Consider the following 56137-nt stretch of genomic DNA (forward strand, 5'->3'; position numbering starts at 1 on the left):
ACCGGGCGCCCGGTCATGCCCAGACGAATCACCCGGATGAACCTGCTGATTGCTCGCACCAGTCAGGAGCAGCGGCCGCTGGCGTGCTTTCTTCTGGGTTTCGTCTCGGAAACCATCATTGCCCGTGAACTGCTGGATGTCTGCCGCGACAGTCTGGTGTCCGGTGTCAACGACATGCTGCGCGATCACCTCACCGATGAAGCCCGCCACAGCCGGTATTTCACAGAAGTGTTCCACTACCTCTGGTTGCACCTGAACCCGCGACAGCGAACGTTTACCGCGACGACCTTGCTCGACATTCTGCAAATTTTCTTCGAAGTGGATGAGCACTGGCTCCAGGAAAGCCTCGGTGGCGCGGGCATTGCAAACACCACGGTGGTGGACATTCTCGCCACGATGACAACGACCCAGGCCAGTCGGCGGCGGGCACGCGCCGGCAGCCTCGCCACACTGAGCGCGTTGAAGAAAGCCGGTTTTTTCGCCGAACCTCAAAACCAGACACTTTTTGCCAGGGCAGGACTGATCGATGGATGACGGACAATCTGTGGTGACTCCGCGACAGCGGCGCGGGGCTGTCAGCCTCCTGCTGGCAATGGTGTTGCTCGGCGTCTTCCCGCTGGATGTCCTGCTGCCTTCGTTCCCGGCGCTGGCCGAACACTTTGGCCGCACCCCGGCGGACATCGCCCTGTCGATCAGCCTGTTCGCTGTCGGGATTGCCTTCGCCCAGCTGTTGATCGGTCCATTGTCGGATGTGATCGGACGCAAAGGCCTGCTGCTCGCCGGCATGAGCGCGTCTATGATCGGCGCCTTGGGGTGCGTGATGACCTCGGACTATTCGCTGTTCCTGATGTTTCGGGTGGTGCAGGCGCTGGGTTGCGGTTGCTTCGTGCTATCACAAGCGCTGGTGCAGGACCTGTTCGAAGGCGAGGAGCGTAATCGCTTGCGGATCCTGATGGTCACCGCCACCGGAATTTTCATCTCGGTATCGCCTCTTGCCGGTACCTTTCTTCAGGCAACGCTGGGCTGGCGCGGCAGCTTCTGGGTGTTTACCGCGCTGTCCGCCATCGTGCTGCTAAAGGCCTGGTGGTTTCTGGACAACAGCCGGCCGGCAGCCCGGGGCACACCCACCCACTTTCTGAAGGCTTACCGACGGGTACTGGGAGATTTCGACTTCGTCGGTTACTGGCTGATTTCGGCCTTTGCCTTCGCCTGTCACTTTTCCTTCATCGTGATTTCGCCGCTGATTTTCATGGACCGCCTGCAACTGTCCGCTTATGACTTCTCGCTGTTCCTGCTGATCTACGGCGCGGCGTATATAGTCGGGGGCATCCTGGCCAGCGTGCTGAGCAGGCGGATCAACGGTGGCCAGCAGATTATCGTCGGGTTGAGCCTGATCCTGTTCGCCGGCCTGAGCATGCTCTATCTGTCATCGAACTTCGCGCTGACCCCGGCCACGGTATTGATCCCGATGCTGATCTGCACCGCCGGCACCACCATCGCCCGGCCCGCAGCTACCTCGCGGGCGATGAGTCTGTTTCCCGAAAATGCCGGCACGTCGGCATCCGCCGGCAGCACGCTGATCTTCATTTGCGGCGGGCTGATCAGTGCGCTGATCAGTCTGAGCCCTGCCAACCTGCAATCCACGCTGGGCTACAGCTTCGTGATGCTCAGTGGGGTGGCACTGGCATTGAACGCCCGAATCAGTCGGCGCAGCGATCTTGTGGGGCAACCGGACAGCGATTAACCCTGCCGGTCGTCATCCCGCACGCTTCGTCAGCACTGGAACAACGTTTTGCGCCATTCCCTCCTGACGCCAGCGGTGTAGAATCGCGAGATTCATCGCCATTCATCCCCGGCGGGTTTATGAGCTCAGACTGAGACCAGCGGCGATCCCGCAACGTCATCGGCAACATCAGGACACACGGCCATTTCTGAGTGTTCCAGACGTCAATAGAAGCTCACTCCCCTTTGATACCTGATTAGCCGCCCGGAGTGCTCCATGCCAGATTACCGCTCGAAAACATCCACCCACGGCCGCAACATGGCCGGCGCCCGCGCATTGTGGCGCGCCACCGGGATGAAAGATGACGACTTCAAGAAGCCGATCATCGCCATTGCCAACTCCTTCACCCAGTTCGTACCGGGCCACGTTCACCTGAAGGACCTGGGCCAGCTGGTTGCCCGTGAGATCGAACGCGCTGGCGGCGTTGCAAAGGAATTCAACACCATCGCCGTGGACGACGGCATCGCCATGGGCCACGACGGCATGCTCTATTCGCTGCCGAGCCGCGAGATCATCGCCGACTCCGTCGAGTACATGGTCAACGCCCACTGCGCCGACGCCATCGTCTGCATCTCGAACTGCGACAAGATCACCCCGGGCATGCTGATGGCCGCTCTGCGCCTGAACATCCCGGTGATCTTCGTCTCCGGCGGCCCGATGGAAGCCGGCAAGACCAAACTGGCCAGCCACGGTCTCGACCTGGTCGACGCCATGGTCATTGCCGCCGACTCCAGCGCCTCTGACGAGAAGGTTGCCGAGTACGAGCGCAGCGCCTGCCCGACCTGCGGTTCGTGCTCCGGCATGTTCACCGCCAACTCGATGAACTGCCTGACCGAAGCCCTGGGCCTCGCATTGCCGGGCAACGGTTCGACCCTGGCCACCCACAGCGATCGCGAACAGCTGTTCCTGCAGGCCGGCCGCACCATCGTCGAGCTGTGCAAACGCTACTACGGCGAGAACGACGAGTCGGTACTGCCGCGCAACATCGCCAACTTCAAGGCGTTCGAGAACGCGATGATGCTCGACATCGCCATGGGCGGTTCGACCAACACCATCCTGCATTTGCTGGCCGCTGCCCAGGAAGCCGAAATCGACTTCGACCTGCGTGACATCGATCGTCTGTCGCGCAAGGTGCCGCAACTGTGCAAAGTTGCGCCGAACATCCAGAAGTACCACATGGAAGACGTGCACCGCGCCGGCGGCATCTTCAGCATCCTCGGTTCGCTGGCCCGTGGCGGCCTGCTGCACACCGACCTGCCGACCGTGCACAGCCGCAGCATGGAAGAAGCCATCGCCAAGTGGGACATCACCCAGACCGACGATGAAGCCGTGCACCATTTCTTCAAGGCAGGCCCGGCGGGCATTCCGACGCAAACCGCGTTCAGCCAGTCAACCCGTTGGGAAACCCTGGACGACGACCGTGAAAACGGCTGCATCCGCAGCTTCGAACACGCCTATTCGAAAGAAGGTGGCCTGGCCGTGCTGTACGGCAACATCGCCCTGGACGGCTGCGTGGTGAAAACCGCCGGCGTCGACGAGTCGATCCATGTGTTCGAGGGCAACGCGAAGATCTTCGAAAGCCAGGACAGCGCGGTACGTGGCATCCTCGCCGACGAAGTGAAGGAAGGCGACATCGTCATCATTCGCTACGAAGGCCCGAAAGGCGGTCCGGGCATGCAGGAAATGCTCTACCCGACCTCGTACCTGAAATCCAAAGGCCTGGGCAAAGCCTGCGCCCTGCTGACCGACGGCCGTTTCTCCGGCGGTACTTCCGGTCTGTCCATCGGCCACGCTTCGCCAGAGGCTGCAGCCGGTGGCGCGATCGGTCTGGTACAGGACGGCGACAAGGTGCTGATCGACATTCCAAACCGCTCGATCAACCTGTTGATCAGCGACGAAGAACTGGCGGCACGCCGTGTCGAGCAGGACAAGAAAGGCTGGAAACCGGTCGAACAGCGTCCACGCAAAGTGACCACTGCCCTCAAGGCCTACGCCCTGCTGGCGACCAGCGCCGACAAGGGTGCGGTGCGCAACAAGGCGATGCTCGACGGGCTGTAAGCGTCAAATCGCAGAAACAAAAATGCCCCGCCAAGTGCGGGGCATTTTTTTTGCCTTCAGGTTTTGATCGTTCCCACGCGGACGGTTCAACGCCTCGACGTGGGAACGATCACCGTAGCAATTACTGGATTTCCTCAGGTTTGACGATCACCCAGTTCTTGTCCGCCGTCACCGGCAAGCCTTCTTTCGCCTGGGCCGCCGCGTGCTTGGCCATCATGCCCTGAATCTGGGTCATGTATTTGTCCTTGCGGTTGACCCACAAGTGAATGCCGCCCTTCGCCACGTCCACATCGTGGAACAGCATGTAGCCGTCGCTGGTCGGCGTGTCGCCCCCCACCAGTACCGGTTTTTTCCATTCGTCGATGTAGGTCAGGATCGCCGCGTGCTTGCCGGCCATCCAGGTCGCCGGGGTCCACAGGTACGGGGTCAGTTCGAGGCCGAGGTTGGCTTTCTCGTCATATTTGCCGGCAGTGATCTGCTTGCGCGCGGTGGTCAGCTCGCCGGTGTCGCGGTTCTTCAGCAAGGTGGTCACGCCGATCACGTTCTGCGGTTTGACGTTGTAGCCATACTTCGGATCGGCCGCGACCATGCGCACCAGTTCTTCGGAGGCGGCGGTCATCACGTAGACCTCGATGCCGTTCTCCATCAGTTTGTTGTACAGCTCTTTCTGGCCAGTGAAGATCTTCGGCGGATTCACATCCAGATTCTTGACCACGTCACCTTCGTAATAGGTCGCCGGCACCGGTTTGCCCGAGGCCATCAGCTCATCGACGTAGCCCTTGAGTTCCTTGAGGGTGAAGCCGGAAAACACCTGAGCCACCCATGGATAGCAGACCATGTCGTCGACTTCGCAGAGGCGGTAGTAGTAGCTGAACAGGCTTTCCTTGTGGTCGGCCGTGTCCTTGAACGGCATCAGTTTCAGGGAGGGGTCGAGCTTGTCGCGGGTGATCAGGCCCTTGTTTTCCATGAACGGCAGCAACGACTCTTCGAGGTCGTAGCGGTAACTGGTGTTGTCCATGTCGAACACCGCGTAGTTACCCTTGTTGGCGTTGGCGGCGATCATCGCGTCCAATGCCTTGGCCTGATCCGCCGGCCAGTGCTTCAGGTCGGTGGCGAATGCCTGAGTGGCCAGGCCCATCCCCACAGTCAGTGCGACAGCCAGAAATTTCGGTGTGAACTTCATTGGCGCTTTCTCCCTGGGTCAAAGAAATCGACGCTAACAAATATGTGTGACAGTCCTCGTCTGTCAGCGACCGTCCACGTCCGTTTCGCGCCAGCTGCATCCCCGAGAGCGACACCCGCTTATTCCAAAAACGACGGACGACCTTTGATTTCGGTATTAAATCATTGCAAATCAAGCTGTTAGGCTTGCCGGTTCGCAGCAGCCCCGGAAGGCTGTTGGCACAGTCTTTTCTGGAGTCCTCATGAATCTGTCCCTGATTCTCAACCTGCTGGTGTTCCTCGCCCTGCTTTTTGGTCTGGCGCAAACCCGTCACACCACGTGGAGCCTGGCAAAAAAAGTCCTGCTCGCGCTGGTGCTGGGTGTGGCATTCGGCGTCGCGCTGCACACGATTTACGGCGCCGGCAACCCAGTGCTGAAAGCCTCGCTCGGCTGGTTCGATCTGGTCGGCAACGGTTATGTGCAACTGCTGCAAATGATCGTGATCCCGCTGGTATTCGCCTCGATCCTCAGCGCCGTGGCCCGTCTGCACAACGCTTCTTCGCTGGGCAAGATCAGCTTCCTGACCATCGGCACGCTGCTGTTCACCACCGCGATTGCGGCGCTGATCGGCATCGGCCTGACCAACCTGTTCGGCCTGACCGCCGAAGGCCTGGTCGCCGGCACTCAGGAAATGGCCCGTCTGCAAACCATTCAGACCGACTACGCCGGCAAGGTCGCCGACCTGAATGTGCCGCAACTGCTGCTGTCGTTCATCCCGCAGAACCCGTTCGCCGACCTGGCGCGGGCCAAACCGACCTCGATCATCAGCGTGGTGATCTTCGCCGCGTTCCTGGGGGTTGCCGCGCTGCAACTGCTCAAGGATGACGTCGAGAAAGGTCAGAAAGTGATCAACGCCATCGACACCCTGCAAGCCTGGGTGATGCGTCTGGTGCGTCTGGTGATGAAGCTGACCCCTTACGGCGTGCTGGCGCTGATGACCAAAGTGGTGGCCGGTTCCAACCTGCAGGACATCATCAAGCTCGGCAGTTTCGTCGTGGTGTCGTACCTCGGCCTGGGCCTGATGTTCGTGGTGCACGGCCTGCTGGTGTCGGCGGCCGGGATCAACCCGCTGCGTTTCTTCCGCAAGATCTGGCCGGTGCTGACCTTCGCGTTCACCAGCCGCTCCAGCGCCGCGAGCATCCCGCTGAGCATCGAAGCGCAAACCCGTCGTCTGGGCATTCCGCAATCGGTGGCAAGCTTCGCCGCATCGTTCGGTGCGACCATCGGCCAGAACGGCTGCGCCGGCCTGTACCCGGCGATGCTGGCGGTGATGGTTGCGCCAACCGTCGGCATCAACCCGCTGGATCCGCTGTGGATCGCGACGCTGGTGGCGATTGTTACCTTAAGTTCGGCCGGTGTGGCGGGCGTGGGTGGCGGTGCGACCTTCGCCGCGCTGATCGTGCTGCCGGCCATGGGCTTGCCGGTTTCGCTGGTGGCGTTGCTGATTTCGGTCGAGCCGCTGATCGACATGGGTCGCACGGCGCTGAACGTGAGTGGTTCGATCACGGCCGGTGCGATTACCAGCCAGGTGATGCAGCAGACCGACAAGGCACTGCTGGATGCCGATGAGCATGCGGAACTGGCTCAGGCTTGAGTAGCGTCTGACAGACCGCTATCGCGAGCAGGCCCGCTCCCACAGGGATATGCATTCCAATTTGGGAGCTGGCCTGCCAGCGAGGCTCTTAGGCTTTTTCCCAGACTTCGAAGTTGTAAGCCGGTTTGTCGCCTTCAGCCGGATTCGGCACGTTCGACACCAGTTTCCACTGGTTCAGATCGAACTCCGGAAACCACGCATCGCCTTCCGGGCTCAGTGCCACGCGAGTCAGATACAGACGATCTGCCTGCGCCAGCCCCTGCGCATACAATTGCGCCCCGCCAATCAGCATCAATTCGTCGACGCCCTGCTCTTTCGCCCACGCTTCGGCGCGAACCACGGCCGCTTCCAGCGACGGATAGACTTCCGCACCTTCCAGCACAAGATCCTGCTGACGGCTGACCACGATGTTCAAACGCCCCGGCAACGGGCGACCCAGCGAGTCCCAGGTCTTGCGGCCCATGATGATCGGCTTGCCGAGCGTCGTGGCCTTGAAGTATTTGAAGTCCCCCGGCAGGTGCCAGGGCATGCTGTTGTCGACGCCGATCACACGGTTTTCACCGAGGGCTGCGATCAGGCTGAGGGGGAGTGATTTAGTCATGCCGGCGAGGATACCAGAGCCGCCCTTACCCCGATAAGCGCCACAGCGGTTATGCTCACGGCTCAATCAAGCAACGGGATGCCGCGTGACTGAACTGACTTCACTGCAAAACCTCTGGCTCACCGAAACCGTGCGCCTGCGCGAAGAACACGCAGGCCCGCTGGACGATCTGGAAGCCAATCGCCTGGCCCGCGCGGCCGGCGGCGATCTGCCGGGACGCATTCAGCGCCGCGCCCTGTGGCTGGCCGAGCGCGACGGCCTGACCGCCGCGCTCAAGCACTGGTTGCAAGGCGCACGCCTCGCGCTGGTGTTGCTGGCGATCTTCGCGGTACTGAGCGGTGCCGGTCTGGCCTTCGCCGCACTGGGCCAGACGCCGGTCAATGTGTTCTGGGCCCTGGGCAGTCTGCTCGGGCTGAACCTGATTCTGCTGCTGAGCTGGGCGCTGGGGCTGATCTTCGCTGGCGAACATGGCGCCACCCTCGGCCGCTTGTGGCTGTGGCTCAGTGAAAAACTCGCCCGCGACGCCAAGGCGGCGCAACTGGCGCCGGCCCTGCTGCTGATGCTGCAACGCCAGAAACTCAATCGCTGGGCACTCGGTACGCTGGTCAATGGCCTGTGGTTGCTGGCGATGTTCAGCGCGCTGGTTTTGCTGCTGACCCTGATGGCGACCCGGCGCTACGGTTTCGTCTGGGAAACCACGATTCTCAGCGCCGACACGTTCATCAACATGACCCAGGCCCTCGGCGCCTTGCCCGCGCTGCTGGGCTTCAACGTGCCGACCGTGGACATGATCCGCGCCAGCGGCGACACCGCGCTGAACATCGAAAGCGCCCGTCAGGCCTGGGCGACCTGGCTGGTCGGCGTGCTGGTAGTGTACGGCGTGCTGCCGCGTCTGCTGTTGGCGCTTTTTTGCTTCTGGCGCTGGAACAGCGGCAAGGCTGCGTTGCGCCTGGACCTGAACCTGCCCGGCTACGCCCAACTGCGCGAACGCCTGATGCCGACCAGCGAACGCCTCGGCATCACCGACCCGGAGCCTGCGCAATTGCACCGCGTAGAAAGCACCGTGGGCGAACACGCCAGCGACGGCGCGCTGCTCGTGGCAATCGAACTCGACGACCAACACTCATGGCCGCCGACGCTGCCGAAAAACGTCAGCAACGCCGGCATCCTCGACAGTCGGGAATCGCGCAACAAACTGCTCGAACAGCTCAGCCGCTTCCCGCCGGCGCGCCTGGCGATTGCCTGCGACCCACGGCGTTCGCCGGATCGCGGCAGCCTGGCGCTGATTGCCGAGCTGGCGCGCAACGCCGCCGCAACCCGTGTCTGGCTGTTGCAGGCGCCGCAAGGACAAGCGCTGGACGCCGAACGCCTCGGTGACTGGCACGTGGCATTGCATCAGCTGGAACTGCCGTTCGCCGATTGCGCCCCGTTGAACTGGCTGGAGCACGGACATGACTGATGCCTGGAAAGCGCCGCTGAAACTGGCGGTGGTCGGCCACACCAACGTCGGCAAGACTTCGCTGCTGCGCACCCTGACCCGCGACGTCGGCTTCGGCGAAGTCTCTCATCGCCCGAGCACCACGCGGCATGTCGAAGGCGCGCGGTTGTCGGTGGATGGCGAGCCGTTGCTCGACCTCTACGACACACCCGGTCTGGAAGATGCCATCGCCCTGCTGGATTTTCTCGAGCGTCTGGAACGCCCCGGCGAACGCCTCGACGGCCCGGCACGGCTGGCGCGGTTTCTCGACGGCAGCGAGGCGCGCCAGCGTTTCGAACAGGAAGCCAAGGTACTGCGGCAACTGCTTGATTCCGACGCCGGCCTGTATGTGATCGATGCACGCGAACCGGTGCTGGCCAAGTACCGCGACGAACTGGAAGTGCTGGCCAGTTGCGGCAAACCGTTGCTGCCGGTGCTGAATTTCGTCAGCAGCGCCAACCACCGCGAGCCGGACTGGCGTGAAGCACTGGCGCGTCTTGGCCTGCATGCGCTGGTGCGTTTCGACAGCGTCGCCCCGCCCGAAGATGGCGAGCGGCGGCTGTATGAAAGCCTCGCACTGTTGCTGGAAAACGCCCGCCCACAACTTGAACGGCTGATCGCCGATCAACAAGCGCAACGCCTTGCCCGCGAGCAAAGCGCCGCGCGCCTGATTGCCGAATTGTTGATCGACTGCGCCGCGTGCCGACGCAGTGTGGCGAGCAACGCCGAACAGGAACAACAGGCCATCAGTGAACTGCGCAAAGCCGTGCGCCAGCGGGAACAACGCTGCGTCGAAGCGCTGCTCAAGCTCTACGCCTTCCGCCCGCAGGACGCCGCCGCCAGCGATCTGCCGCTGCTCGACGGGCGCTGGGGCGATGACCTGTTCAACCCGGAAACCCTCAAGCAACTCGGCGTGCGGGTCGGCGGCGGGATTGCCGCCGGTGCCGCAGCCGGTGCGGGTGTGGACTTGCTGGTCGGCGGCATCACCCTCGGCGCCGCCGCTCTGGCCGGTGCCATTGCCGGCGGCGCCCTGCAAACCGCCCGCAGCTATGGCAACCGCCTGCTCGGCAAGATCAAAGGGCAGCGGGAACTGACGGTCGACGACAACGTGCTGCGCCTACTGGCCCTGCGTCAGCGGCAACTGCTGCAAGCGCTGAACGCCCGTGGCCATGCGGCGCTGGACAGCATTCAGGTAGCGACGCCGCAGGACAAGACCTGGCGTGAGGGCAAGCTGCCGGAGGCGCTGAGCATCGCCCGGGCCCACCCGCAGTGGTCGTCGCTCAATCCGCATTCGAAGCTGAATCAGGCCCAGCGTCAGGAACAGATCGATGAGCTGGTGAGCAAAGTGCTCGAACTCTAGAACCAGCCGAGCTTGAGGAACGGTTTGACCAGCGCCGTCACCCGGCTGCGATCGGTGCGATTGGCCCGCCCGTCGTTGTCGACGTCCGAGCACAGCACAACCTCGAAACCGCCATCGTTATCCAGGTCGTGGACGGCGGCCTTGTAAGCGATGGTTTCGCCTTGGTGAAAGTGCAGCCTCACTGATTCCGGCGTTCCATCGCGGCCGGGGTTCAAAGCAAAGATCCGCAGATGTCGCGTGTCCTCATCGGCCGCGTTGAACCAGGCACATTTCAGATAAGTTCGGGAGAAGCTGCGCAGTTGCGCCACTTCACGAGCCGACGCTTCACGCCAATCCTGTTCGCTGTCATGAAAGCGCAGCTGGACAGTGTCCCCTGCGCCGCTGCCGGATCGATCCCGGGCAATCACTTTCAAAAAACGCATCCGTGCGCTCCTTCGGCAAAAAAACCAGTCTGGGCCGAAGGGGCAATACCTGCCATGCACCGTTTCCCGGTTTGGCGTAAGAAGGTTCAGCGCGTCTCGCCGGACAACACGGTGAAGGCCTTGTGCTTCAGCTCCGCAAGATCCATCACCGGCACGGCCATTTCCTTCGCCAGCTCATCCCACTGGCGCATCCGCAGACTGACGGCGCACAACGGATCCTGCTCGAACGCCTCGGCCTCGGCCTCGGTCATCACTCCGCCCTGATAGTCCAGGGTGCGGCGGCTGGCTTCGCTCAACCGCGCGAAATAGCCTGGCTCCCGGAGCGTCAGATAACGCTTGGCCTGGACGTGATACTCCACCAGCCGCGCCATGCGTTCGCTGAAGCCAGCCTCACGCAAATAGTCCGCGCCGAGGCGTTCGTGGCTGACCACGCCGTAACCGCCCATGTTTTCCGCGCCTTCGGCACACAAGTGGCCGATGTCGTGGAAGAACGCGGCGAGCACCACTTCGTCGTCAAAGCCTTCGGCGATGGCCAGTTGTGCTGCCTGGGACATGTGCTCGATCTGCGACACCGGCTCGCCAATGTAGTCGCTGGCGCCGAAGCGCTCATAGAGGCCGAACACCCGGTCGATGACTTGCTCATGACTCAACATCAGTGCTCTCCAAAAAGCTGTGCAACATTGCGCTCGGCCATGGCCGGGCCGACGCTCATGCCGACGCCGCTGTGCATCAACGCCACACTCAGCCCCGGCGCCGGACGCAGAAACGAAAACGGCCCCGGCCCCCGGGAACCATAGACACCCTGCCAGCGCTCGACCACTTGCACCTTGCAGCCGAGGGTCTGTTCGGCCAGTTCGAGCATCCAGTTGTCGACCTGCTCGGCGTTGAACGGCGACGGATCGCTGCCGTAATGGTGCGAATCGCCGATGATCAGCTCGCCATACGGCGTCGGGCTGATCAGCAGGTGAATGCCGTTTTCCTGCAAGTGCGGTTGTTCGCGCAGGATTTGCGCCTGCACTGCGGCCGCTTCCGGCAAGTCAGCGAAGGCGCCGTAATGCACGCAACTAAGGCCGGTGAGCAAGGCGTGTTGCAAGTTCAGGTCGATCTGCGGCCGGGCGCGGAGCATTTGCAGGCGGCAGATTTGCGGGTCGAGGGCGGCAATCGGCTCGGCCAGCAAGGTCTGATAATCGTGGCCGGAGCAGACGATGATCTGTTCGGCGGAGAAGATCCCGGCGGTGCTGTGCAGGCGCCCCGGTTCGACGTCGCGCACCAGCGTCGAGAAGTGAAACTCGACGTCGAGTTCGCGACGCAGGTATTCGATCAGCGTCGGAATCGCTTCCCGGGAATACAGCTGTTGATCGTCCATCCCGTGCAGCGCGGCGCGGTGATGGCTGAACTGGCCGCCGTACAGATCGCGCAGTGCGGCACCGCGCAGCAGCTCGACGCGGTAGTCGTGCTCGACGGCGCGCCCGGCGCAGAAGGCTTCGAGCAGAAGCTCTTCGGCTTCGGTGCGGGCGAACAGGTACGAGCCGTTGCGCTTGAGTTGCAGGCCGGCGAGCTGCGCCCACTGGCCCCAGATGTCGCGGCTGGCCTTGGCCAGTTCAAGCATCGGGCCCGGTGGCTGGCCGGTGACCAGCGCCTGGCCGAAGTTGCGTACCGACGCGCCGAGTGGCATGGCGGTGCGCTCGAAAACCGCGACCTTGAGACCACGCCGGGCAGCGGCATAGGCGTGGGACAGGCCCAGGATGCCGGCGCCGACGATCAGCAAGTCTTTGTGTTGTGTCATGGAGATTTTCCCTTAATGGGAGACCGCCTTCGCGAGCAAGCCCGCTCCCACAGGGATTTACGTTGTGAATGCGATCCAGTGTGGGAGCGGGCTTGCTCGCGAAGAGGCCCTCTCAGTCGATGAAGACCTTACTTGGCAGCGACTTTCTCGGACTTGCCGTCATAACGCTTGCGCCATTCGGTCAGGATCTCGTCGCGGTTCTTCGAGGCCCAGGCGAAGTCGTTCTTGATCAGGCGCTGCTCGTAGTCGGCCGGCAGTTCGGTCTGCGGTTTGGCAATGCCCGGCTGGGCGAGGACGGCAAAGTTTTCCTTGTACAGATCCATCGCCGGGGCGCTGGCGGAGAAGTCGGCCAATTTCTTCGCGGCCTCTTCGTGCGGCGTGCCTTTGATCACGGCAGTTGCTTCGATCTCCCAGCCCAGGCCTTCCTTCGGCAGGATGATGTCCAGCGGTGCGCCCTGACGTTTGAGCTGAACGGCCGGGTATTCGAAGGAAATGCCGATCGGGAATTCGCCCGCCGCCGCCAGTTTGCAAGGCTTGGAGCCGGAGTGAACGTACTGGCCGATGTTCTGGTGCAGACCGTCCATGTAGGCCCAGCCCTGCTTCTCGCCGAAGGTTTGCAGCCAGGCGCTGACGTCGAGGAAACCGGTGCCGGACGAGGCCGGGTTCGGCATCACGATCTTGCCCTTGTACTCAGGCTTGGTCAGGTCCTGCCAGCTCACCGGTTTGGTCAGGCCCTGCTTCTCGGCTTCGACGGTGTTGAAGCAAATGGTCGCGGCCCACACGTCCATGCCGACCCAGGCTGGCGGGTTGGCGGCGTCGCGGTAGTTCGCGCCGATCTTGCCCAGATCCTTCGGTGCATAGCTTTGCAGCATGCCCTGTTGATCGAGAATCGCCAGGCTCGACGCCGCCAGGCCCCACACCGCGTCAGCCTGCGGGCGATCCTTTTCGGCCAGCAGTTTGGCGGTGATGATCCCGGTGGAGTCGCGCACCCACTTGATCTCGACGTCCGGGTTGGCCTTTTCGAAGGCCTCTTTGTAGGACTTCAACTGCTCGGCTTCGAGGGCGGTGTACACCGTCAACTCGGTTTTTGCCGCGAAGGCATTCAGGCTGAAAGTAGCGAGCACAGCAGCGGCCAGGGCCATAGGCTTGAACATGATCGTTTTCCTGTAGGTGAGTTGAGGCGATAGGGACAAGTCGTGGATCAGTGGCCGGGCGCCGTTTGCCGCCAGGCCTGGGAACGGCGCAGCAAGCCGCGCGAAGCCCACGCCAGCAGCAAGGACACGCCCGCCGAGGTGAACAGAATCAGGGTCGACATCGCCGCCGCGCCGCCGACGTTGCCGGCGTCATCCATGTTCAGCACCGCCACCGCTGCGAGGATGGTGTCGGGGCTGTAGAGGAAAATAGCGGCGGACACGGTGGTCATGGCCGAGACGAACAGGTAGCGCACGATGTCCAGCAGCGCCGGCAGACAGATCGGCACGGTGACCCGCAGGTAATGCCGGTAAAGCGGCGCCTTGAGCGACAGCGCGGCGGCTTCGAATTCGGCGTCGAGCTGACGCAGCGCGGTGGTGGCGGTCATCTGCGCAGTGGTCAAATAGTGAGCAATGGTGCAGACGATCAGCAGGGTCATGGTTCCGTACAACACGTGCAGCGGGTTGCCGGTCAGGTTGAAGAAGAAGACGTAACCCAGACCGAGCACCAGCCCCGGCACCGCCATCGGTACGAAACTGAGCATGCGCAGTGTCAGATTCAGCCCGCGCTGGCTGCGGGTCTTTTCCATCAGGTAGGCGCCAGTGAAAATCAGCACGCTGCCGATCAACGCCGTGCCCAACGCCATCTTCAGGCTGTTGCCGTAGGCCAGCCAGCCACCGCCGGCGGTCTCGTTGAACTGATAGTGGTTGAGCGACAGCGACAGGTTGTACGGCCAGAACTTCACCAGCGACGAGAACACCGCCATGCCGAACACCAGCAGCAACGCAGCGCTGATCAGCAGCACAACGCTGAGATAAAAGGCATCGCGCTTCTTCGACGGCGCCGGTTTGAACACCTGGGCGCGGCCGCTCATGGAATCACCGTGACGCCGACGCAGCCAGGCATCGACGCCGAAGCTGAACAGTGCCGGCAGCAACAGAACCATGCCAATCAGCGCGCCGCGCCCGAATTGCTGCTGGCCGACCACCGCTTTGTAGGCTTCCAGCGCCAGCACTTGATAGTCGCCACCGACCACCACCGGCACACCGAAATCGGTGATGGTCAGGGTGAACACCAGACAGAACGCGGCGAACACAGCCTGGCGAGTCGCCGGCCAGGTGATGCTGCGGAAGGCTTTCGCCGGGCTCGCGCCCATGCTCGACGCAGCGTCGAACAATCGCGCATCCGCCAGCGACAGGGCTGACAGCAAAATCATCAAGGCGTGTGGGAAGGTGTAGATCACCTCACCCAGAACAATCCCCCAGAAACCGTAGATGTTGTCCGACAGCAGCCCGCGCAACAGGCCCTGATTGCCGAACAGATAGACCAGCGCGATCCCCGGCAGCATCGACGGCGCCATCAGCGGCAGCAACGAAATCCCGCGCCAGATGCCTTTTGCCGGAATCATCGTGCGCTGCAAGGCGTAGGCAAACAGGTAGGCCAGCGGTACGACGATCGCCGCGACGCTGAGGGAAACTTTCAGGCTGTTACCGAGCAACCAGTGGAAATTGCCGCTGCTCACCAGCTCCTTGGCGGCGAGCCAGCCACCGCCCTGCCCGGCTTCGCTGCTGAAGCCGCGCCAGAAGATCGCCAGCAGTGGCAGCAGCACCGCCACACCGAGCAGCACCAGCAGCAGAAGTTTGCCGCCGAGGACGAAGATCCGGTCGCCGACCTCGGCCCCGGACATCTGCCGCGCCTGCTTTTGCGGTAGCGGCAGTGCGAGGTTGCTGTTCATCAGGCAAACACCTGCAGGCTGCGTGGCGGCAAGGCAACCATGATCTGCTGGGCGCCGAGGCGCGGCATGGCTTCCGGTGCCAGTTCGGCGAGCAAGGCGTGACCGGGTAACTGATCGAGCTCGAAGCTCATGCGGCAGCGGTTGCCGAGGAAGGTGATCTCACGGACTTTGGCCGGGAACAGGTTTTCCTCGTGCACCAGCGGATTGACGTTGATCGCTTCCGGACGGCAGAACAACCGGCCCGACGGACTATGGACGCTGCCGTCGGCCAGGCGCAGGTTCATCCCGCCGACCTTGGCGTGGCTGTCGCTGCTGCGCTGGAACGGCAGCCAGTTGCCCTGGCCGACAAACTCCGCCACGAACGGCGTGGCCGGGCGGTTGTAGATTTCCTGCGGGGTGGCGTACTGCTCGACCTTGCCGTTGTTCATCACGGCGATGCGGTCGGCCATCAGCATGGCTTCGTCCTGATTGTGGGTGACCATCAGGGTGGTGATGCCGAGGTTGCGTTGCAGCTGGCGCAGCTCGGTGCACAGATGCTCGCGGACCCGGGCGTCGAGGGCCGACATCGGTTCGTCGAGCAACAACAGCGACGGTGCGGGGGCCAGGGCGCGGGCCAATGCCACCCGTTGCTGCTGGCCGCCGGACAACTGGCCCGGGTACTTTTTCTCACTGCCGGTGAGGCCGACCAGTTCCAGCATCTGACCGACGCGACGGCGCACTTCATCGCGACCGCTGCCGGCGAGGCCGTAGGCAATGTTCGCTTCGACGGTCAGATTGGGGAACAACGCGTAGGACTGGAACAGGATGCCGTAATCCCGAGCCTGGGGCGCGAGGTGGGAAACGTCGCGCTCGCCGAGGTACAACTCGCCGCTGTCTTGTTTCTCCAGACCGGCGATACAACGCAACAAAGTGGTCTTGCCACAGCCCGACGGGCCGAGCAGGCACACCAGCTCACCGGCCGCGACATCGAGGGAGACGTTATCCAGCGCCGTGAAAGCGCCGAAGCGCTTCTGCACGCCGCGCACTTTCATCGGTGCGCCGGGGTTGGTCAGGGCAGTTGCGATTGCAGGGTTCATGGACAGGCCTCATCAAGCAGATGAGACGAATCCTAGAGTTGTAATGCGTCGGTCATATGGCAACAAGGCAAAATCGACCGATAGTGGTATTCAGGGATTTTGGTTCAGTTCTCAAGTCCTGCGTTACCTAGTCCGACGCCTTCGCGAGCAAGCCCGCTCCCACAGGGGATAGTGTTCACAACACAGATCCGATGTGGGAGCGGGCTTGCTCGCGAAGAGGCCGGCACAGGCGCTGAAACATCTCAGGCCGGGGACATTTCCTGCGCCAGTCCGAGAAACGCCGCCGGCAACCGGGCGTTCTTGCGTTCCTTGAGGCAGTAGAGGTATTCGGGAATCTGCGGCGCATTTTCGAGGGTCAGCACCCTTAACTGCGGATCGTGCGGCACTTCCTGGCGGGCGATGATGCTGATGCCGATGTTGCGCAGCACCGCTTCGCGGATCGACTCACGGCTGCCGATCTCCAGCAGCGGGCCGAAACTGACGCCGGCACTGGCCAGCAATTCTTCGGTCAGGCGACGGGTGGTCGAGCCCGGCTCACGCATCAACAGGGTATGCCCGGCCAGTGCGCTCAGCGTCACATGGTCATGCGCCGCCAGCGGATGATTGCGATGCACCGCCAGCACCAGCGGGTCGCTGCCCAACACCCGACGGATCAGCCGCGCATCGTCGAGCAACTGCGAGGATGCCGCGACATCCACCCGGTAATCCTCCAGCGCTTCGAGCACCTGCTGCGAGTTGCCGATTTCCACCGACACTTCCACCTGCGGCAGGCGCTCGCGGAAGGTCTTCACCAGATCGAGGATGTAATACGGCGCGGTGGCGGCGATGCGCAGCGTGCCCTGGACCTGGCCGCTGTTGCGCAGGAAGAACTCGATATCGGCTTCCTGCTGCAACAAGGCTTTGACCATCGGCAAAAGCCGCGCGCCTTCGTCGCTGACACTGAGGCGCCGGCCGCCACGGTAGAACAGCTCCACCGAATACTGGCTTTCCAGATTGCGGATCTGGGTAGTCACGGTCGGTTGGCTGAGGCCGAGCTTTTTCGCCGCCAGCGTGATGCTGCCCAGGCGGGCCACCATGTAAAAAGCCTTCAGCTCGGCACTCAGCACAACCGTCCCTCTTCCTCTATTTGCGCAGCAGGCGCAAACCGTTGAACACCACCAGCAGGCTCACGCCCATGTCGGCAAACACCGCCATCCACATGGTGGCAAGCCCGGCGAAGGTTACCCCAAGAAAGATCGCCTTGATCACCAGCGCCAGCGCGATGTTCTGTTTGAGGATAGCGGCGGTATGGCGCGACAGGCTGATGAACGCCGGAATCTTGCGCAGATCGTCGTCCATCAGGGCGACATCGGCGGTTTCGATCGCCGTGTCGGTGCCTGCCGCCGCCATCGCAAAACCGATCTCCGCCCGCGCCAGTGCAGGCGCGTCGTTGATACCGTCGCCGACCATGCCGACCCGATGGCCCTGCGCGTACAGGTCTTCGATGGCTTGCAGTTTATCGGTGGGCAGCAAGTCGCCCTTGGCCTGGTCGATCCCGACCTGCGCCGCAATCGCCTGGGCGGTGTGGACGTTGTCGCCGGTGAGCATCAGGGTTTTCACGCCCAGTTCGTGCAGTTGGCGGATCGCCTCGCGGCTGGTTTCCTTGACCGTGTCGGCCACGGCGAACAACGCCAGCGGGCCGGAGCGGTCGAGCAGCAGCACCACGGACTTGCCCTGTTTCTCCAGCGCGAACAGCTTTTCTTCCAGTTGTGGCGAGCACAGCCCCAGTTCTTCAACCAGTCGGTGGTTGCCCAAGTGGTAGACCTGACCGTTGACCTCGCCCTTTACCCCACGGCCGGCCAGCGCTTCGAAGTTATCCACAAGCAGAACCGCCAAACCTTTATCCACAGCCGCATTGGCGATGGCCAGCGACACCGGGTGATCGGAGCGCCCGGCCAGCGCGGCGGCAATCGCCGGGGCCGTGGCGTCGGCAGTCGGGTCGAGGGACAGGAAATCGGTCTGCACCGGTTTGCCGTGGGTGAGGGTGCCGGTCTTGTCGAGGGCCAGATAGTCGAGCTTGAAACCGCCCTCCAGGTACACGCCGCCCTTGACCAGAATGCCTTTGCGCGCCGATGCGGCGAGGCCGCTGACGATGGTCACCGGGGTGGAAATCACCAATGCGCACGGGCACGCGACGACCAGCAGCACCAGCGCGCGGTAGATCCAGTCGAACCACGCGGCGCCCATGAACAGCGGCGGGATGATCGCCACGGCCAGCGCCAGAACGAAGACCACCGGTGTGTAGATTTTCGAGAATTGATCGACGAAGCGCTGGGTCGGCGCCCGCGCGCCTTGCGCCTGTTCCACGGCGTGGATGATCCGCGCCAGGGTGGAATTGTTCGCCGCTGCGGTCACCGAATATTCCAGCGAACCGGCCTGGTTGATGGTGCCGGCGAACACTTTGTCGCCGACGGTTTTTTCCACCGGCAGGCTTTCGCCGGTGATCGGCGCCTGATCGATGGTCGAACTGCCGCTGACGACTTCACCGTCCATCGCGATGCGCTCGCCGGGTTTCACCCGCACGCGGGCGCCGAGATCGATGCTTTTGACATCCAGTTCGACCCAGTTGCCGTCCGCCTGCAACACAGTGGCTTGCTCCGGCGTCATCTGCATCAGGCCGCTGATGGCGTTGCGCGCACGATCCAGCGAGCGCGCTTCGATCAGCTCGGCCACGGTGAACAGAAACATCACCATCGCCGCTTCCGGCCATTGGCCGATCAACACGGCGCCGGTCACGGCGATGCTCATCAGTGCATTGATGTTGAGGTTGCGGTTCTTCAGTGCGATCCAGCCCTTCTTGTAGGTGGTCAGGCCGCCGCTGAGGATCGAGATCAGCGCGATGATCGCCACCACCCAGCTCGGGGCGGCGTTGGTGAAGTGGATCACTTCAGCGGCCAGCGCGCCGATGCCGGACAGCGCCAGCGGCCACCAGTGTTTTTTCACCGGCGCTGCAACCGGCGCTTCAACGCCCGCCTCCAGCGGCTCGGCCTGCATGCCCAGGGATTTGATCGCGTCGATGATCGGCGCGGTGTCCGGCAGATTGTGGGTCACGCCGAGCACGCGGTTGATCAGGTTGAATTCCAGCTGCTGGATCCCGGCCAGTTTGCCGAGCTTGTTCTGGATCAGGGTCTGTTCGGTCGGGCAGTCCATCGCCTCGATGCGGAAGCTGCTCAGCCGGGCGTCGGCGCTTTTTGCCTCGCTCAGTTGAACAAGCGAAGGTGCGGCGACCTTCGACGAACAGCACGAGTCTTCACTCGAATGAGCCGGCGCAGGCGTAACGGTTTTCGACCCGCAGCAGGAATCGCCGCCGTGGGCATGTTTATGCACAGGCTGCAGTTTGTGACTGTGATCGTGCCCGTCGCCGGGCTTGTGGGTGTGCAGGGAATCGCTCATTGGTCGCGTCCATGAAGGTGCCTGTTGCCAAGTAAAGACCCTGTAGCCACTATAGGGTCAAGCACCCTTTTGGAGATGGCCGCCATGAAGATCGGAGAACTGGCGAAACAGACCGATTGCGCCGTGGAAACCATCCGCTACTACGAGCGCGAAAACCTGCTGTCGGAACCAGCCCGCAGCGACGGCAACTACCGCGTCTACACCCAGGCCCACGCCGAGCGCCTGACCTTCATCCGCAACTGCCGCACCCTCGACATGACCCTCGAAGAAATCCGCAGCCTGCTCGCCTTGCGCGACAGCCCGCAGGATCAGTGCGAAAGCGTGAATGCGCTGATCGACGAACACATCCAGCACGTCAAGGCGCGGATCGATGGGTTACTGGCGTTGCAGACGCAACTGCTCGACCTGCGCCAGCGCTGTGGCGAAGGGCCGGAGGCGGATCAGTGCGGGATTTTGCAGCGGCTGGAAGTCAGTGGCGGAGTGGTCGCAACCGAAGTCGAACACTCCCACGTGGGCCGCAGCCACGGACACTGACAAAACCACAAAACATTGTGGGAGCTGGCTTGCCAGCGATAGCGGTTTTACAGACACATCAATGTTGGATGTGCTGCCGTCATCGCTGGCAAGCCAGCTCCCACAGGTTTGATGGCAGGCTGTCAGACCGCCATCGGCGCGGTCATCGGCGCATGGTGCTCGTAGCCTTCCAGCGAGAAGTCGCTCGGCTCCACCAGCTCCAGCCACTCCGGCTGATAAACACCTGTCTTGGCAAACTCCGGCACGCGGTCCGAAATCTTCAGTTTCGGCATGGCGAACGGCTCGCGCTTGAGCTGTTCGTTGAGCATGTCCAGGTGGTTTTCGTAGACGTGGGCGTCACCGATGAAATAGGTGAACCAGCGCGGCGTGTAGCCGGTCAGGCGACCGATCAGGCTCAGCAGCGCGGCGCCTTCGGTGAGGTTGAACGGTGTGCCCAGGCCAAGGTCGTTGGAGCGGATGTAGAGGGTCAGAGAAATTTCCTTGGTCTCGACATTCGGGTGGAACTGGTACAGCAGATGGCACGGCGGCAAGGCCATTTCATCGAGCTGGGCGCAGTTCCAGCCGTGGAACAGGATACGGCGGCTGCCCGGGTCCTTGATGATCGTGTCGACGCACTGGCGCACCTGATCGATGGCCTTGTACAGCACCACGTAAGCCTGGCCGTCTTCTTCACCCTGGGCAATCTGCTTGTAGCCGTTGCTCAGGGTCTGTTCGATGGCGGCGGCGTTGCTCAGCGGTATCTGCTTGTACGCCGGCCATTTGCGCCATTGCACGCCGTAGATTTCGCCGAGGTCGTCTTCGCCCTGACGGAACGGGTTGGCCAGCCACTGAGCGTTTTCGTTGGCGTTCTGATCCCAGACCTTGCAGCCCAGCGCACGGAATTCGGCGGCGTTGTTCACGCCACGCAGAAAGCCGCACATCTCGCCGATGGCCGATTTGAAGGCCATCTTGCGGGTGGTGATCGCCGGGAAACCTTCCTGCAGATCGAAGCGCAGCATGGCGCCCGGAAAGCTGATGGTGTTCACGCCGGTACGGTTGGCCTGTTTGGTGCCGTTGTTGATGACGTGCGACACCAGATCGAGATATTGCTTCATGAGTTACCTGTGTCCTTGAGCCCCGGCAAACGTCGCCGGGGTTCGAATATTTAAGCTGTCGGTGCAACCGGCGCCGCCGGGGCGCGGTGGTAGGCCAGCCAGATCAGGAACAGCCCGCCGATGATCATCGGTACGCAGAGCACCTGACCCATGGTCAGCCAGTTCCAGGCCAGATAGCCCAGTTGCGCGTCCGGCACGCGGACGAATTCGACGATGAAACGGAAGATGCCATAAAACAGCGCGAACATGCCCGAGACCGCCATGGTTGGTCGCGGTTTACGCGAGAACAGCCAGAGGATCAGGAACAGCGCCACGCCTTCCAGTGCGAACTGATACAGCTGCGACGGGTGACGCGGCAGTTGCGCCGGGTCGCTGAACGGCGGGAACACCATGGCCCACGGCACGTCGGTGGCCTTGCCCCACAGCTCGGCGTTGATGAAGTTGCCGATACGCCCGGCGCCCAGGCCGATCGGCACCATCGGCGCGACGAAGTCCATCAGCTGGAAGAACGACTTGCCGTTACGCTTGCCGAACCACAGTGCGGCCAGCATCACGCCGATGAAACCGCCGTGGAACGACATGCCGCCCTTCCACACTTCGAAAATCAAAGTCGGGTTGGCCAGGTAAGCGCTCAGGTCATAGAACAGCACATAACCCAGACGCCCGCCGACAATCACCCCCATCGACAGCCAGAACACCAGGTCGGACAGTTTTTCCTTGGTCCAGGTCGGGTCGAAACGGTTGAGCCGGCGCGATGCCAGCAGCCACGCGCCGCCGATGCCGACCAGGTACATCAGGCCGTACCAGTGGATTTTCAGCGGACCGATGGCCAAAGCCACCGGATCGATCTGCGGGTAAGGCAGCATTGCGACTCCTCGTTAGCGTTCAAATCTTCAAAAATTCCCGGGCGACGCTGTCACCTCAGGATTAAGCCAGGATTGCGACCTGCCAAAACAGACGGCTCAGAACAGAAAGCTCAGGCCCACGCAAAACAGCAAAGCCGCGAACAGCCGTTTCAGCAACTTCGGCGACAACCTGTGCGCCAGCCGCGCGCCGAGACGGGCGAACACCATGCTGGTCAGGGCAATGCCCAAAAGCGCCGGCAAATACACAAAACCGAGACTATGGGCCGGCAGCAACGGATCATGCCAGCCCAGAATCATGAAACTTATGGCACTGGCGACGGCGATCGGCAGGCCACAGGCCGACGAGGTCGCCACCGCCTGCTGCATCGGCACGCTGCGCCATGTCAGGAACGGCACGGTCAGCGAGCCGCCGCCAATCCCGAAAATCGCCGATGCCCAGCCGATCACACTGCCGGCCACGGTCAGACCGAGTTTACCCGGCACCGTTCGGCTGGCCTTGGGTTTGACGTCCAGCGCCAGTTGCGCCGCGATCACCAGGGCGAACACACCGATGATCTTTTGCAGGTTCGGGCCGGAGATCGCTTCGGCGGTCAATGCACCGAAACCGGCGCCGAGCAGAATGCCCACGGTCATCCAGCGGAAGATCGGCCAGCGCACGGCGCCGCGTCGATGGTGTTCGCGCACGGCGTTGACCGAAGTGAAGATGATCGTCGCCAGGGACGTGCCGACCGCCAGATGGGTCAGGATCGACGGATCGAAACCCTGCAAGGTGAAACTGAACACCAGCACCGGGACGATGATGATCCCGCCGCCCACCCCGAACAGCCCGGCCAGTACGCCCGCACAGGCGCCCAGCGCCAGATAGAGCAGAAATTCCATGGCTGCCTCCCAAGGCGCGTCCCCAAAACCGGAGCGGCATGGTAACGGATGGATACCCTTCGGCTCCACTGGCGATGGATGCACGGACGATGTCTGCGTAGAGTGGGCAAAAAACACACAAGGACCACCTTATGTGCCTGATAGTTTTCGCCTGGCGGCCGGGGCATGCCCAGCCGCTGATCGTCGCGGCCAACCGTGACGAGTTCTACGCCCGGCCCAGCCTGCCGCTGGCCCAGTGGCCCGAGTCGCCGCAGGTTCACGCCGGTCGCGATCTCGAGGCTGGGGGAACCTGGCTCGGCCTGGGCGCCAACGGTCGCTTCGCAGCGCTGACCAACATTCGCGATCCGCATCAGCCGCCGGCGCGACGTTCTCGGGGCGAGCTGGTGGCGGGGTTTCTGACCGGAAACCTGTCGATCGATGACTATTTGTCCGACGTTGTCGCCCGTTCCCCGGACTATGCCGGCTTCAACCTGCTGCTGGGCAATGCCAACGAGCTGTGGCACTTCAATGCGCGGTCTTCGGAACCGGTGATGTTGCAGCCCGGCGTCTATGGCCTGTCCAACGCTGGGCTGGATACGCCGTGGCCGAAACTGCTCAAGGCGAAGGCGGCATTGAGTGCGGTGCTGGATGATCCGCAGCCCGAGCGGTTGTTGGCTTTATTGAGTGATGCGCAAACGGCACCGTTTGCTGATCTACCGGATACCGGTGTGGGATTGGCGACCGAGTCGTTGTTGTCGAGTGTGTTTATTGCCAGCCAGAGCTACGGGACACGCGCAAGTACGGCGTTGATCGTGCAGGCGGACGGGACGCGGCGGATGGTTGAGCGGAGTTTCGGGCCGTATGGCGGGCACTTGGGGGAAGTGGAGATCAAAATTTAAAAGCTACCCTCACCCCAGCCCTCTCCCGGAGGGAGAGGGAGCCGACCGAGGTGTCTTGAACCTTACATCGACCTGAAAGATCGAGTCGATTATGGATTCAATACAACTCGTTCAGGTCGATGCATATCTGCAGCATCCCGCGATCAGTCCCCTCTCCCTTTGGGAGAGGGTTAGGGTGAGGGGCTTTTCGGGATCGCCACTAATCTAGAGGGGTTTGGCCGCCGCCGGATTGACCATCTTCGCCAACCCAAGGTTTTTCAGCGCCAATTGCAGCGAGCTGTGGATCACCTGCGGGTTGTCGATGGTCATCAGTTCCGCCAGCAGATCCTTGGCCTTGCTCAGGTTGATCTGGCGCAGCATCCACTTCACCTTCGGCAGGTTGGTGGCGTTCATCGACAGGCTGTCGAAACCCATCGCCATCAACAGCACCGCGGCCGCCGGGTCACCGGCCATCTCGCCGCAGATGCTCACCGGCTTGCCTTCGGCATGGGCGTCGCGCACCACGGTTTGCAGGGCTTGCAGCACCGCCGGATGAAGGTAGTCGTAGAGATCGGCCACCCGTGGGTTGTTGCGGTCCACCGCCAGCAGGTACTGGGTCAGGTCGTTGGAGCCGACCGACAGGAAGTCCACCATCCGCGCCAGCTCTTTGGTCTGGTAAACCGCCGCAGGAATTTCGATCATCACGCCCACCGGCGGCATCGGCACGTCGGTGCCTTCGTCGCGCACTTCACCCCACGCCCTATGGATCAGGTGCAGCGCCTCTTCGAGCTCGTGGATGCCGGAGATCATCGGCAGCAGGATCCGCAGGTTGTTCAGGCCTTCGCTGGCCTTGAGCATCGCGCGGGTCTGCACCAGGAAGATTTCCGGGTGGTCGAGGGTCACGCGAATCCCGCGCCAGCCGAGGAACGGGTTGTCTTCCTTGATCGGGAAGTACGACAGCGACTTGTCGCCGCCGATGTCCAGACTGCGCATGGTCACCGGTTGCGGATGGAACGCGGCAAGCTGCTCGCGGTAGATCGCCAGTTGTTCCTTCTCGCTCGGGAAGCGCTGGTTGATCATGAACGGCACTTCGGTGCGGTACAGACCGACACCTTCGGCGCCGCGCTTCTGCGCTCGCGCCACGTCCGCCAGCAGGCCGGTGTTGACCCACAGCGGCATGCGGTGGCCGTCCAGGGTCACGCACGGAAGGTCGCGCAGGGTATCGAGCCCCAGCGCCAGTTGCTTCTCTTCCTCCACCACCTCGGTGAACTGCTTGCGCAGCACTTCGCTGGGGTTGGTGTAAACCTCGCCCCGTGTGCCGTCGACGATCATTTCGATGCCGTCGACCTTGGCGTACGGCAGATCGACCAGACCCATTACTGTCGGGATGCCCATGGCCCGGGCCAGGATCGCGACGTGGGAGTTGCCCGAACCGAGTACCGACACGAGACCGACCAGCGTGCCTTCCGGCACCTCGCCGAGCATCGCCGGCGTCAGTTCTTCGCTGACCAGAATGGTTTTTTCCGGGTAGACCAGATTCTGCTGACGCTCCTCCTGCAAATAGGCGAGCAGCCGGCGGCCGAGGTCCTTGACGTCCGACGCCCGCTCCCGCAGGTACTCGTCGTCCATCAGATCGAAACGGTTGACGTGGTCGGTGACGACCTGGCGCAGTGCGCCCTGGGCCCACTGCCCGGTCTTGATCACGTTGGTGATTTCGCTGCCCAGCGAGGCATCGTCGAGCATCATCAGGTAGACGTCGAACAGCGCGCGCTCTTCCGGCCGCAGCTGGGTCGCCAGTTTGGCCGACAACGCACGCATGTCGGCACGCACGCCTTCGATGGCGGTCTTGAACAGCGCCAGTTCCGCGTCGATGTCGGTGATGGTCTTGTCCGGCACCACGTCCAGATCCGCCGGTGGCAGCATGACCACCGCGGTACCGACCGCTGCGCCCGGCGAACCCGGGACGCCGACGAACTTGGCTTCCTGGATGCCCTTGCCCTGACGGCCCAGGCCACGGATCGAGCCGGTGGCCTCGGCGTGGGCGATTACGCCGGCGAGCTGCGCGCTCATGGTCACGAGGAAGGCTTCTTCACCCTCATCGAACTGGCGGCGTTCTTTCTGCTGGATGACCAACACGCCGACGACGCGGCGGTGGTGAATGATCGGCGCCCCGAGGAACGAGGCGTAGCGCTCCTCGCCGGTTTCGGCGAAGTAGCGGTAGCGCGGGTGATCCGCGGCGTTTTCGAGGTTCAGGGGTTCTTCACGCGTGCCGACCAGGCCGACCAGACCTTCGTTGGGTGCCATGCTGACCTTGCCGATCGAGCGCTTGTTCAAGCCCTCGGTGGCCATCAGCACGAAGCGGTTGGTCTCTGGATCAAGCAGGTAGACCGAGCAGACCTGGCTGCCCATGGCCTCTTTGACGCGCAACACAATAATCCCCAACGCCGCCTTGAGATCCTTGGCGGAGTTAACTTCCTGGACGATCTTGCGCAGCGTATTGAGCATGGCTCGGGGTCGAACTCCGTCGTCAGTCGCGCGCTAAAAGGCGCGGGGCAAGCTCTTTGAGAGCGCGGCGATACACTTCGCGCTTGAATGTCACCACCTGGCCCAACGGATACCAATAACTGACCCAGCGCCAGCCATCGAACTCCGGTTTACCGGTCAAATCCATCCGCACCCGCTGCTCGTTGGAGATCAGGCGCAGGAGAAACCATTTCTGTTTCTGGCCGATGCACAGCGGTTGGCTGTGGGTTCGCACCAGACGTTGCGGCAAACGATAGCGCAACCAGCCCCGGGTACAGGCGAGAATTTCAACATCTTCGCGTTCCAGGCCAACTTCTTCGTTCAGCTCGCGGTACAAGGCGTCTTCGGGCGTCTCCTCGGGGTTGATTCCCCCTTGCGGAAACTGCCAGGCATCCTGATTGATACGGCGAGCCCATAGCACCTGGCCGGCGTCATTCGTCAGAATGATCCCGACATTAGGGCGGAAACCATCGGGGTCGATCACGGCAACAACCTCGCAAACGCATGTCGCCGCATTGTTCCACAAAGGTTGTGAAGGCGGCAACGAAGGTTCCGAGCTTATGTGCACTCTTGTGAAAAGACCGTATTCTTGTGGCCTTTTTACTGACTTTTCAGCGGGTAACTGCAATGCGCCTGGCTTTATTCGATTTGGACAACACCCTTCTGGGCGGCGACAGCGATCACGCCTGGGGCGATTATCTGTGCGAACGCGGCTTCCTCGACCCGATCGCCTACAAGGCGCGCAACGACGAGTTCTATCAGGATTACCTGGCCGGCAAACTGGATAACGCCGCTTACCTGAACTTCTGCCTGGAAATCCTCGGCCGCACCGAGATGGCCGTGCTTGAGCAGTGGCACAGCGATTACATGCGCGACTGCATCGAGCCGATCGTCCTGCCCAAGGCGCTCGATCTGCTGAAAAAGCACCGCGATGCCGGCGACAAACTGGTGATCATCACCGCCACCAACCGCTTTGTCACCGCGCCGATCGCCGTGCGCCTGGGCGTCGAAACCCTGATCGCCACCGAGTGCGAGATGCAGGACGGTCGCTACACCGGACGCAGCACCGACGTGCCGTGCTTCCGCGAAGGCAAGGTGACGCGCCTGAACCGCTGGCTGGAAGAAACCGGATATTCGCTGGAAGGCAGCTACTTCTACAGCGACTCGATGAACGACTTGCCGCTGCTGGAGCAGGTGGCGAATCCGGTGGCAGTCGACCCGGATCCGAACCTGCGGGCCGAAGCCGAGAAACGTGGCTGGCCCGTCATCAGTCTGCGCGGCTGATATCGCCATCGCTGGCAAGGCCAGCTCCCACAAGGAATTTGTGAACGCATCAGATCAATGTGGGAGCGAGCCTGCTCGCGAACGGGTCGACACGGTGCCAAGCCTCAAACCGGCTTGGCCCCCATCAACGCCGCAATGGCCAGAAATCCGACGCCGCTGACAATCGCCAGCGCCAGATTGAATTTCCGGTTGCCGACCCCGCTTGTCCACAGCCGATTAAGCCGAACAAGCAGCCAGACCGCACTAAAGGTGGCCACGGCATAGATCACGCTGGACCCCAGAATCCAGAACTGCCCTAGTGGCCAGCCAACCAGGTGCACCAGCCACCAGCCGGTGAAAGGCATGCTGAGCACGCCGATCAGCATCAGACACCAGACGAACAGCCAGGGTCGCTGCATCGTGCTGGCCGGCCCTTCGCTGCGATTACGCCAGGAAGCAGCGGCGAGCCCGAGCCCGCTCGCCAGGATTACCACGGTCGCCGCGACGTGAAGGACTTTCAGGGTGGTCAGGGTTTCCATGAATTTCTCTTTCCTTGGGCCATACCCATCAGCGTAGCCGTTCAGCCAAGAAACAGCTGATAGGCCGGGTTGTCGCTTTCGTCCCAGTACGGGTAGCCGATTTCCTCAAGGGCGGCCGGCACCAGATGACGTTCGTCGTGGGGCACTTGCAGGCCCGCCACTACTCGTCCGTCTGCTGCGCCGTGGTTGCGGTAGTGGAACATCGAGATGTTCCAGCGACCGCCGAGCTTGTTGAGGAAGTTGAACAGCGCGCCCGGACGCTCCGGGAACTCGAAGCGCAGCACCACTTCATCGACCACGTGCGCGGCGCGACCGCCGACCATGTGGCGGATGTGCAGTTTGGCCAGTTCGTTGTCGGTCAGGTCAAGCACCGGGAAACCCTGTTCGGTCAGGCTCGCCAGCAAAGCACTGCGCGGGTCGTTGTCCGGGTGGGTCTGCACGCCAACGAAGATGTGCGCTTCGCTGCCATTGTTATAGCGGTAGTTGAATTCGGTGATCTGGCGCTTGCCGATGGCCTCGCAGAAGGCCTTGAAGCTGCCGGCCTTCTCGGGGATGGTCACAGCGATGATCGCTTCGCGGCCTTCACCCAGCTCGGCGCGCTCGGCGACGTGGCGCAAGCGGTCGAAGTTGACGTTGGCCCCGGAGTCGATGGCCACGAAGGTCTGGCCGCTGACGCCGCGCTGCTCGACATACTTCTTGATCCCGGCCACGCCCAGGGCACCGGCCGGTTCGGTGATCGAACGGGTATCGTCGTAGATGTCCTTGATCGCCGCGCAGATTTCGTCGGTGCTGACGGTGATCACTTCGTCGACGTAATCCTTGCAGATGTCGAAGGTGTGCTGGCCGATCTGCGCCACCGCCACGCCGTCGGCGAAGATGCCTACAGTCGGCAGCACCACGCGTTCGCCTGCCGCCATCGCCGCTTGCAGGCAGTTGGAGTCGTCGGGCTCGACGCCGATGACCTTGATGTCCGGACGCAGGTATTTCACGTAGGCCGCGATGCCGGCGATCAGACCGCCGCCGCCCACCGGAACGAAAATCGCATCCAGCGGCTGCGGGTGCTGGCGCAGAATTTCCATCGCCACGGTGCCCTGCCCGGCAATGGTGTGCGGATCGTCGTACGGGTGGATGTAGACGTAGCCTTTTTCGTCGACCAGCTTCAGCGAGTAGGCCAGCGCTTCCGGGAAGGAATCGCCGTGCAGCACCACTTTGCCACCGCGCGAGCGCACGCCTTCGACCTTGATCTCCGGGGTGGTCTTGGGCATCACGATGGTCGCTTTCACGCCCAACACTTTCGCCGCCAGGGCCAGGCCCTGTGCATGGTTGCCCGCCGACGCGGTGACCACGCCGCGAGCGCGCTCTTCGTCGCTCAACTGGGTCAGCTTGTTGTAGGCACCGCGAATCTTGAACGAGAACACCGGCTGCAAGTCTTCGCGCTTGAGCCAGATGTCGTTGCCCAGCCGCTCGGAGAGCTGGCGGGCGTTCTGCAGCGGGGTTTCTACGGCAACGTCATAAACGCGCGAGGTGAGGATCTTCTTGACGTACTGTTCGAGCATCGGAAAGCATCACTGAGCGGGTTGGGCAGGGCCAACGAGTCTAACCCGGCTTTCGGGCGCACGACCACACGAATCCCGAGGTTTTAGCCCGGCTTGAGGCTATAATGCCGGCCTTTCCGTTCTTACCTTGCCCGCTTCCGGAGCCCGCATGACCCAGGATCAACTCAAACAAGCCGTGGCCCAGGCTGCCGTCGACTTCATCCTTCCGAAACTCGACGACAAGAGCATCGTCGGCGTCGGCACCGGCTCCACCGCCAACTGCTTCATCGACGCCCTGGCCCAGCACAAGGGCGCGTTCGACGGCGCGGTCGCGAGCTCCGAAGCCACCGCCGCGCGCCTCAAGGGCCACGGGATTCCGGTGTACGAGCTGAACACCGTGAGCAACCTGGAGTTCTACGTCGACGGCGCCGATGAAAGCGACGAACACTTGAACCTGATCAAGGGCGGCGGCGCAGCCCTGACCCGCGAGAAGATCGTCGCGGCCGTGGCCCAGACCTTCATCTGCATCGCCGACGCCAGCAAACTGGTGCCGGTGCTGGGCGCGTTCCCGCTGCCGGTGGAAGTGATCCCCATGGCCCGCAGCCACGTGGCCCGCCAACTGGTGAAACTGGGCGGCGACCCGGTCTACCGCGAAGGCGTGCTGACCGACAACGGCAACATCATCCTCGACGTGCACAATCTGCAGATCACCAATCCGGTGGAGCTGGAAGCGCAGATCAATGCGATCGTCGGCGTGGTCACCAACGGCCTGTTCGCGGCGCGTCCGGCGGACCTGCTGTTGCTGGGTACTTCCGAAGGTGTGAAAACACTGAAGGCTGAGTAAGCCGAAACTGCCCGTATTTTGGTGGGCAGATGAAAAAACTGTGGGAGCCAGTTTGCTAGCTCCCACATTGTTAGATGGTGCTGGTTAGTTCTGCGCAGGCTTCCTGAAGACATAAAACAGATTCGGCTCGCTCACCAGATACAACGCCCCATCGTCATCCATCGCGATACCTTCCGCCTGCGGCACGGTTTTCTTCAGACCCTGCCGGCCACCGCTCAACGACATGGTGCTCAACGGGCGCCCGTCCACATCCAGTTCCAGAATCAGTCGCGACTCGTCGGACAGCGCCAGTAAATGACCGCTGCGCTCGTCGTATTGCAGGCTCGACAGATCGCGCACGAACATCCCGGCATCGCGCTTGGGATTGTTGATCACGTGTACTGCGTAGGATTTTTCCGGATTGAAGTGCGGGAAACCGTGCACTTCATAGATCAGCATCGGGTCCCGCTCCTTGGCCACGAACAGGCGCTTGCCCACCGAGTCGTACGCCAGGCCTTCAAACCCCTTGTTGCCGCTCATGTGCACACCGAGGGTCATTTGCTCGGCGTCCGCCGCATCAAGGAACGTGGTGTCGTGCTCCAGATGGATCTTGATCAGGCGCTGCTGGCGCTCGTCGGTGATCACATAGGTGTCGGCGCTGATGAACTCCACCGCCTCCGGATCGCCGAAGCCGATCAAGGCGACACGGCGCAGGATCGTGCCGTCCAGCGACAGCTCGATCAGTTCGGCATTCTTGTTGGTCACGGTGAACAGGCTCTTGCGCACCGGATCGTAGGTCAGCGCGGACACGTCGTCGTTCAGCCCATCGATGACTTTCGCTTCAATCTCTGCCCGATATTGATCCAGCCCGATGGACTGGCTGCTCATCGGCTGCCAGAGCGTATGCAGGTTGAACCAGGCACGCTCGAACAGGCGCATGTATTGGCCGATCGCAATCAATGCGATCAGGGCAATCATCGACAGGATGATGAACAGAGGCTTGGGGCGGGCAAGTCGACGCATTCGGGCAGGCTCGGAGTCAAAACAGGCGGATGAAATATCACGCCTGTCTGAACTGAAGCTTAATGGCCACTTGCCTCAGGCCACAACTCCACAGGTCTGCAATCGCTGTAGGAGAGATTACTTCTGCTTTTCGAAGCGGTAGAACAGGTTCGGCTCGCTGACCATGTACAGCGAGCCCGCCTCGTCCATGGTCACGCCCTCGGCGCGGGGAATGGTTTTCTTCAAACCGTTGAAACCGCCGAGCAGGGTCATGAAGCTGACTTGTTCGCCCTTCTCGTCCAGCTCCAGCAACAGGTGCGAATCAGCGGACAGAACGAGGGTGTGACCGGTGCGAGGATCGATCGCCAGGGCCGACAGGTTACGAATATCGAGTTCGTCGCTGTCGAGTTTCTGCTTGTCACCCATTAGCTTCTGGCTGCCGTCGCTTTTCCAGGTGAACAGCGCGGGTGGACGCTCTTCGCCCAGCAGCAGTTGCTGGTTGCGGGCGTCCCAGGTGATGGCTTCGAAGGCCTTGTTCTGGTCTTTCGAGGGGCCGAGATCGTATTTCGGGAAATCGTCGCGCTTCAGTTCGCGGGTGTCGGCATCGACCTTGACGATGGAGAGCAGGTGCTCGCGCTCATCGACAATCGCCATCAAGCCGTTTTCCATCACCGTCAGGCCTTCCGGATTGCTCCAGCCCACCAGGGGCATCTTGCGCAACACGTCGCCCTGCAGGGTCAGCTCGACCAGAAACGGATTCTTGCCCATCACCGAAAACAGGGTTTTGGTCTGCGGGTTATAGGACAGGTCCGAAGCCTCGTCCTTTTCCATCCCCGGCAGCAGTTTGGCGTCGATGACCACCCGGTAGTCCGGGAGCCAGACGCTTTCCTGTTTCTCGGACGTGCTTTCGAAGCGTTCCAGCACCCACAGCACACCCCGGTCATCCCAATGCATGGCAAACGCCAGCCCGTACACAGCGGCGGCTGCCAGCAACAACCAGGAATACCAGCGCAGGGCGAAGCGTGAACGGCGGGCGGGTTTGAGCTGAGTTTGAGATGACATCAAAGGACGCGTTCCGAAAATTCAGGCTACGGGTAATAGCACAAAGAGGCCGGCTCAGACGCCAGAATGACCGGAATTATCCGGACAGAATGTGAAAAAAACGGCAAATGGCCGGAATGCCTTATGTGTTTGCGAGCTGCAACATAAAAACAAATGTGGGAGCCAGCCTGCTGGCGATGGCGGTGTATCAGTCGAATGAAACATCAACTGACAGTCTGTCATCGCCAGCAGGCTGGCTCCCACATAGGCATTTCAGTGTTGCAGTCAGCGAACGCTGCTGGTGAAGCGACTGGCGCCCGGCAGTTCCAGCACGATCTCATCACCGACATTCAGCGGGCCGACGCCCACCGGCGTGCCGGTCAGGATCACGTCACCGGCCTGCAGCGAGAAGCAGCCGGCCATGTGCTGGATCATCGGCACGATCGGGTTGAGCATCGCGCTGCTGTTGCCGTCCTGGCGCACTTCGCCGTTGATGGTCAGGCGAATGCCGATGTCGGTCAGATCGGCGAAAGTGCTGCCGACCACGAACGGTGCAATCACCGCCGCGCCGTCGAACGACTTGGCGATTTCCCACGGCAGGCCCTTGGACTTGAGCTCGGCCTGCTTGTCGCGCAGGGTCAGGTCCAGCGCCGGGGCGAAACCGGAGATCGCGTCCAGCACTTCTTCGCGGCTCGGTTTGGTCGACAGCGGCTTGCCAATCAACACGGCGATTTCCGCCTCGTAATGCACCGAGCCACGCTCGGTCGGAATGCTGAAACCGCCTTCCAGCGGCACTACGCAACTGCCCGGCTTGATGAACAGCAACGGCTCGGTAGGCACCGGGTTGTCCAGTTCCTTGGCGTGTTCGGCGTAGTTACGGCCGATGCACACCACTTTCCCCAGCGGAAAATGAATCCGCGTACCGTCGACATACTGGTGCTGATAGCTCATTACCGACTCCTGCCTTTATTGATTCATCAGGGATTGCCAATCAAACCGCGAAAATCTTGCCCGGGTTCATGATGCCGTTCGGGTCGAACACCGCCTTGACCGCTTTCATGTATTCGATTTCCACCGGCGAGCGGCTGTAGGTCAAGTAGTCGCGCTTGGTCATGCCCACCCCGTGTTCGGCGGAAATCGAACCGTTGTACTTCTCGACGGTTTCGAACACCCACTTGTTGACGGTGGCGCACTTGGCGAAAAACTCGTCCTTGCTCAGGTTGTCCGGTTTGAGGATGTTCAGGTGCAGGTTGCCGTCGCCGATGTGACCGAACCAGACGATTTCGAAGTCCGGGTAGTGTTCGCCGACGATCGCATCGATTTCCTGCAAAAACGCCGGGACTTTCGAGACGGTGACCGAGATGTCGTTCTTGTACGGCGTCCAGTGGGAGATGGTTTCAGAGATGTACTCGCGCAGCTTCCACAGGTTCTGCAACTGGGTTTCGCTCTGGCTCATCACGCCGTCCAGCACCCAGCCCTGCTCCACGCAATGCTCGAAGGTTTCCAGGGCGGTGTTGGCCACTTCTTCGGTGGTCGCCTCGAATTCCAGCAAGGCATAGAACGGGCAGTCGGTTTCGAACGGCGCCGGGACATCGCCCCGTCCCATGACCTTGGCCAGGGCCTTGTCAGAGAAGAATTCGAACGCGGTCAGGTCGAGTCGGCCCTGGAACGCGTGCAGTACCGGCATGATCGAGTCGAAATCGGCGGTGCCGAGGACCATCGCGGTCAGGTTTTTCGGCGCGCGATCCAGGCGCATGGTGGCCTCGACCACAAAACCGAGAGTACCTTCGGCGCCGATGAACAGCTGCCGCAGGTCGTAACCGGTGGCGTTCTTGATCAGATCCTTGTTCAGTTCCAGCACATCGCCCTTGCCGGTCACGACTTTCATGCCCGCCACCCAGTTGCGGGTCATGCCGTAGCGAATGACCTTGATTCCGCCGGCATTGGTGCCGATATTGCCGCCAATCTGGCTGGAACCGGCGGAAGCGAAATCCACCGGGTAGTACAGATCATGTTCTTCGGCCGCGTTCTGCAATTGCTCGGTGACCACGCCCGGCTGACAGACGGCGGTGCGGTCGGTCAGGTTGATGTCGAGAATCTGATTCATGTAGTCGAACGACACGACCACTTCGCCATTGGCCGCCACGGCTGCGGCGGAGAGCCCCGTGCGCCCGCCCGACGGCACCAGCGCCACTTTGTGTTCGTTGGCCCAGCGGACGACGGCCTGCACCTGCTCGATGGTCTTGGGAAACACGATGGCGCTGGGCGCCGGGGCGAAGTGTTTGGTCCAGTCCTTGCCGTAAGCGTTCAAGGAGTCGGCATCGGTCAGGACTTTGCCAGGCTCGACCAGGTTCTTCAGTTCATCAATCAGGGCAGGATTGGTCATCGACGGAACTCTCGAACAATTCATGGTCATCCTGAGAACGCTTCACGTCGCAGGAATGAGTGTTTAGCGGGGTGGCTATGCTAGCATACCGACCCCGCAGGCCAGTGCCCAAGGCCGGCTCTGCGGTGACGGCTTTCTTGTCGTCCAGGTCAATGTCTGTTGACCATTTCCTGCCATTTTTCTCCGGGATACAGGTTTACGCAGATGAGCAAGACTTCTCTCGATAAGAGCAAGATCAAGTTCCTTCTTCTCGAAGGCGTCCACCAATCGGCTGTCGACGTCCTCAAGGCGGCGGGCTACACCAGCATCGAATACCTGACAGGCTCCCTGCCGGAAGCCCAGCTCAAGGAAAAGATCGCTGACGCTCACTTCATCGGCATTCGTTCGCGCACCCAACTGACCGAAGAGATCTTCGATCACGCGAAGAAACTGGTCGCGGTCGGCTGTTTCTGCATCGGCACCAACCAGGTTGACCTGGAAGCGGCCCGCGAACGCGGCATCGCCGTGTTCAACGCGCCGTACTCCAACACCCGCTCCGTTGCCGAGCTGGTGCTGGCCGAAGCGATCCTGCTGCTGCGCGGCATCCCTGAGAAAAACGCGTCCTGCCACCGTGGCGGCTGGATCAAGTCCGCAGCCAACTCCTTCGAGATCCGTGGCAAGAAACTGGGCATCGTCGGCTACGGCTCGATCGGTACTCAGCTGTCGGTCCTGGCTGAAGGTCTGGGCATGCAGGTGTTCTTCTACGACACCGTGACCAAGCTGCCACTGGGCAACGCGACCCAGGTCGGCAACCTGCACGAGCTGCTGGGCATGTCCGACATCGTCACCCTGCACGTTCCGGAAACCGCTGCGACCCAGTGGATGATCGGCGAGAAGGAAATCCGCGCCATCAAGAAGGGCGGCATCCTGATCAACGCTGCACGCGGCACCGTGGTCGAGCTGGATCACCTGGCCGCTGCGATCAAGGACAAGCACCTGATCGGCGCCGCCATCGACGTGTTCCCGGTCGAGCCGCGTTCCAACGACGAAGAGTTCGAAAGCCCGCTGCGTGGCCTGGACAACGTAATCCTGACCCCGCACATCGGCGGTTCCACCGCTGAAGCACAGGCCAACATCGGTCTGGAAGTGGCAGAAAAACTGGTCAAGTACAGCGACAACGGTACTTCGGTATCGTCCGTGAACTTCCCGGAAGTGGCCCTGCCGGCTCACCCTGGCAAGCACCGCCTGCTGCACATCCACGAGAACATCCCGGGTGTGATGAGCGAGATCAACAAGGTCTTCGCCGAAAACGGCATCAACATCTCCGGTCAGTTCCTGCAGACCAACGAGAAGGTCGGCTACGTGGTAATCGACGTCGACGCCGAGTACTCGGAGCTGGCGCAAGAGAAGCTGCAACACGTCAACGGTACCATCCGTAGCCGTGTGTTGTTCTGATCAAGCGTTGAGCGACAAAAAAGGGAGCCCTCGGGGCTCCCTTTTTCATGCTCGCGACAACGTCATTCGACGTTGACGGTGATCTTCTTCGACACGATCGGCGGATCGAACGCCATGTGGCCGCTGTCACCCAGCTCCAGTTGCAGGGTGTGCTTGCCCGGCGCGAGTTTGATGTCGGCCTGGGTCTGCGCCTTGCCGAAGTGCATGTGGTTGGCGTCGGTCGGCACCACGGAACCGGCCGGGACGATTTCCTTGGCATCGATCAGCAGATGGTGATGACCGGTGTTCTTGGTGACGTCACCGGCCGGTGCCAGCGCGATGTCCTTTACACCGAACTTGACCGTGAAGGTCTGCGGAACCGTGGCTCCGTCCTCGGGAGAAACGATGAACACTTCGGCGCCTTTCGGTGCCGGTGTGGCCGCACTGGCCAGTACCGAAACACCCATCAGCACACCGGCCAACGCTGCACGTGACATAAAGCTTTTCATTTTCTTCTCCAGTTTTTCCGTAAAATCCGCACGGTCATGACAACTTCATGACCATTCGTTGTCGAAGGCACTCGACAACCATAGCAAAGCGAGCCTGGAAAACAGGCCGATATCGATTTCAAAGGAGTGACCATGCGTTTTCTGCCTGGCCTGATCTGCCTGCTTCCCCTTCTGAGCCCTCTGGCTCACGCCGAACTGATTGATGACGTCTACGACCGTGGCGAGTTGCGCATAGCCCTTGAGGCTAATACACCGCCCTTCAATTTCAAGGACGGCGACACGCTCACGGGGTTCGAGGTCGAGCTTGGGCAACTGCTGGCCAACGAACTGGATGTGCGCGCCGACTTCATCGTCACCGACGAGGCTGATCTGCTCCAGGGCGTCGAAAGCGGCAAGTACGACGTCGCGCTCAACCACATAGCACTGACATCCGAGCTCAAGGATCGTTTCGACGTCAGCGAACCTTACACGCAGGTCAATGCACAATTGCTGGCGAAAAAGGACGAGCAGCCTCGGCCGATGGTACTGGTGCAGACGCTGACAGAAGAGAAACCGAAGGTCGGTCCGCCGGTAGATCTGGCGATTCCGTTTCAGAAGGGCAACCCGGCGTTTCACGCGAGTCTGGAGAATGCCTTGCAGCGGATCAGGGCGGATGGGCGGCTGGAGGCGTTGTCGCAGAAGTGGTTGAGTGTGCAGACTACGGAAAACTGAAGTGAGCGTGGCTAGTCGAGCAAGCTGAGGGCCTGTGCGGCTTGCGGCAGTTCGAGTTCGCTGAAGACCTGCACCCCATGGCGCTTCAGCAAAGCAGCAGTAACCCCCTCGCCGCTGACCTTCACCCCACTGAACGTACCGTCATAGGTCAACAGATTCCCGCACGAAGGACTGTTGGCCTTGAGCACTGCCACCCGAATCCCGTGCTGTTGCACCAGCGCCAACGCCTGGTGCGCACCGTCGAGAAACTGTGCGCTGACATCTTCGCCCTCGGTGGTGATCACCGAGGCGAGCCCGTCCAGCACTTCGCGGCCCTGCCCGCCCGGAATCTCCGCCGCCGCGCGTGGCGTCGGCAGACCACCGGCGACTTCCGGGCACAGCGGCACTACACGTCCTTCGGCAATCCACTGCTCGAGCAGATCGAACGGCCCGCTGGCCCCTCCGTCATAACGCACGCGATGGCCCAGCAGGCAGCGACTCACAAGAATCCTGTGCATCTCAGAACGGCTCGTTGCCACGACGGCGGAACCAGCCTGTCAGCGACAGCCGCTCGCGGCTGGCTGGCAATACTTCGTGAGGGACTTCGCCGGAGAGAAACACCACCAGACAACCGCCCGTAGGCTGTACGTCATGAACGCGGTCATTCTCCAGGTACATACGCAGTTGCCCGCCATCCTCCGGCAGCCAACCGTCATTGAGGTAGATCACCGCCGAGACCATGCGCCGGTCATCGTCGCGGAAACGGTCGACATGCTTGCGATAGAAAGCACCCGGCGGGTACAGGGCGAAGTGGCACTCGAAGTCTTCCAGCCCGAGGAACAGGCCCCGGTTGAGCGCTTCACGCAAGCTGTCCATCAGGTTCAGGTAACGGTCACTGGCCTCGGCCTGACCGGGGTCGATCCATTGGATATGGTCGCCACGAATCCCCTCGCGGATCTCCGAAAACGGGCCACGTCCGACCCCCGCCGGCGCCAGTTCACCTTCGGCGTCACGTTTGCGGCACTCGGCCGCCAGTGCGCGGGTCAAATCCGCAGGCAGGAAAATGTTCTGCTGCGACCAGCCGCGCTCGGCCAGGTCGTCGACGATACGTAACAGCAGCGGGTGATCAGAGGATATTTGCATGGCGCGCATAGTATGCCTGCGGCAAGAAATCCGACAGAGCCACGCGGCGGCTTGATACGAATTCTCGACAAGTACTGGCACCGCACGGAGAATAGTCGGCTGCCGACAGGAGTCCTTATGCGCCGTTTGCTTTTTTCACTGTTGATGTTCTGCGTTTTGCCCGCCTGGGCGGACGGCTACGACCAGTTGTACAAGGTCGCCGGCTGGCCAGAACAACGCGCGCATTTCAACGACGCCCTGAGTGCCGCGCAGCAGCGTTACCAGAACAGCCTGCCGCCGGCGGTGTTTCAGGCGCTGGTGAACAACAGCAACCAGCGCTTCGCCCCCCAGGCCGTGGATCAACGCGCCGAAGCGCAACTGCGCAAGAACCTCGCCGATCCGCAACCGGCCCTGTCGTTCTTTCAGTCACCGCTGGGCAAGAAGATCGTCGCCGCCGAACTGCTGGCGACCCGCCGCGATCAATTGGCAAAAAACGCCAAGGGCCTGCCGAAGATGCCGGCCAGCGACAGCCGCCTGCTGATCATCGGCCACCTCGCCCAGGCCCTGCCCGCCCGTGAAGCCGGTGCCGAAGTCAGCCTGGCGATTGCCGGCGTGGCGGCGGACAGCCTGAGCTCGATGATCCCCGGCCTGCTCGGCGGCGGTCAGGCCCAGGGCATGTTGAACGGTCAACGCCAGCGCCTGATGGATCAGATCGGCGCCGACCTGAACAACACGCTGCTGTACGTCTATCGCGACCTGTCGGATGAAGAGCTGGAAGAGTTCGCGACCTTTGCCGAATCCACCGAAGGCAAGGCTTACTATCAGGCCGCGCTGGCCGCGATCCGCGCCGGGCTGGCCGTCGGCCAGAGCACCTCGAATCTCACCCAGTGATCTTTACGACCTGACAGACCGCCTTCGCGAGCAAGCCCGCTCCCACATTCGACCGAGTTGATGCTGGATGAGCACGGTTAAATGTGGGAGCGGGCTTGCTCGCGAAGGGGCCTTCAGGATCACGAGTGATTCCGCCCATTGATCCGCTTGCTCAAGAACTCGAAATACTCCTCGCGCATTTCCGCCGTCTCATTGGCCAGGTGATGCCGCGCCTCGGCCAGCAACAGAATCTGTGGCCGGTCGAACTTCCACTTCAACACCTGCAGGTTGTGCTGCCAGTCCACGGTCATATCCGCCTGGCCCTGAACGATCAGCGGCCGGCGCGGACTTTTCTTCGCGTATTCCACCCGGTTGATCCAGCGTGACAATGCCCCGACCCACGCGGTCGGCAAGCGTTTTGGCTGCAACGGATCGGCCTGCAGAAACGGCAGGAAATCCGGGTCATTGGAGTTCTCGCTGAAACGCCGGGCGATACCCCTGACAAAAGGCCTGAGCAGGTAATAACTGAACTGCGACCAGCCCCAGGCACGCGGACGCACCAGCGGCGCCAGCAGAATCAACTGCCCCTGCGCCGGGCTGTTTTCACCATGATTGAGCACGTGATCGACAATGATCGCCCCGCCGGTACTTTGCCCGCACAGGTGCCACGGCTGCGGCAGGGCAATCGAGCGCGCTTCGGCGAACAGGCCTTGCAGTGCATCCTGATATTCGGAGAAGTCGCGGATGCTCGCCCGCTCGCCGCTGGACAGACCATGCCCCGGCAGATCGCAGGCAATCACCGCAAAACCCTGATCCAGCGCCCACTCGATCACATGCCGGTACAGGCCGGTGTGATCATAAAAACCGTGCACCAGAAACAGCGTGGCCCTGGCCGTTTCCGCCGGCCACCAGCAATGGCTGACCAGCTGATAGCCATCGATGTCGAACCGGCCCATGCCGCGCCAGACATCACGTTCCGGAAAGTCGGTCTTGTAGAACCGCTGATACGCCTTCGCCTCCTCGGACAACGGCTGCCACTCGGCCAGAGGCTTGAGGCTCGCACGCAGATGATCGGGATCGAAAGCAACAGACATGGGCAATTCCAGAACGGTAAACGGACTTTATCGGCCTGCGATATTCATCTGTCGCGGCAAGCATGGCAAGCTAGCCGGCCTTCGAGGAATCAAAACCATGCGTTCGCCCTACCGCACCGCACTGTTTGCCAGCCTGCTCGCCATCGTGTGTGCCGGCGTACTGTGGGCCGCGTACGACTGGTTTCAGGGCCGCTACCTGCGCGCCTTCAGCGAACACACCGCGGTATTTTCCGGCGATCCGCTGCGCCTGCCCGCCGACCTCGCCGGCCCCGGCAACATCCGTCTTGTGCACTTCTGGGATCCGGCCTGCCCATGCAACGTCGGCAACCAACAGCACCTGACCGAGATGGTCGAACAGTTCGGCCCCAGGGGCGTGGAATTCTTCGCGGTGCAGAAGGCCGGCAGCCACGGCCAGTTGCCCGCCACCCTGAGCAATCTTAAAACCATCGCGGTGCTGCCCGGCTCCGAACAGATTCCCGCCAGCCCGGCCGTGGCGATCTGGGACCGCAGCGGCAGACTGGCGTACTTCGGCCCGTACAGCGAAGGCCTGACGTGCAACTCCAGCAACAGTTTTATCGAACCGATCCTGCAAGCGTTGAGTGATGATCGCCCGGTCAATGCGACTCATACGTTGGCGGTTGGTTGCTACTGTCCGTGGCCGGCGGAGACGAAGTAAGGCATTCCGGACTTTTCAAGGACGGCGATGCGCAGCACACGAGGCGTGTGCTAATTGTTTGCAGCCCGCACGGGCGGCAATCCCGAATGCACAAGGAGTCACCATGAAACGCGTCTTCACCGTTCTTGCCTTGCTCATCGTTGTCCTGCTCGCCGCCGGCGGCTGGTATGTCTACAGCAAGCAACCGACGCGTCAGGGCCAGGTGGAGTTGCGCAACCTGCAAGGTTCGGTGACCGTGCGTTACGACGAGCGCGGTGTGCCGCACATCCGTGCCGAAAACGAAACCGACCTCTACCGCGCCCTCGGTTATGTGCACGCCCAGGATCGCCTGTTTCAGATGGAGGCCATGCGCCGTCTCGCCCGGGGTGAACTGGCCGAAGTGCTCGGGCCGAAACTGCTCGACACCGACAAACTGTTCCGCAGCCTGCGCATCCGCGAGCGCGCCGCCAGTTACGTGGCCGGCCTCGACAAGCAGTCCCCGGCGTGGAAGGCCCTGCAAGCCTATCTGGACGGCATCAATCAATATCAGGACTCGCATGCCGCGCCGATCGAGTTCGACGTGCTGGGCATCCCCAAGCGGCCGTTCACCGCCGAGGACAGCATCAGCGTCGCCGGCTACATGGCTTACAGCTTCGCCGCCGCGTTTCGCACCGAACCGCTGTTGACCTACGTGCGCGATCAACTGGGCGCCGACTACCTCAACGTCTTCGACCTCGACTGGCAGCCCAAGGGCGTCCTCGCCAAGGGCCACGCCAGCAGCGTACCGACCCTCGCCGCCGAAGACTGGAAAGACCTGAACACCCTCGCCCGCGTCAGCCAACAGGCGCTGATCGACAACGGCCTGCCGCAGTTCGAAGGCAGCAACGCCTGGGTGATCGCCGGCAGCCACAGCAAGAGCGCCAAGCCCTTGCTGGCCGGCGATCCGCACATTCGCTTTTCGGTGCCGTCGGTGTGGTACGAGGCGCAACTGTCGGCGCCGGGCTTCGAACTCTACGGTCATCATCAGGCGCTGGTGCCGTTTGCCTTTCTCGGCCACAACCTGGATTTCGGCTGGAGCCTGACCATGTTCCAGAACGATGACCTCGATCTGATCGCCGAGAAGGTCAATCCGGACAACCCGGATCAGGTCTGGTATCGCGGCCAGTGGACCGACATGGTCAAGACCGAGCAGCAGATCGCGGTGAAAGGCCAGGCCCCGGTGACCATCACCCTGCGCCAGTCGCCCCACGGGCCGATCGTCAACGACGCCCTCGGCAGCGCCGCCGGAAAAACCCCGATTGCGATGTGGTGGGCGTTTCTCGAAACACCTAACCCGATCCTCGAAGGCTTCTATCAGCTCAACCGCGCCGACACTCTGGCCAAGGCCCGCGCCGCAGCGGCCAAGGTGCAGGCACCGGGACTGAACATCGTCTACGCCAACGCCAAGGGCGATATCGCCTGGTGGGCCTCGGCGCTGCTGCCCAAGCGTCCGGCCGGGGTGAAGCCTGGCTTCATTCTCGACGGCAGCAGCAATCAGGCGGACAAGGACGGTTACTTCCCGTTCAGCGCCAACCCACAGGAAGAGAACCCGGCGCGGGGCTATATCGTCTCGGCCAACTTCCAGCCGGTGTCACCGACCGGCATGGAGATTCCCGGTTACTACAACCTCGCCGACCGTGGCCAGCAGCTCAACCGCCAGCTCGCCGACAAGAACGTGAAGTGGGACAACGAGGCCAACCAGAAGCTGCAACTGGGCACTACCACCGGTTACGGCCCGCGTCTGCTGGCGCCGTTGCTGCCGGTGCTGCGTGAAGTGACGGGCAATCCCGCCGAGCAGAAGCTGATCGAACAATTGGCCCAATGGCAAGGCGACTATCCACTGGATTCGGTCAGTGCGACGGTGTTCAACCAGTTCCTGTTCAACCTCGCGGACGCGGCAATGCGCGATGAGCTGGGCAATGATTTCTTCGAAACCCTGCTGTCGACCCGAGTGATCGATGCCGCCCTGCCCCGGCTGGCGGCGAATGCCGATTCGCCGTGGTGGGACAACCGCGGCACGCCGAACAAGGAGACCCGCGTCGACACCGTGCGCAGCGCGTGGCAGGCCAGCATGACGCACCTGAAGTCGACCCTCGGCGACGACGCTTCCGGCTGGCAATGGGGCAAGGCGCATACGCTGACCCATGGTCATCCACTGGGCCAGCAGAAGCCGCTGGATCGCATTTTCAACGTCGGCCCGTTCGCCACACCGGGCTCCCATGAAGTGCCGAACAACCTCTCGGCGAAGATCGGCCCGGCGCCGTGGCCGGTGACCTACGGCCCGTCGACCCGGCGCTTGGTGGACTTCGCTGACCCGGCTCACAGCCTGACCATCAACCCGGTCGGCCAGAGCGGCGTGCCGTTCGACAGTCACTATGACGATCAGGCGGAGGCCTATGTGGACGGGATGTATGTGCAGGCGCACTTCAGTGATGAAGAGGTGACGGCGAATACGCGCACTACGTTGAAGCTGTTGCCGGCGCGAGCGGCGCAATAGGTGTCGCTCAAACCATCGCCGCAAAATTCAACCGAAACTGCTGCGGCGTCACCCCCAGCCGCCGGTTGAACACGCTGCGCATATGTTGCGCATCGCGAAACCCGCACTGATACGCCACCGTCTTCAGCGGCGCCGTGGTGCTTTCGAGCATCACCCGCGCCGCATCCACCCGCGCCCGTTCGACGAATTCCGCCGGGGTGACTTTCGCTTCGCGAGCAAACACCCGAGAGAAATTCCGCGCACTCATGTTCGCGGCATTCGCCAGGTCGGCGATGGTCAGGTCGCCGGTGAGATTGGCCAGCACATACAGCTGCACCATCGCCACCGCCGACGTCGGCTCGGCATGGGGCGTGAGGAACGGACTGAACTGCGACTGCCCGCCGGAGCGCTGGGTGAACACCACCAGCCGCTTGGCCACGCTCAGCGCCACCTCGGCCCCGTGATCACGCGCCAGCAGGTACAGCGACAGATCGATCCCCGCCGTCACCCCCGCCGAGGTGTAGAGCTGACCGTCCTCGACGTACAACCGATCAGCCTCGACTCGGCTCGACGGGCACAACTGCGCCAGAGCTTCGGCGTCGTTCCAGTGGGTGGTGACCGTACGCCCGTCCAGCAACCCGGCACGGGCGAGCATGAACGCGCCGTTGCAGATCGAGCCAAAACGCCGCGCCCGCCCACAGGCCTCGCGCTGCCAGGCATCGAACGTCTCGCCGAAATCCAGGAACGGCAACTGCGGCCCGCCTGCCACCAGCAGCAAGTCGTAAGCGTCCTGCACGTCGCTGAAGTGCCGATGCGCACTTAGGGTCAGCCCGTTGGAACACGCCATCGGCCCGCGCTCGACGCCGATCACCTCGAGCCGGTAATGATCCTCCGGCGCCAGGAAGCGGTTGGCCTCGGCAAACACGTCCATCGGCCCGCTGACATCCAGCGCCTGCACGCCGGGAAACACCACGATGGCGACGGTTCTGTTCATGACGATGTCAGCTCCCGGGGAATGGCGGATCAGCGCCAACCCTAGCCAATCCTCGCCGCAGAAGCGAGCTGGCACGATTTGCAGGTGGATTGGCAAGGATCGCAGCCATGGATCGATTGTCCGGTCTGGCCACCGGGAACAGACTTTCGCCATCAGCGCCGTGACGGCGTTTTCGACGAGGAAGCTCAACATGACCACGACCATTGCCGGTATCCGGATCCCCGACAGCACCCTCGCCCGGGCCACCACCGAATACATTCGCGACATCGAATCCGATCTGCTTTACCACCACTCGCGCCGGGTGTTTCTGTTCGGTGCCTTGAACGGCGAACGCAAGCAACTGGCCTACGATCCGGAGTTGCTGTACATCGGCGCGATGTTCCACGACCTGGGCCTGGTCGAAGGGCACCGCAGCGACGACGAGCGCTTCGAAGTCGATGGCGCCAACGCAGCCGCAGCCTTTCTCAAACCGTACGGGTTGAGCGATGACGACATCGAGCAGGTGTGGCTGTCGATCGCCCTGCACACCACGCCGGGAGTGCCGAAGCATCTGCGTCCGACCGTGGCGCTGGTGACCGCAGGCGTCGAGATGGACGTGCTGGGCATGGACTACGCGGCGTTCACCACGGTGCAGCGTGAGGCGGTGGTGCATGCGCATCCACGGGGCGAGGGCTTCAAGGAATGCATCATCTGCGCGTTCGCCGATGGCTTGCGTCATCGTCCGCAGACGACGTTCGGTAATGTGAAGACCGATGTGCTGAAGGATCAGGTGCCGGGGTTCAAGCCGATGAACTTCGTCGAGGTGATTCGCCAGTCGCCCTGGGTTTCCTGACCGGCATAAAAAAACCTCGCGACCGTTTCCGGTCGCGAGGTTTTTTGTGTCCGCAGACTTAAGCCGCTTCCGGCGTCGGCGCCCGGCGCACGTCCGGTTGCTTCCACGAATCCGCAGCACCTTCTTCGATGGCCTGCTGAATCGCTTTCTTGCGGGCTTCTTCGGCACGGCGGCTGAAGAACCAGACCAGGAAGGTCACCAGCGACACCGCCAGCAGAATCAGGCTGGCCACGGCGTTGATCTCAGGCTTCACGCCCAGGCGCACGGCCGAGAACACTTCCATCGGCAGGGTCGTCGAACCCGGGCCGGAGACGAAGCTCGCCAATACCAGGTCATCCAGCGACAGGGCGAACGACATCATGCCGCCCGCCGCCAGCGACGGCGCGATCATCGGAATGGTGATCAGGAAGAACACCTTCCACGGCCGCGCACCCAGATCCATCGCCGCTTCTTCGATCGACAGATCCAGCTCACGTAGACGCGCCGACACCACCACCGCCACATACGCCGCACAGAACGTGGTGTGAGCGATCCAGATGGTGACGATGCCACGCTCCTGCGGCCAGCCGATCATCTGCGCCATCGCCACGAACAGCAGCAACAGCGACAGACCGGTAATCACTTCAGGCATAACCAATGGCGCGGTGACCAGGCCGCCGAACAGCGTGCGGCCCTTGAAGCGGGTGATGCGGGTCAGCACGAAGGCTGCCAGCGTACCCAGCGCCACGGCGGCAATCGCGGTGTAGCAGGCGATTTCCAGCGAGCGCACCACCGAGCCCATCAGCTGCGAGTTGTCGAGCAGGCCGACGTACCACTTCACCGACCAGCCGCCCCACACCGTTACCAGTTTCGAGGCGTTGAACGAGTAGATCACCAGGATCAGCATCGGCAGGTAGATGAACAACAGGCCGAGCACCAGCATCAGGCTGGAGAAACGGAAGCGCTTCATTCTTTACCCTCCATTTCCTTGGCCTGACTGCGGTTGAACAGGATGATCGGCACAATCAGGATCGCCAGCATCACCACCGCCAGCGCGGACGCCACCGGCCAGTCACGGTTGTTGAAGAACTCTTGCCAGAGCACTTTACCGATCATCAGGGTTTCCGGACCGCCCAGCAGTTCCGGGATCACGAACTCGCCCACCACCGGGATGAACACCAGCATGCAGCCGGCGATGATGCCGTTCTTGGACAGCGGTACGGTGATTTTCCAGAAGCTGTTGAAGGTGCTCGAACCCAGGTCGGAAGCGGCCTCCAGCAGGCTGGTGTCGTGCTTCACCAGGTTGGCGTAGAGCGGCAGGATCATGAACGGCAGGTACGAGTAGACGACGCCGATGTACACCGCCAGGTTGGTGTTGAGGATCTGCAGCGGCTCGTCGATCAAACCCATGCTCATCAGGAAACCGTTGAGCAGGCCGTTGTTGCTGAGGATGCCCATCCACGCATAGACGCGGATCAGGATCGCGGTCCAGGTCGGCATCATGATCAGCAGCACCAGCACCGTTTGCAGCTCTTTGCGGGCGCTGGCGATGGCGTAGGCCATGGGGTAGCCGATCAACAGGCACAACAACGTGCTGAAAAACGCCATCTTCAGCGAGCCGAGGTAGGCGGCGATGTACAGCTCGTCGTCGCCGAGCATCGCGTAGTTGCCCAGGTTCAGCAGCAGTTGCAGCTTCTGCTCGGCGTAGGTGTAGATCTCGGTGTACGGCGGGATGGCCACGTCCGCTTCGGCGAAGCTGATCTTCAGGACGATGAAGAACGGCAGCATGAAGAACAGGAACAGCCAGATGAACGGGACCCCGATGACCAGTTGGCGGCCACCGGGAATTATTCGATTGAGCCGGCGTTTGAATTTGCGCATGTTCATGAGCGAAGTACCACGCCGCTGTCGTCTTCCCACCACACGTAGACCTGATCGCCCCAGGTCGGACGTGCGCCACGGCGCTCGGCGTTGGCCACGAACGACTGCACCAGCTTGCCGCTCGGCAATTCGACGTAGAACACCGAGTGCCCACCGAGGTAGGCGATGTCATGCACCTTGCCGCTTGACCAGTTGTACTCGCAGGTCGGCTGATCGGCGGTGACCAGCAGTTTTTCCGGACGGATCGCGTAGGTCACGGACTTGTCCTGCACCGAGGTGCTGATGCCGTGGCCGACGTAGATCTGCCGGTCGAGGTCCTTGCAGGTAATGGTCGCGTGGCCTTCGGCGTCGTCGATGACTTCGCCTTCGAAGATGTTCACGTTACCGATGAATTCGCAGACCAGACGGCTGGTCGGGGTTTCGTAGATATCGATCGGGCTGCCGATCTGGGCGATCCAGCCCAGGTGCATGATCGCGATGCGCTCGGCCATGGTCATGGCCTCTTCCTGGTCGTGGGTCACCATCACGCAGGTCACGCCGACGCGCTCGATGATCTCCACCAGCTCCAGCTGCATCTGCGAACGCAGTTTTTTATCCAGTGCGCCCATCGGCTCGTCGAGCAGCAGCAGCTTCGGCCGCTTGGCCAGCGAACGGGCCAGCGCCACACGCTGACGCTGGCCGCCGGACAACTGGTGCGGCTTGCGCTTGGCGTACTGGCTCATCTGCACCAGCTTGAGCATCTCGGCCACGCGGGCGTCGATCTCGGCCTTGGGAATCTTGTCCTGTTGCAGGCCGAAGGCGATGTTCTGCGCCACGGTCATGTGCGGGAACAGGGCGTAGGACTGGAACATCATGTTGATCGGTCGCTCGTACGGCGGCATGTCGGTGATGTCGACGCCGTCGAGGAAAATGCGCCCCTCCGTGGGCCGTTCGAACCCTGCCAGCATCCGCAGCAGAGTGGATTTGCCCGATCCCGAACCGCCGAGCAGGGCAAATATTTCGCCCTTCTTGATTTCCAGGGACACATCGTCCACGGCAACCGTCTCGTCGAACTTCTTCGTGACCCGGTCGATTTTGACCAGCACCTGTTTCGGTGTCTGGTCGCCCTCGAGGGCTTTCTTATAGGCGCCGGAGGCAACTGCCATTTACGAAACTCCCAGAAAAAAAGAGTGCAGTCCGCCCACGCAAGACGAACCCAGGATAGTTGGTACGTTGACGCTATTTACCCGACTTGACCTTGGTCCAGCTGCGGGTCATCAAACGCTGAATGTTCGGTGGCAGCTCGATCGACACGTAGGTCTTGTCGAGCACCGCCTGCGGTGGATAAACCGACTCATCGGTGCGGATGGACTGCTCCATCAGCTTGTCCGAACCCGGATTGGGGTTGGCGTAACCGACGTAATCACTGACCTGGGCGATCACCTCAGGTTTCAGCAAATAGTTGATGAAGGCGTGGGCCTCTTTGACGTTGGCCGAATCCTTCGGAATCGCCAGCATGTCGAACCACAGCGCGCCGCCCTCTTTCGGGATCGAGTAGGCGATGTTCACGCCTTTCTTGGCTTCTTCGGCACGATTCTTCGCCTGGAAGATGTCGCCGGAGAAACCGATGGCCACGCAGATGTCGCCGTTGGCCAGGTCACCGATGTATTTCGAGGAATGGAAGTAGGTCACGTAAGGACGCACCGCCAGCAACTTGGCCGTGGCCTTCTCGTAATCCTTGGGATTGGTGCTGTTGGCGTTCAGGCCCATGTAGTTGAGCACGGTCGGCATCATTTCATCGGCCGAATCGAGGAACGCCACGCCGCAGCTGTGCAGCTTCTTGATGTTCTCCGGCTCGAACAGCACGCTCCAGGAGTCGATCTTGTCGACGCCCAGCACGGCCTTCACTTTATCGACGTTGTAGCCGATGCCGTTGGTGCCCCACAGGTATGGGACCGCGTACAGGTTGCCCGGATCGTTCTGCTCCAGACGCTTGAGCAGCACCGGATCGAGGTTGGAATAGTTCGGCAGTTGCGCCTTGTCGAGCTTCTGGAAAGCGCCCGCCTTGATCTGCTTGCCGAGGAAGTGGTTCGACGGCACAACCACGTCGTAACCGGTACGCCCGGCCAGCAGCTTGCCTTCCAGGGTTTCGTTGGAGTCGAACACGTCGTAGACCGGTTTGATCCCGGTTTCTTTCTGGAAATCGGCCAGGGTGGTCTCGCCGATGTAATCCGACCAGTTATAAATATGCACAGTACCGGCGGCGTGGGCACCGACAGCGAACGTCAGGCCGGCAGCGGCCAGCAGGGCATTGCGCAAAGAAGAAAAAATAGGCAAGTGGAGGTCCTCTGATTTAGTTGGGCCCAAGTTGCCCCGTGCTGCATGACAGTCACGGTTGCCCGGCAACAAAACCGGCGCGCAACTTACCTTCGAAAAACCGTTCCAGCAAAACTTTCTGTCATTTAATTGCACCGCTGACCGCCCGGGTGAAGGCGGCGGCCAGCGATAGCTACTTCAAACCGGCTTATTTACCGGATTTGATCTTGGTCCAGCTGCGAGTGATCAGGCGCAGGGTGGCTGCGTCCAGATCGCTGATCGCATAGAGCTGCTTCTTCACTTCAGCCGAAGGGTAGATGCTCGGATCGCTGGTGATTTCCTTGTCCACCAGGGCGGTGGCCGCCTTGTTGCCGTTCGGGAAACGCACGGCGTTGGTGATTTCGGCCATCACTTTCGGTTCGAGCAGGTAGTTCATGAACTTGTAGGCGGCTTCGACGTTTTCGGCATCCTTGGGAATGGCGACCATGTCGTAGAAAGTACCGGCACCTTCTTTCGGAATGGTGTAGGCCAGTTTGACCTTGTCACCGGCTTCCTTGGCGCGGGTCTTGGATTGTTCCAGGTCACCCGAGTAGCCGACCGCTACGCAGATATTGCCGTTGGCCAGGTCCGAGATGTACTTCGAGGAGTGGAAGTAAGCCACCGAAGGACGAATCTTGAGGAACAGGTCTTCGGCGGCTTTCAGGTCAGCCTTGTCCTTGCTGTTGGTCGGTTTGCCCAGGTAGTGCAAAGCCGCCGGAATCATTTCGGTCGGCGCGTCGAGGAAGCTCACGCCGCAGCTTTTCAGCTTCTCGATGTTTTCAGGCTTGAACACGATGTCCCAGGAATCGATCTTGTCGATGCCCAGCGCAGCCTTGACCTTGGCCGGGTTGTAGCCGATGCCGATCGAACCCCACATGTACGGGAACGCGTGTTTGTTGCCCGGGTCGCTGGCGTCGCCAACGGCCTTGAGCAGGTCTTCGTCGAGGTTCTTCCAGTTCGTCAGCTTGGACTTGTCCAGTTCCTGATAAACACCGGCCTTGATCTGCTTGGCCAGGAAGTTGTTGGAAGGCACCACGATGTCGTAACCGGATTTGCCGGCCAGCAGCTTGGCTTCCAGGGTTTCGTTGCTGTCGAAAACGTCATAGACGACCTTGATGCCCGTCTCTTTCTCGAAATTGGCAACCGTGTCCGGCGCGATGTAGTCGGACCAGTTGTAAACGTGCAACACCTTGTCGTCCGCCTGGACCGCACCCGCCATCACGCCCATCAGGGACATGGCGAGCAGAGTCTTGCCAGCGAGCTTTTTGCCTAATGCCTTCATGCGTTAATGCTCCAAATTTTTCTTTTTTGAACCACTTTGTTCAGCGGCCGAACCCGGACAACTGGAACCGCGGCTAGTCTGGCAAGATCCGAGGCGGTCTTTCAAGAAAAGACCAGCCTTTCTGACAGCTCCGAGCGACAGCGCAACAGCTCCATCGCTCAGAGCCTAGCACTTAGCCCTGCAACGCACTCAGGGTCAGGTCCAGGCACTTGCGTGCCTTTGTCACCAGCTCGTCGATCTCCGCCTTGCTGATCACCAGCGGCGGCGCGATGATCATGGTGTCGCCCACGGCACGCATGATCAGCCCGTTGTCGAAGCAGAACTGGCGGCAGATCATGCCCACACCCTTGCCTTCGTAACGCTTGCGAGTGGCCTTGTCCTGCACCAGCTCGATGGCCCCCAGCAGACCGACTCCGCGCACTTCACCCACCAACGGGTGATCGTTCAGTTCGCGCAGACGTTTCTGCAAATACGGTGCCGTTTCTTCATGGGCGCGTTCGATGATTTTCTCTTCGCGCAGAATCCGGATGTTTTCCAGACCCACCGCCGCCGCCACCGGGTGACCGGAGTAGGTGAAGCCGTGGTTGAAATCGCCACCCTCGTTGAGCACCGCCACCACTTCGTCGCGCACGATCAGGCCACCCATCGGGATGTAGCCGGACGTCAGGCCTTTGGCGATGGTCATCATGTGTGGCTTGAGGTCGTAGAAATCGCTGCCGAACCACTGGCCGGTACGGCCGAAACCGCAGATCACTTCGTCGGCCACGAACAGGATGTTGTACTTGGCGAGGATTTCCTTGATGCGCGGCCAGTAGGTGTCGGGCGGAATGATCACGCCGCCGGCGCCCTGGATCGGCTCGGCAATAAAGGCACCGACGTTGTCCACGCCAACTTCCAGAATCTTCTCTTCCAGCTGATTGGCCGCCCAGATCCCGAACTCTTCCGGAGTCATGTCGCCGCCTTCGGCGAACCAGTACGGCTGAGCGATGTGGACGATCCCCGGAATCGGCAGGTCGCCCTGTTCGTGCATATACGTCATGCCGCCCAGGCTCGCGCCGGCTACGGTGGAACCGTGATAACCATTCTTGCGGCTGATGATGACTTTCTTGTTCGGCTGGCCCTTGATCGCCCAATAGTGGCGAACCATACGCAGCATGGTGTCGTTGCCTTCGGAACCGGAGCCGGTGAAGAACACGTGGTTCATGCCTTCTGGCGCCACGTCGGCGATGGCCTTGGCCAGTTCCAGCGCCGGCGGGTGGGCGGTCTGGAAGAACAGGTTGTAGTAAGGCAGTTCGCGCATCTGCTTGGCGGCGGCGTCGGCCAGTTCATCGCGACCGTAGCCGATCGCCACGCACCAAAGGCCGGCCATGCCGTCGAGAATCTTGTTGCCTTCGCTGTCCCAGAGGTACACGCCCTTGGCATTGGTGATGATCCGCGGGCCTTTCTCTTTCAGCTGCTTGAAGTCGCTGAACGGGGCCAGGTGGTGATCGCTGCTGAGGGCTTGCCACTCACGGGTTTGCGGGTTGTTGCTGGTCATGCCAATTCTCCTTGTTATCGGTGAAGGCGCGGCGGCTGGCCGCCGCGCCGGGCGCATCAGACGGCGAACAGCAGGTATTCCCGCTCCCACGAACTGATCACGCGCTTGAAGTTTTCATGCTCGGCCCGCTTGACCGCGACGTAGCCGGTGATAAAGGTCTTGCCCAGGTACTTCTCGATGGTCGCGCTGTTTTCCATGCGTTCCAGGGCGTCTTCGATGGTCAGCGGCAGCCGCAGGTTGCGGCGCTCGTAACCACGGCCCACGACTGGCGCGCTAGGGTTGATGCCTTCGACCATGCCGATGTAGCCGCAGAGCAGGCTCGCGGCAATCGCCAGGTACGGGTTGGCGTCGGCGCCCGGCAGGCGGTTTTCCACCCGGCGGTTCTGCGGGCCGGCATCCGGGACGCGCAGGCCCACGGTGCGGTTTTCTTCGCCCCACTCCACGTTCACCGGCGCCGAGGTGTCCGGCAGGAAGCGGCGGAACGAGTTGACGTTCGGGGCGAACAGCGGCAACAGCTCAGGGATCAGTTTCTGCAGGCCACCGATGTGGTGCAGGAACAGCTGGCTCATGGTCCCGTCTTCATTCGAGAACACGTTCTTGCCGGTCTCGATGTCGATGATGCTCTGGTGCAGGTGCATCGCACTGCCCGGCTCGCCGGTCATCGGCTTGGCCATGAAGGTCGCGGCCACGTTGTGCTTGAGCGCGGCCTCACGCATGGTGCGTTTGAACACCAGGATCTGGTCGGCCAGCGACAGGGCATCGCCGTGACGGAAGTTGATTTCCATCTGGGCCGTGCCGTCCTCGTGGATCAGCGTGTCGAGGTCCAGCTCCTGCAATTCGCACCAGTCGTAGACGTCTTCGAACAGCGGATCGAATTCGTTCGCCGCTTCAATGGAGAACGACTGACGCCCGATCTCCGGACGCCCGGAACGGCCAACCGGCGGTTGCAGCGGATAGTCGGGGTCGTCACTGCGCTTGGTCAGGTAGAACTCCATTTCCGGCGCCACGATCGGCTGCCACCCCTTGTCGGCATAGAGCTTCAGGACTTTCTTGAGGACGTTGCGCGGCGACAGCTCGATCGGGTTGCCTTGCTTGTCGTAGGTGTCGTGGATCACCTGGGCGGTCGGCTCGATGGCCCACGGCACCAGGTACACGGCGTTCTGGTCGGGACGGCAGATCATGTCGATGTCGGCCGGGTCGAGCAGTTCGTAATAGATGTCGTCTTCGACGTAGTCGCCGGTCACGGTCTGCAACAGAACGCTCTCTGGCAGGCGCATGCCTTTTTCGGCGATGAACTTGTTGGTCGGCGAGATCTTGCCCCGGGTAATGCCGGTCAAGTCGCCGATCATGCATTCGACTTCTGTGATCTTGTGGTCTTTCAACCAATCGGTGAGCTGGTCGAGGTTGTTACTCATAAATGCCTCTGGGCTGAGTCTCCTGACAGATGTCAGGCAATGTTTGACGCACCAGGCGTCGCGTTAAAGGGCCTTGCTTGCGCGCAGTGCCGGCTTACGCCCGGCACCGCGCATAGACAATGAAGGAGGAGCTTACCTGCCCTTTACGCTGGCGTTGCATTTCCTGTGCACATCCCGGGCGTGCAAAATCACGGGCACGACGACGGACGCGGTGCAGGCCGGGAGAGGGAAAGAGATCTATATTGAAAGGAGAACCGCTAAAGAGGATGCCCTCGCACACGTCCAGAATATCGGACGCTGCCGCTCGATCTGCCACGGGCTGGGAGATCGCTGACACGTTGCAGGCCTTGCTGGCCGCGCTGCGGACGGACGTGTCGCCACTGATGTGATAAGCATGCAGACCGGACCGCAAAGAGCAGTCGGTGACGCCGATTAACGGCAGGCGAGACATGAAGCACCCCGGTATTATTGCTGTTATGGGTTTGATCGGAGCTTAGCCTTGTTCATTTTTTTACACAACACCCCCGTAAAAAATACAACACGGCCTGCTCAAGCCTGCGGGAGGCGCGTCCTTCACGGATAAAAAAATGCCCCAAAGTGCCCCATAAACGCCCTCGCGGCGCTTTTTCAGGGCACAAAAGGCCTCGCTTGACTTCGGCAGGCCGTTCGGGTTGACTGAAACCAGAAAAGATCAATGATTGATATTTTTAACAACAAAGGTGTTGCATCATGTCGGTACCCCCGCGTGCCGTTCAGCTTAACGAAGCGAACGCGTTCCTTAAGGAACATCCTGAGGTTCTGTACGTTGACCTTCTGATTGCGGATATGAATGGTGTGGTGCGCGGCAAGCGCATCGAACGCACCAGCCTCCACAAGGTTTACGAGAAAGGCATCAACCTGCCGGCCTCTCTATTTGCTCTGGATATCAATGGCTCCACGGTGGAAAGCACCGGCCTGGGCCTGGACATCGGCGACGCCGACCGTATCTGCTATCCAATCCCCGATACCCTGTGCAACGAGCCATGGCAGAAGCGCCCGACCGCGCAACTGTTGATGACCATGCACGAACTCGAAGGTGACCCTTTCTTCGCCGACCCGCGCGAAGTGCTCCGTCAAGTTGTCGCAAAGTTTGACGAGCTCGGCCTGACCATCTGCGCCGCGTTCGAACTCGAGTTCTACCTGATCGACCAGGAAAACGTGAACGGCCGCCCTCAGCCGCCACGCTCGCCGATCTCCGGCAAACGCCCGCATTCGACCCAGGTCTACCTGATCGACGACCTCGACGAATACGTCGACTGCCTCCAGGACATTCTGGAAGGCGCCAAAGAGCAAGGCATCCCGGCCGACGCCATCGTCAAGGAAAGTGCCCCGGCGCAGTTCGAAGTGAACCTGCACCACGTCGCCGACCCGATCAAGGCATGCGACTACGCGGTCCTGCTCAAGCGTCTGATCAAGAACATCGCCTACGACCATGAAATGGACACCACCTTCATGGCCAAGCCGTACCCGGGCCAGGCAGGCAATGGTCTGCACGTCCACATTTCGGTTCTCGACAAAGAAGGCAAAAACATTTTTGCCAGCGAGGATCCCGAGCAGAACGCCGCGCTGCGTCACGCGATCGGCGGTGTGCTCGAGACCCTGCCCGCGCAGATGGCTTTCCTATGCCCGAACGTCAACTCCTACCGTCGTTTCGGCGCACAGTTCTACGTGCCGAACTCGCCGAGCTGGGGCCTGGACAACCGCACCGTGGCCCTGCGCGTACCGACCGGCTCCGCCGACGCGGTCCGTCTGGAACACCGCGTGGCCGGCGCCGACGCCAACCCGTACCTGCTGATGGCTTCGGTGCTGGCGGGCGTACATCACGGCCTGACCAACAAGATCGAGCCGCCGCCTCCCACCGAAGGCAACAGCTACGAGCAGAACGAGCAGAGCCTGC

51 protein-coding genes (2 of these 51 cut by a window edge) are annotated in these 56137 nt (G+C 61.7%); 17 read left to right on the forward strand and 34 right to left on the reverse strand.

The window, feature by feature from the left end; all coding sequences use genetic code 11:
* The 3 genes from L6D74_RS01305 to ilvD form a co-directional block, all read left to right on the forward strand.
* Positions 1-534, forward strand: partial view of a diiron oxygenase gene (locus L6D74_RS01305; protein WP_236187514.1) — the 3' portion only. It extends 423 nt beyond the left edge of the window; the window shows 534 of its 957 coding nt (coding positions 424-957); its start codon lies beyond the left edge, outside the window; it ends in the stop codon at positions 532-534.
* Positions 527-1744, forward strand: coding sequence for a multidrug effflux MFS transporter (locus tag L6D74_RS01310; RefSeq protein ID WP_236187515.1), 1218 nt, complete (start codon positions 527-529; stop codon positions 1742-1744). The genes L6D74_RS01305 and L6D74_RS01310 overlap by 8 nt, the downstream gene beginning before the upstream one ends.
* 255 nt (positions 1745-1999) lie before the next feature.
* Positions 2000-3841 (forward strand): dihydroxy-acid dehydratase, encoded by a 1842-nt coding sequence (ilvD, locus tag L6D74_RS01315; protein ID WP_011336405.1) that lies wholly within the window; start codon positions 2000-2002, stop codon positions 3839-3841.
* 121 nt (positions 3842-3962) lie between these two features.
* On the opposite strand, the gene L6D74_RS01320 is transcribed toward ilvD, so the two are convergent.
* On the reverse strand, positions 3963-5024 hold the full coding sequence (locus L6D74_RS01320; protein ID WP_085611998.1) for an HAD family hydrolase: 1062 nt from the start codon (positions 5022-5024) through the stop codon (positions 3963-3965).
* Positions 5025-5265: 241 nt separating this feature from the next.
* Between L6D74_RS01320 and L6D74_RS01325 the strand changes: the two genes are divergently transcribed.
* A complete protein-coding gene (locus tag L6D74_RS01325) occupies positions 5266-6657 on the forward strand; it encodes an L-cystine transporter (protein ID WP_236187516.1) in 1392 nt (463 codons plus the stop codon).
* An 88-nt stretch (positions 6658-6745) separates the two neighbouring features.
* On the opposite strand, the gene L6D74_RS01330 is transcribed toward L6D74_RS01325, so the two are convergent.
* Positions 6746-7258, reverse strand: coding sequence for a dihydrofolate reductase (locus L6D74_RS01330; RefSeq protein ID WP_085612000.1), 513 nt, complete (start codon positions 7256-7258; stop codon positions 6746-6748).
* Between the two features lie 85 nt (positions 7259-7343).
* Here L6D74_RS01330 and L6D74_RS01335 point away from each other — a divergent pair, with 85 nt between their 5' ends.
* Together L6D74_RS01335 and L6D74_RS01340 are read left to right on the forward strand one after the other, a co-directional pair.
* Positions 7344-8717, forward strand: coding sequence for a DUF2868 domain-containing protein (locus tag L6D74_RS01335; RefSeq protein ID WP_236187517.1), 1374 nt, complete (start codon positions 7344-7346; stop codon positions 8715-8717).
* Positions 8710-10095 (forward strand): GTPase/DUF3482 domain-containing protein, encoded by a 1386-nt coding sequence (locus L6D74_RS01340; protein WP_236187518.1) that lies wholly within the window; start codon positions 8710-8712, stop codon positions 10093-10095. Before L6D74_RS01335 ends, L6D74_RS01340 begins: the two co-directional genes overlap by 8 nt.
* Here L6D74_RS01340 and L6D74_RS01345 read toward each other — a convergent pair.
* The 8 genes from L6D74_RS01345 to L6D74_RS01380 all read right to left on the reverse strand — a co-directional run bounded on the left by L6D74_RS01345 (position 10092) and on the right by L6D74_RS01380 (position 19737).
* Entirely contained in the window at positions 10092-10517 is a 426-nt protein-coding gene (locus tag L6D74_RS01345; protein ID WP_064600162.1) for a hypothetical protein, read from the reverse strand. The two genes, L6D74_RS01340 and L6D74_RS01345, sit on opposite strands and share 4 nt — an antisense overlap.
* Positions 10518-10603: 86 nt before the next feature.
* Positions 10604-11170 (reverse strand): phosphonate degradation HD-domain oxygenase, encoded by a 567-nt coding sequence (locus L6D74_RS01350; RefSeq protein WP_085646993.1) that lies wholly within the window; start codon positions 11168-11170, stop codon positions 10604-10606.
* A complete protein-coding gene (locus tag L6D74_RS01355; protein WP_236187519.1) occupies positions 11170-12303 on the reverse strand; it encodes a TIGR03364 family FAD-dependent oxidoreductase in 1134 nt (377 codons plus the stop codon). Before L6D74_RS01355 ends, L6D74_RS01350 begins: the two co-directional genes overlap by 1 nt.
* 128 nt (positions 12304-12431) lie before the next feature.
* On the reverse strand, positions 12432-13457 hold the full coding sequence (locus L6D74_RS01360) for a putative 2-aminoethylphosphonate ABC transporter substrate-binding protein (RefSeq protein WP_064600170.1): 1026 nt from the start codon (positions 13455-13457) through the stop codon (positions 12432-12434).
* Positions 13458-13504: 47 nt separating this feature from the next.
* On the reverse strand, positions 13505-15229 hold the full coding sequence (locus L6D74_RS01365; RefSeq protein WP_236187520.1) for a putative 2-aminoethylphosphonate ABC transporter permease subunit: 1725 nt from the start codon (positions 15227-15229) through the stop codon (positions 13505-13507).
* Entirely contained in the window at positions 15229-16305 is a 1077-nt protein-coding gene (locus L6D74_RS01370; protein ID WP_007953451.1) for a putative 2-aminoethylphosphonate ABC transporter ATP-binding protein, read from the reverse strand. The genes L6D74_RS01365 and L6D74_RS01370 overlap by 1 nt, the downstream gene beginning before the upstream one ends.
* Positions 16306-16547: 242 nt before the next feature.
* Positions 16548-17411 carry a LysR family transcriptional regulator gene (locus L6D74_RS01375; protein WP_064600177.1) on the reverse strand — a complete coding sequence of 288 codons (864 nt, stop codon included), beginning with the start codon at positions 17409-17411 and terminating at the stop codon, positions 16548-16550.
* 16 nt (positions 17412-17427) lie between these two features.
* Positions 17428-19737: a heavy metal translocating P-type ATPase gene (locus L6D74_RS01380; RefSeq protein ID WP_236187521.1), complete on the reverse strand. Its 2310-nt coding sequence runs from the start codon at positions 19735-19737 to the stop codon at positions 17428-17430.
* Between the two features lie 84 nt (positions 19738-19821).
* On the opposite strand from L6D74_RS01380, the gene cadR reads away from it, so the two are divergent.
* On the forward strand, positions 19822-20271 hold the full coding sequence (gene cadR, locus L6D74_RS01385; protein ID WP_236187522.1) for a Cd(II)/Pb(II)-responsive transcriptional regulator: 450 nt from the start codon (positions 19822-19824) through the stop codon (positions 20269-20271).
* Between the two features lie 122 nt (positions 20272-20393).
* Here cadR and L6D74_RS01390 read toward each other — a convergent pair whose 3' ends face one another.
* The 3 genes from L6D74_RS01390 to L6D74_RS01400 form a co-directional block, all read right to left on the reverse strand.
* Positions 20394-21365 carry a thymidylate synthase gene (locus L6D74_RS01390; protein ID WP_064600185.1) on the reverse strand — a complete coding sequence of 324 codons (972 nt, stop codon included), beginning with the start codon at positions 21363-21365 and terminating at the stop codon, positions 20394-20396.
* A 50-nt stretch (positions 21366-21415) separates the two neighbouring features.
* Entirely contained in the window at positions 21416-22231 is an 816-nt protein-coding gene (gene lgt, locus L6D74_RS01395; RefSeq protein WP_039767887.1) for a prolipoprotein diacylglyceryl transferase, read from the reverse strand.
* Positions 22232-22327: 96 nt separating this feature from the next.
* A complete protein-coding gene (locus L6D74_RS01400; protein ID WP_011336421.1) occupies positions 22328-23110 on the reverse strand; it encodes a sulfite exporter TauE/SafE family protein in 783 nt (260 codons plus the stop codon).
* Between the two features lie 131 nt (positions 23111-23241).
* Here L6D74_RS01400 and L6D74_RS01405 point away from each other — a divergent pair, with 131 nt between their 5' ends.
* Positions 23242-23988 carry an NRDE family protein gene (locus L6D74_RS01405; RefSeq protein ID WP_236187523.1) on the forward strand — a complete coding sequence of 249 codons (747 nt, stop codon included), beginning with the start codon at positions 23242-23244 and terminating at the stop codon, positions 23986-23988.
* A 204-nt stretch (positions 23989-24192) separates the two neighbouring features.
* Here the strand turns inward: L6D74_RS01405 and ptsP are convergent, their stop codons facing one another.
* Together ptsP and L6D74_RS01415 are read right to left on the reverse strand one after the other, a co-directional pair.
* Positions 24193-26472 carry a phosphoenolpyruvate--protein phosphotransferase gene (gene ptsP / locus L6D74_RS01410; protein ID WP_039767884.1) on the reverse strand — a complete coding sequence of 760 codons (2280 nt, stop codon included), beginning with the start codon at positions 26470-26472 and terminating at the stop codon, positions 24193-24195.
* Between the two features lie 22 nt (positions 26473-26494).
* Positions 26495-26974: an RNA pyrophosphohydrolase gene (locus L6D74_RS01415; protein WP_003229203.1), complete on the reverse strand. Its 480-nt coding sequence runs from the start codon at positions 26972-26974 to the stop codon at positions 26495-26497.
* 143 nt (positions 26975-27117) lie between these two features.
* Here L6D74_RS01415 and L6D74_RS01420 point away from each other — a divergent pair, with 143 nt between their 5' ends.
* Positions 27118-27774, forward strand: coding sequence for a histidinol-phosphatase (locus L6D74_RS01420; protein WP_085612008.1), 657 nt, complete (start codon positions 27118-27120; stop codon positions 27772-27774).
* A 104-nt stretch (positions 27775-27878) separates the two neighbouring features.
* Here L6D74_RS01420 and L6D74_RS01425 read toward each other — a convergent pair whose 3' ends face one another.
* Positions 27879-28292, reverse strand: coding sequence for a DUF2269 family protein (locus tag L6D74_RS01425; RefSeq protein WP_039767881.1), 414 nt, complete (start codon positions 28290-28292; stop codon positions 27879-27881).
* Between the two features lie 41 nt (positions 28293-28333).
* Positions 28334-29848, reverse strand: coding sequence for a threonine ammonia-lyase, biosynthetic (ilvA, locus tag L6D74_RS01430; protein ID WP_011336426.1), 1515 nt, complete (start codon positions 29846-29848; stop codon positions 28334-28336).
* Between the two features lie 148 nt (positions 29849-29996).
* Here ilvA and rpiA point away from each other — a divergent pair, with 148 nt between their 5' ends.
* Entirely contained in the window at positions 29997-30671 is a 675-nt protein-coding gene (rpiA, locus tag L6D74_RS01435) for a ribose-5-phosphate isomerase RpiA (RefSeq protein ID WP_007953476.1), read from the forward strand.
* An 84-nt stretch (positions 30672-30755) separates the two neighbouring features.
* On the opposite strand, the gene L6D74_RS01440 is transcribed toward rpiA, so the two are convergent.
* The 4 genes from L6D74_RS01440 to L6D74_RS01455 form a co-directional block, all read right to left on the reverse strand.
* Positions 30756-31673, reverse strand: coding sequence for an SdiA-regulated domain-containing protein (locus L6D74_RS01440; protein ID WP_236187524.1), 918 nt, complete (start codon positions 31671-31673; stop codon positions 30756-30758).
* 117 nt (positions 31674-31790) lie between these two features.
* A complete protein-coding gene (locus tag L6D74_RS01445; protein WP_236187525.1) occupies positions 31791-32714 on the reverse strand; it encodes an SdiA-regulated domain-containing protein in 924 nt (307 codons plus the stop codon).
* Positions 32715-32978: 264 nt separating this feature from the next.
* A complete protein-coding gene (locus L6D74_RS01450; RefSeq protein WP_007953483.1) occupies positions 32979-33644 on the reverse strand; it encodes a fumarylacetoacetate hydrolase family protein in 666 nt (221 codons plus the stop codon).
* 40 nt (positions 33645-33684) lie between these two features.
* Positions 33685-35079, reverse strand: coding sequence for an FAD-binding oxidoreductase (locus L6D74_RS01455; protein ID WP_236187526.1), 1395 nt, complete (start codon positions 35077-35079; stop codon positions 33685-33687).
* 204 nt (positions 35080-35283) lie between these two features.
* On the opposite strand from L6D74_RS01455, the gene serA reads away from it, so the two are divergent.
* Positions 35284-36513 carry a phosphoglycerate dehydrogenase gene (serA, locus tag L6D74_RS01460; RefSeq protein WP_007953487.1) on the forward strand — a complete coding sequence of 410 codons (1230 nt, stop codon included), beginning with the start codon at positions 35284-35286 and terminating at the stop codon, positions 36511-36513.
* Positions 36514-36575: 62 nt separating this feature from the next.
* Here serA and L6D74_RS01465 read toward each other — a convergent pair whose 3' ends face one another.
* A complete protein-coding gene (locus L6D74_RS01465; RefSeq protein ID WP_007953489.1) occupies positions 36576-37001 on the reverse strand; it encodes a DUF4399 domain-containing protein in 426 nt (141 codons plus the stop codon).
* A gap of 132 nt (positions 37002-37133) precedes the next feature.
* Between L6D74_RS01465 and L6D74_RS01470 the strand changes: the two genes are divergently transcribed.
* Positions 37134-37712 (forward strand): transporter substrate-binding domain-containing protein, encoded by a 579-nt coding sequence (locus L6D74_RS01470; protein WP_236187527.1) that lies wholly within the window; start codon positions 37134-37136, stop codon positions 37710-37712.
* 11 nt (positions 37713-37723) lie between these two features.
* Here L6D74_RS01470 and L6D74_RS01475 read toward each other — a convergent pair whose 3' ends face one another.
* The gene (locus L6D74_RS01475) at positions 37724-38209 is read right to left on the reverse strand and encodes a 2-thiouracil desulfurase family protein (RefSeq protein ID WP_085647004.1); all 486 of its coding nucleotides are present in this window, start codon (positions 38207-38209) and stop codon (positions 37724-37726) included.
* Between the two features lies 1 nt (position 38210).
* Positions 38211-38843, reverse strand: a complete 633-nt coding sequence (locus tag L6D74_RS01480; RefSeq protein WP_007953495.1) for a 2OG-Fe(II) oxygenase — start codon at positions 38841-38843, stop codon at positions 38211-38213.
* A gap of 108 nt (positions 38844-38951) precedes the next feature.
* Here L6D74_RS01480 and L6D74_RS01485 point away from each other — a divergent pair, with 108 nt between their 5' ends.
* Positions 38952-39704, forward strand: a complete 753-nt coding sequence (locus tag L6D74_RS01485; RefSeq protein WP_236187528.1) for a DUF2059 domain-containing protein — start codon at positions 38952-38954, stop codon at positions 39702-39704.
* Between the two features lie 119 nt (positions 39705-39823).
* Here L6D74_RS01485 and bipL read toward each other — a convergent pair whose 3' ends face one another.
* Positions 39824-40777 carry a phospholipase BipL gene (gene bipL, locus L6D74_RS01490; protein WP_236187529.1) on the reverse strand — a complete coding sequence of 318 codons (954 nt, stop codon included), beginning with the start codon at positions 40775-40777 and terminating at the stop codon, positions 39824-39826.
* Between the two features lie 97 nt (positions 40778-40874).
* Here bipL and L6D74_RS01495 point away from each other — a divergent pair, with 97 nt between their 5' ends.
* Together L6D74_RS01495 and L6D74_RS01500 are read left to right on the forward strand one after the other, a co-directional pair.
* Positions 40875-41453 (forward strand): DUF6436 domain-containing protein, encoded by a 579-nt coding sequence (locus L6D74_RS01495; protein WP_236187530.1) that lies wholly within the window; start codon positions 40875-40877, stop codon positions 41451-41453.
* A gap of 103 nt (positions 41454-41556) precedes the next feature.
* On the forward strand, positions 41557-43968 hold the full coding sequence (locus L6D74_RS01500) for a penicillin acylase family protein (protein WP_236187531.1): 2412 nt from the start codon (positions 41557-41559) through the stop codon (positions 43966-43968).
* A 7-nt stretch (positions 43969-43975) separates the two neighbouring features.
* Here the strand turns inward: L6D74_RS01500 and L6D74_RS01505 are convergent, their stop codons facing one another.
* Positions 43976-44941, reverse strand: coding sequence for a GlxA family transcriptional regulator (locus L6D74_RS01505; RefSeq protein ID WP_236187532.1), 966 nt, complete (start codon positions 44939-44941; stop codon positions 43976-43978).
* Positions 44942-45131: 190 nt separating this feature from the next.
* Here L6D74_RS01505 and L6D74_RS01510 point away from each other — a divergent pair, with 190 nt between their 5' ends.
* Positions 45132-45773 carry an HD domain-containing protein gene (locus L6D74_RS01510; RefSeq protein WP_236187533.1) on the forward strand — a complete coding sequence of 214 codons (642 nt, stop codon included), beginning with the start codon at positions 45132-45134 and terminating at the stop codon, positions 45771-45773.
* Positions 45774-45831: 58 nt separating this feature from the next.
* Here L6D74_RS01510 and L6D74_RS01515 read toward each other — a convergent pair whose 3' ends face one another.
* The 8 genes from L6D74_RS01515 to L6D74_RS01550 all read right to left on the reverse strand — a co-directional run bounded on the left by L6D74_RS01515 (position 45832) and on the right by L6D74_RS01550 (position 54652).
* A complete protein-coding gene (locus L6D74_RS01515; protein ID WP_007953503.1) occupies positions 45832-46722 on the reverse strand; it encodes an ABC transporter permease subunit in 891 nt (296 codons plus the stop codon).
* Positions 46719-47600, reverse strand: a complete 882-nt coding sequence (locus L6D74_RS01520) for an ABC transporter permease subunit (RefSeq protein ID WP_170844921.1) — start codon at positions 47598-47600, stop codon at positions 46719-46721. Before L6D74_RS01520 ends, L6D74_RS01515 begins: the two co-directional genes overlap by 4 nt.
* A 35-nt stretch (positions 47601-47635) precedes the next feature.
* On the reverse strand, positions 47636-48778 hold the full coding sequence (locus L6D74_RS01525) for an ABC transporter ATP-binding protein (RefSeq protein ID WP_007953506.1): 1143 nt from the start codon (positions 48776-48778) through the stop codon (positions 47636-47638).
* A 73-nt stretch (positions 48779-48851) separates the two neighbouring features.
* Positions 48852-49949: a polyamine ABC transporter substrate-binding protein gene (locus L6D74_RS01530; RefSeq protein WP_064600232.1), complete on the reverse strand. Its 1098-nt coding sequence runs from the start codon at positions 49947-49949 to the stop codon at positions 48852-48854.
* A gap of 187 nt (positions 49950-50136) precedes the next feature.
* On the reverse strand, positions 50137-51249 hold the full coding sequence (locus L6D74_RS01535; protein ID WP_011336446.1) for a polyamine ABC transporter substrate-binding protein: 1113 nt from the start codon (positions 51247-51249) through the stop codon (positions 50137-50139).
* Positions 51250-51421: 172 nt separating this feature from the next.
* Positions 51422-52786, reverse strand: coding sequence for an aspartate aminotransferase family protein (locus tag L6D74_RS01540; protein WP_236187534.1), 1365 nt, complete (start codon positions 52784-52786; stop codon positions 51422-51424).
* Between the two features lie 56 nt (positions 52787-52842).
* Positions 52843-54201, reverse strand: a complete 1359-nt coding sequence (locus tag L6D74_RS01545; protein WP_007953514.1) for a glutamine synthetase family protein — start codon at positions 54199-54201, stop codon at positions 52843-52845.
* A 94-nt stretch (positions 54202-54295) separates the two neighbouring features.
* Positions 54296-54652: a gamma-glutamyl-gamma-aminobutyrate hydrolase family protein gene (locus L6D74_RS01550; RefSeq protein WP_236187535.1), complete on the reverse strand. Its 357-nt coding sequence runs from the start codon at positions 54650-54652 to the stop codon at positions 54296-54298.
* A gap of 278 nt (positions 54653-54930) precedes the next feature.
* Here L6D74_RS01550 and L6D74_RS01555 point away from each other — a divergent pair, with 278 nt between their 5' ends.
* Positions 54931-56137, forward strand: the 5' portion of a protein-coding gene (locus L6D74_RS01555) for a glutamine synthetase family protein (RefSeq protein ID WP_039765386.1). 170 nt of this gene lie beyond the right edge of the window; 1207 of the gene's 1377 nt are visible here — the first part of the coding sequence; it begins with the start codon at positions 54931-54933; the stop codon falls past the right edge of the window.

The organism is Pseudomonas pharyngis (assembly GCF_021602345.1).
In the GTDB taxonomy this organism is placed as follows: Bacteria; Pseudomonadota; Gammaproteobacteria; order Pseudomonadales; family Pseudomonadaceae; genus Aquipseudomonas; species Aquipseudomonas pharyngis.

What these genes read in the sequence shown, in the direction of transcription:
- L6D74_RS01310 (WP_236187515.1), top strand. Translation starts at nt 527, where the DNA reads ATGGATGACGGACAATCTGTGGTGACTCCGCGACAGCGGCGCGGGGCT.
- ilvD (WP_011336405.1), top strand. Translation starts at nt 2,000, where the DNA reads ATGCCAGATTACCGCTCGAAAACATCCACCCACGGCCGCAACATGGCC.
- L6D74_RS01320 (WP_085611998.1), bottom strand. Translation starts at nt 5,024, where the DNA reads ATGAAGTTCACACCGAAATTTCTGGCTGTCGCACTGACTGTGGGGATG.
- L6D74_RS01325 (WP_236187516.1), top strand. Translation starts at nt 5,266, where the DNA reads ATGAATCTGTCCCTGATTCTCAACCTGCTGGTGTTCCTCGCCCTGCTT.
- L6D74_RS01330 (WP_085612000.1), bottom strand. Translation starts at nt 7,258, where the DNA reads ATGACTAAATCACTCCCCCTCAGCCTGATCGCAGCCCTCGGTGAAAAC.
- L6D74_RS01340 (WP_236187518.1), top strand. Translation starts at nt 8,710, where the DNA reads ATGACTGATGCCTGGAAAGCGCCGCTGAAACTGGCGGTGGTCGGCCAC.
- L6D74_RS01345 (WP_064600162.1), bottom strand. Translation starts at nt 10,517, where the DNA reads ATGCGTTTTTTGAAAGTGATTGCCCGGGATCGATCCGGCAGCGGCGCA.
- L6D74_RS01350 (WP_085646993.1), bottom strand. Translation starts at nt 11,170, where the DNA reads ATGTTGAGTCATGAGCAAGTCATCGACCGGGTGTTCGGCCTCTATGAG.
- L6D74_RS01355 (WP_236187519.1), bottom strand. Translation starts at nt 12,303, where the DNA reads ATGACACAACACAAAGACTTGCTGATCGTCGGCGCCGGCATCCTGGGC.
- L6D74_RS01360 (WP_064600170.1), bottom strand. Translation starts at nt 13,457, where the DNA reads ATGTTCAAGCCTATGGCCCTGGCCGCTGCTGTGCTCGCTACTTTCAGC.
- L6D74_RS01365 (WP_236187520.1), bottom strand. Translation starts at nt 15,229, where the DNA reads ATGAACAGCAACCTCGCACTGCCGCTACCGCAAAAGCAGGCGCGGCAG.
- L6D74_RS01370 (WP_007953451.1), bottom strand. Translation starts at nt 16,305, where the DNA reads ATGAACCCTGCAATCGCAACTGCCCTGACCAACCCCGGCGCACCGATG.
- L6D74_RS01380 (WP_236187521.1), bottom strand. Translation starts at nt 19,737, where the DNA reads ATGAGCGATTCCCTGCACACCCACAAGCCCGGCGACGGGCACGATCAC.
- cadR (WP_236187522.1), top strand. Translation starts at nt 19,822, where the DNA reads ATGAAGATCGGAGAACTGGCGAAACAGACCGATTGCGCCGTGGAAACC.
- L6D74_RS01390 (WP_064600185.1), bottom strand. Translation starts at nt 21,365, where the DNA reads ATGAAGCAATATCTCGATCTGGTGTCGCACGTCATCAACAACGGCACC.
- lgt (WP_039767887.1), bottom strand. Translation starts at nt 22,231, where the DNA reads ATGCTGCCTTACCCGCAGATCGATCCGGTGGCTTTGGCCATCGGTCCG.
- L6D74_RS01400 (WP_011336421.1), bottom strand. Translation starts at nt 23,110, where the DNA reads ATGGAATTTCTGCTCTATCTGGCGCTGGGCGCCTGTGCGGGCGTACTG.
- L6D74_RS01405 (WP_236187523.1), top strand. Translation starts at nt 23,242, where the DNA reads ATGTGCCTGATAGTTTTCGCCTGGCGGCCGGGGCATGCCCAGCCGCTG.
- ptsP (WP_039767884.1), bottom strand. Translation starts at nt 26,472, where the DNA reads ATGCTCAATACGCTGCGCAAGATCGTCCAGGAAGTTAACTCCGCCAAG.
- L6D74_RS01420 (WP_085612008.1), top strand. Translation starts at nt 27,118, where the DNA reads ATGCGCCTGGCTTTATTCGATTTGGACAACACCCTTCTGGGCGGCGAC.
- L6D74_RS01425 (WP_039767881.1), bottom strand. Translation starts at nt 28,292, where the DNA reads ATGGAAACCCTGACCACCCTGAAAGTCCTTCACGTCGCGGCGACCGTG.
- ilvA (WP_011336426.1), bottom strand. Translation starts at nt 29,848, where the DNA reads ATGCTCGAACAGTACGTCAAGAAGATCCTCACCTCGCGCGTTTATGAC.
- rpiA (WP_007953476.1), top strand. Translation starts at nt 29,997, where the DNA reads ATGACCCAGGATCAACTCAAACAAGCCGTGGCCCAGGCTGCCGTCGAC.
- L6D74_RS01440 (WP_236187524.1), bottom strand. Translation starts at nt 31,673, where the DNA reads ATGCGTCGACTTGCCCGCCCCAAGCCTCTGTTCATCATCCTGTCGATG.
- L6D74_RS01445 (WP_236187525.1), bottom strand. Translation starts at nt 32,714, where the DNA reads ATGTCATCTCAAACTCAGCTCAAACCCGCCCGCCGTTCACGCTTCGCC.
- L6D74_RS01450 (WP_007953483.1), bottom strand. Translation starts at nt 33,644, where the DNA reads ATGAGCTATCAGCACCAGTATGTCGACGGTACGCGGATTCATTTTCCG.
- L6D74_RS01455 (WP_236187526.1), bottom strand. Translation starts at nt 35,079, where the DNA reads ATGACCAATCCTGCCCTGATTGATGAACTGAAGAACCTGGTCGAGCCT.
- serA (WP_007953487.1), top strand. Translation starts at nt 35,284, where the DNA reads ATGAGCAAGACTTCTCTCGATAAGAGCAAGATCAAGTTCCTTCTTCTC.
- L6D74_RS01465 (WP_007953489.1), bottom strand. Translation starts at nt 37,001, where the DNA reads ATGAAAAGCTTTATGTCACGTGCAGCGTTGGCCGGTGTGCTGATGGGT.
- L6D74_RS01470 (WP_236187527.1), top strand. Translation starts at nt 37,134, where the DNA reads ATGCGTTTTCTGCCTGGCCTGATCTGCCTGCTTCCCCTTCTGAGCCCT.
- L6D74_RS01475 (WP_085647004.1), bottom strand. Translation starts at nt 38,209, where the DNA reads ATGCACAGGATTCTTGTGAGTCGCTGCCTGCTGGGCCATCGCGTGCGT.
- L6D74_RS01480 (WP_007953495.1), bottom strand. Translation starts at nt 38,843, where the DNA reads ATGCGCGCCATGCAAATATCCTCTGATCACCCGCTGCTGTTACGTATC.
- L6D74_RS01485 (WP_236187528.1), top strand. Translation starts at nt 38,952, where the DNA reads ATGCGCCGTTTGCTTTTTTCACTGTTGATGTTCTGCGTTTTGCCCGCC.
- bipL (WP_236187529.1), bottom strand. Translation starts at nt 40,777, where the DNA reads ATGTCTGTTGCTTTCGATCCCGATCATCTGCGTGCGAGCCTCAAGCCT.
- L6D74_RS01495 (WP_236187530.1), top strand. Translation starts at nt 40,875, where the DNA reads ATGCGTTCGCCCTACCGCACCGCACTGTTTGCCAGCCTGCTCGCCATC.
- L6D74_RS01500 (WP_236187531.1), top strand. Translation starts at nt 41,557, where the DNA reads ATGAAACGCGTCTTCACCGTTCTTGCCTTGCTCATCGTTGTCCTGCTC.
- L6D74_RS01505 (WP_236187532.1), bottom strand. Translation starts at nt 44,941, where the DNA reads ATGAACAGAACCGTCGCCATCGTGGTGTTTCCCGGCGTGCAGGCGCTG.
- L6D74_RS01510 (WP_236187533.1), top strand. Translation starts at nt 45,132, where the DNA reads ATGACCACGACCATTGCCGGTATCCGGATCCCCGACAGCACCCTCGCC.
- L6D74_RS01515 (WP_007953503.1), bottom strand. Translation starts at nt 46,722, where the DNA reads ATGAAGCGCTTCCGTTTCTCCAGCCTGATGCTGGTGCTCGGCCTGTTG.
- L6D74_RS01525 (WP_007953506.1), bottom strand. Translation starts at nt 48,778, where the DNA reads ATGGCAGTTGCCTCCGGCGCCTATAAGAAAGCCCTCGAGGGCGACCAG.
- L6D74_RS01535 (WP_011336446.1), bottom strand. Translation starts at nt 51,249, where the DNA reads ATGAAGGCATTAGGCAAAAAGCTCGCTGGCAAGACTCTGCTCGCCATG.
- L6D74_RS01540 (WP_236187534.1), bottom strand. Translation starts at nt 52,786, where the DNA reads ATGACCAGCAACAACCCGCAAACCCGTGAGTGGCAAGCCCTCAGCAGC.
- L6D74_RS01545 (WP_007953514.1), bottom strand. Translation starts at nt 54,201, where the DNA reads ATGAGTAACAACCTCGACCAGCTCACCGATTGGTTGAAAGACCACAAG.
- L6D74_RS01550 (WP_236187535.1), bottom strand. Translation starts at nt 54,652, where the DNA reads ATGTCTCGCCTGCCGTTAATCGGCGTCACCGACTGCTCTTTGCGGTCC.